This is a genomic window from Staphylococcus sp. acrmy, from assembly GCF_022690565.1.
GTDB lineage: Bacteria > Bacillota > Bacilli > Staphylococcales > Staphylococcaceae > Staphylococcus > Staphylococcus caledonicus.
The window spans coordinates 57,672-115,342 of record NZ_JALCVE010000007.1 but is presented as its reverse complement, the minus strand read 5'-3'; the positions used below and the strand labels follow the sequence as shown (position 1 = coordinate 115,342).

General features: G+C 34.3%; 55 protein-coding genes, 1 tRNA gene, 3 pseudogenes and 1 riboswitch (2 of these 60 cut by a window edge). Of the genes and pseudogenes, 23 read left to right on the top strand and 36 right to left on the bottom strand.

Annotation, left to right across the window (positions count from 1 at the left end):
• The 5 genes from treC to gltB all read right to left on the bottom strand — a co-directional run.
• A protein-coding gene (gene treC / locus FH144_RS08845) for an alpha,alpha-phosphotrehalase (RefSeq protein WP_242315198.1) crosses the window boundary here: on the bottom strand, positions 1-156 show its 5' portion. Its footprint begins 1,482 nt before the window's first position; only the first 156 of its 1,638 coding nucleotides appear in the window; the start codon lies at positions 154-156; its stop codon lies beyond the left edge, outside the window.
• Between the two features lie 112 nt (positions 157-268).
• Complete coding sequence (gene treP / locus FH144_RS08840; protein ID WP_242315195.1) at positions 269-1,705, bottom strand: PTS system trehalose-specific EIIBC component; 1,437 nt, start codon at positions 1,703-1,705, stop codon at positions 269-271.
• 231 nt (positions 1,706-1,936) lie between these two features.
• Positions 1,937-2,029 (bottom strand) — tRNA-Ser (locus tag FH144_RS08835).
• Positions 2,030-2,131: 102 nt separating this feature from the next.
• A complete protein-coding gene (locus tag FH144_RS08830; RefSeq protein WP_242315186.1) occupies positions 2,132-3,595 on the bottom strand; it encodes a glutamate synthase subunit beta in 1,464 nt (487 codons plus the stop codon).
• 18 nt (positions 3,596-3,613) lie between these two features.
• Entirely contained in the window at positions 3,614-8,134 is a 4,521-nt protein-coding gene (gene gltB, locus FH144_RS08825) for a glutamate synthase large subunit (protein WP_242315184.1), read from the bottom strand.
• Between the two features lie 161 nt (positions 8,135-8,295).
• On the opposite strand from gltB, the gene gltC reads away from it, so the two are divergent.
• From gltC to FH144_RS08810, 3 genes are all read left to right on the top strand, one after another.
• Positions 8,296-9,183, top strand: coding sequence for a glutamate biosynthesis transcriptional regulator GltC (gltC, locus tag FH144_RS08820; RefSeq protein WP_242315183.1), 888 nt, complete (start codon positions 8,296-8,298; stop codon positions 9,181-9,183).
• 132 nt (positions 9,184-9,315) lie between these two features.
• Positions 9,316-10,437 (top strand): YibE/F family protein, encoded by a 1,122-nt coding sequence (locus FH144_RS08815; protein WP_481914061.1) that lies wholly within the window; start codon positions 9,316-9,318, stop codon positions 10,435-10,437.
• Positions 10,434-11,237 (top strand): YibE/F family protein, encoded by an 804-nt coding sequence (locus FH144_RS08810; protein WP_198612187.1) that lies wholly within the window; start codon positions 10,434-10,436, stop codon positions 11,235-11,237. Before FH144_RS08815 ends, FH144_RS08810 begins: the two co-directional genes overlap by 4 nt.
• 179 nt (positions 11,238-11,416) lie before the next feature.
• Here the strand turns inward: FH144_RS08810 and FH144_RS08805 are convergent, their stop codons facing one another.
• Positions 11,417-11,809: an NUDIX hydrolase gene (locus tag FH144_RS08805; RefSeq protein WP_242315181.1), complete on the bottom strand. Its 393-nt coding sequence runs from the start codon at positions 11,807-11,809 to the stop codon at positions 11,417-11,419.
• Positions 11,810-12,135: 326 nt separating this feature from the next.
• On the opposite strand from FH144_RS08805, the gene FH144_RS08800 reads away from it, so the two are divergent.
• Positions 12,136-12,414: a hypothetical protein gene (locus tag FH144_RS08800; protein WP_103165656.1), complete on the top strand. Its 279-nt coding sequence runs from the start codon at positions 12,136-12,138 to the stop codon at positions 12,412-12,414.
• An 82-nt stretch (positions 12,415-12,496) separates the two neighbouring features.
• On the opposite strand, the gene FH144_RS08795 is transcribed toward FH144_RS08800, so the two are convergent.
• The 6 genes from FH144_RS08795 to FH144_RS08770 all read right to left on the bottom strand — a co-directional run bounded on the left by FH144_RS08795 (position 12,497) and on the right by FH144_RS08770 (position 18,474).
• Entirely contained in the window at positions 12,497-13,306 is an 810-nt protein-coding gene (locus tag FH144_RS08795) for a LysM peptidoglycan-binding domain-containing protein (RefSeq protein ID WP_242315179.1), read from the bottom strand.
• Positions 13,307-13,619: 313 nt separating this feature from the next.
• The gene (gene gmpC / locus FH144_RS08790; RefSeq protein ID WP_107508230.1) at positions 13,620-14,465 is read right to left on the bottom strand and encodes a dipeptide ABC transporter glycylmethionine-binding lipoprotein; all 846 of its coding nucleotides are present in this window, start codon (positions 14,463-14,465) and stop codon (positions 13,620-13,622) included.
• Positions 14,466-14,507: 42 nt separating this feature from the next.
• Positions 14,508-15,167 carry a methionine ABC transporter permease gene (locus tag FH144_RS08785; RefSeq protein ID WP_242315177.1) on the bottom strand — a complete coding sequence of 220 codons (660 nt, stop codon included), beginning with the start codon at positions 15,165-15,167 and terminating at the stop codon, positions 14,508-14,510.
• Positions 15,168-16,190, bottom strand: coding sequence for a methionine ABC transporter ATP-binding protein (locus FH144_RS08780; RefSeq protein ID WP_242315175.1), 1,023 nt, complete (start codon positions 16,188-16,190; stop codon positions 15,168-15,170).
• Between the two features lie 233 nt (positions 16,191-16,423).
• On the bottom strand, positions 16,424-17,572 hold the full coding sequence (locus FH144_RS08775) for a bifunctional cystathionine gamma-lyase/homocysteine desulfhydrase (RefSeq protein WP_242315173.1): 1,149 nt from the start codon (positions 17,570-17,572) through the stop codon (positions 16,424-16,426).
• A 5-nt stretch (positions 17,573-17,577) separates the two neighbouring features.
• Positions 17,578-18,474 carry a PLP-dependent cysteine synthase family protein gene (locus FH144_RS08770; protein ID WP_242315171.1) on the bottom strand — a complete coding sequence of 299 codons (897 nt, stop codon included), beginning with the start codon at positions 18,472-18,474 and terminating at the stop codon, positions 17,578-17,580.
• A 277-nt stretch (positions 18,475-18,751) separates the two neighbouring features.
• On the opposite strand from FH144_RS08770, the gene FH144_RS08765 reads away from it, so the two are divergent.
• Positions 18,752-19,282 carry a pentapeptide repeat-containing protein gene (locus FH144_RS08765; protein ID WP_242315169.1) on the top strand — a complete coding sequence of 177 codons (531 nt, stop codon included), beginning with the start codon at positions 18,752-18,754 and terminating at the stop codon, positions 19,280-19,282.
• A 185-nt stretch (positions 19,283-19,467) separates the two neighbouring features.
• Positions 19,468-20,007: a hypothetical protein gene (locus FH144_RS08760; protein ID WP_242315167.1), complete on the top strand. Its 540-nt coding sequence runs from the start codon at positions 19,468-19,470 to the stop codon at positions 20,005-20,007.
• Between the two features lie 91 nt (positions 20,008-20,098).
• Here FH144_RS08760 and FH144_RS08755 read toward each other — a convergent pair whose 3' ends face one another.
• The 7 genes from FH144_RS08755 to FH144_RS08725 all read right to left on the bottom strand — a co-directional run bounded on the left by FH144_RS08755 (position 20,099) and on the right by FH144_RS08725 (position 28,938).
• The gene (locus tag FH144_RS08755; protein WP_107508236.1) at positions 20,099-21,427 is read right to left on the bottom strand and encodes a sodium-dependent transporter; all 1,329 of its coding nucleotides are present in this window, start codon (positions 21,425-21,427) and stop codon (positions 20,099-20,101) included.
• Between the two features lie 213 nt (positions 21,428-21,640).
• A complete protein-coding gene (locus tag FH144_RS08750) occupies positions 21,641-22,372 on the bottom strand; it encodes an alpha/beta hydrolase (RefSeq protein ID WP_242315165.1) in 732 nt (243 codons plus the stop codon).
• Between the two features lie 62 nt (positions 22,373-22,434).
• On the bottom strand, positions 22,435-23,286 hold the full coding sequence (locus FH144_RS08745) for a patatin-like phospholipase family protein (protein ID WP_242315163.1): 852 nt from the start codon (positions 23,284-23,286) through the stop codon (positions 22,435-22,437).
• A gap of 33 nt (positions 23,287-23,319) precedes the next feature.
• A complete protein-coding gene (locus tag FH144_RS08740; RefSeq protein ID WP_242315161.1) occupies positions 23,320-24,006 on the bottom strand; it encodes a phosphatase PAP2 family protein in 687 nt (228 codons plus the stop codon).
• 406 nt (positions 24,007-24,412) lie between these two features.
• A complete protein-coding gene (locus tag FH144_RS08735) occupies positions 24,413-24,784 on the bottom strand; it encodes a Na-translocating system protein MpsC family protein (RefSeq protein ID WP_242315159.1) in 372 nt (123 codons plus the stop codon).
• Positions 24,785-24,852: 68 nt separating this feature from the next.
• Positions 24,853-27,423, bottom strand: a complete 2,571-nt coding sequence (locus FH144_RS08730; RefSeq protein WP_242315157.1) for a DUF2309 domain-containing protein — start codon at positions 27,421-27,423, stop codon at positions 24,853-24,855.
• 15 nt (positions 27,424-27,438) lie between these two features.
• Complete coding sequence (locus tag FH144_RS08725; protein ID WP_242315156.1) at positions 27,439-28,938, bottom strand: NADH dehydrogenase subunit 5; 1,500 nt, start codon at positions 28,936-28,938, stop codon at positions 27,439-27,441.
• Positions 28,939-29,455: 517 nt separating this feature from the next.
• Here FH144_RS08725 and FH144_RS12120 point away from each other — a divergent pair.
• The gene (locus tag FH144_RS12120; RefSeq protein WP_103165687.1) at positions 29,456-29,518 is read left to right on the top strand and encodes an alpha family phenol-soluble modulin; all 63 of its coding nucleotides are present in this window, start codon (positions 29,456-29,458) and stop codon (positions 29,516-29,518) included.
• 942 nt (positions 29,519-30,460) lie between these two features.
• On the opposite strand, the gene FH144_RS08720 is transcribed toward FH144_RS12120, so the two are convergent.
• Entirely contained in the window at positions 30,461-30,685 is a 225-nt protein-coding gene (locus tag FH144_RS08720) for a hypothetical protein (protein WP_198612202.1), read from the bottom strand.
• A gap of 636 nt (positions 30,686-31,321) precedes the next feature.
• Here FH144_RS08720 and FH144_RS08715 point away from each other — a divergent pair.
• The 3 genes from FH144_RS08715 to FH144_RS08705 all read left to right on the top strand — a co-directional run bounded on the left by FH144_RS08715 (position 31,322) and on the right by FH144_RS08705 (position 33,158).
• A complete protein-coding gene (locus FH144_RS08715; RefSeq protein ID WP_242315153.1) occupies positions 31,322-31,858 on the top strand; it encodes a hypothetical protein in 537 nt (178 codons plus the stop codon).
• Positions 31,859-31,929: 71 nt separating this feature from the next.
• A complete protein-coding gene (locus FH144_RS12115; protein ID WP_481914060.1) occupies positions 31,930-32,382 on the top strand; it encodes a DUF6978 family protein in 453 nt (150 codons plus the stop codon).
• Positions 32,382-33,158, top strand: a complete 777-nt coding sequence (locus FH144_RS08705) for a DUF1828 domain-containing protein (protein WP_242315151.1) — start codon at positions 32,382-32,384, stop codon at positions 33,156-33,158. Before FH144_RS12115 ends, FH144_RS08705 begins: the two co-directional genes overlap by 1 nt.
• A 246-nt stretch (positions 33,159-33,404) precedes the next feature.
• On the opposite strand, the gene guaA is transcribed toward FH144_RS08705, so the two are convergent.
• The 4 genes from guaA to xpt form a co-directional block, all read right to left on the bottom strand.
• Positions 33,405-34,946, bottom strand: a complete 1,542-nt coding sequence (gene guaA, locus FH144_RS08700; RefSeq protein ID WP_242315149.1) for a glutamine-hydrolyzing GMP synthase — start codon at positions 34,944-34,946, stop codon at positions 33,405-33,407.
• 167 nt (positions 34,947-35,113) lie between these two features.
• Positions 35,114-36,580 (bottom strand): IMP dehydrogenase, encoded by a 1,467-nt coding sequence (gene guaB / locus FH144_RS08695; RefSeq protein WP_198612203.1) that lies wholly within the window; start codon positions 36,578-36,580, stop codon positions 35,114-35,116.
• 38 nt (positions 36,581-36,618) lie between these two features.
• On the bottom strand, positions 36,619-37,887 hold the full coding sequence (pbuX, locus tag FH144_RS08690; protein ID WP_242315147.1) for a xanthine permease PbuX: 1,269 nt from the start codon (positions 37,885-37,887) through the stop codon (positions 36,619-36,621).
• Positions 37,884-38,465 (bottom strand): xanthine phosphoribosyltransferase, encoded by a 582-nt coding sequence (gene xpt / locus FH144_RS08685; protein ID WP_242315145.1) that lies wholly within the window; start codon positions 38,463-38,465, stop codon positions 37,884-37,886. Before xpt ends, pbuX begins: the two co-directional genes overlap by 4 nt.
• 255 nt (positions 38,466-38,720) lie before the next feature.
• Positions 38,721-38,823: riboswitch (purine riboswitch) on the bottom strand.
• Positions 38,824-39,036: 213 nt separating this feature from the next.
• Between xpt and FH144_RS08680 the strand changes: the two genes are divergently transcribed.
• The 3 genes and pseudogenes from FH144_RS08680 to FH144_RS08670 form a co-directional block, all read left to right on the top strand.
• A complete protein-coding gene (locus FH144_RS08680) occupies positions 39,037-39,444 on the top strand; it encodes a general stress protein (RefSeq protein WP_242315143.1) in 408 nt (135 codons plus the stop codon).
• 145 nt (positions 39,445-39,589) lie between these two features.
• A complete protein-coding gene (locus tag FH144_RS08675; RefSeq protein ID WP_242315141.1) occupies positions 39,590-40,258 on the top strand; it encodes a hypothetical protein in 669 nt (222 codons plus the stop codon).
• A 118-nt stretch (positions 40,259-40,376) separates the two neighbouring features.
• A pseudogene (locus FH144_RS08670) lies at positions 40,377-40,875 on the top strand (DNA-binding protein); the annotation flags it as partial.
• A 333-nt stretch (positions 40,876-41,208) separates the two neighbouring features.
• On the opposite strand, the gene FH144_RS08665 reads toward FH144_RS08670, so the two are convergent.
• The 3 genes from FH144_RS08665 to FH144_RS08655 form a co-directional block, all read right to left on the bottom strand.
• A complete protein-coding gene (locus FH144_RS08665; protein WP_242315139.1) occupies positions 41,209-41,997 on the bottom strand; it encodes an SDR family NAD(P)-dependent oxidoreductase in 789 nt (262 codons plus the stop codon).
• Positions 41,998-42,063: 66 nt separating this feature from the next.
• Positions 42,064-42,393 carry an antibiotic biosynthesis monooxygenase gene (locus FH144_RS08660; RefSeq protein WP_242315137.1) on the bottom strand — a complete coding sequence of 110 codons (330 nt, stop codon included), beginning with the start codon at positions 42,391-42,393 and terminating at the stop codon, positions 42,064-42,066.
• A gap of 16 nt (positions 42,394-42,409) precedes the next feature.
• Positions 42,410-42,775 carry a YbaN family protein gene (locus FH144_RS08655; protein ID WP_107507698.1) on the bottom strand — a complete coding sequence of 122 codons (366 nt, stop codon included), beginning with the start codon at positions 42,773-42,775 and terminating at the stop codon, positions 42,410-42,412.
• A 224-nt stretch (positions 42,776-42,999) separates the two neighbouring features.
• Between FH144_RS08655 and FH144_RS08650 the strand changes: the two genes are divergently transcribed.
• Complete coding sequence (locus FH144_RS08650; protein WP_107507697.1) at positions 43,000-44,388, top strand: L-cystine transporter; 1,389 nt, start codon at positions 43,000-43,002, stop codon at positions 44,386-44,388.
• Between the two features lie 86 nt (positions 44,389-44,474).
• Here FH144_RS08650 and nfsA read toward each other — a convergent pair whose 3' ends face one another.
• Positions 44,475-45,230, bottom strand: a complete 756-nt coding sequence (gene nfsA / locus FH144_RS08645) for an oxygen-insensitive NADPH nitroreductase (RefSeq protein WP_242315135.1) — start codon at positions 45,228-45,230, stop codon at positions 44,475-44,477.
• 158 nt (positions 45,231-45,388) lie between these two features.
• On the opposite strand from nfsA, the gene FH144_RS08640 reads away from it, so the two are divergent.
• The 4 genes from FH144_RS08640 (at position 45,389) to FH144_RS08625 (ending at position 49,730) form a co-directional block, all read left to right on the top strand.
• Positions 45,389-46,168, top strand: coding sequence for a 2-keto-4-pentenoate hydratase (locus FH144_RS08640; RefSeq protein ID WP_242315133.1), 780 nt, complete (start codon positions 45,389-45,391; stop codon positions 46,166-46,168).
• A gap of 503 nt (positions 46,169-46,671) precedes the next feature.
• Entirely contained in the window at positions 46,672-47,241 is a 570-nt protein-coding gene (gene ahpC / locus FH144_RS08635) for an alkyl hydroperoxide reductase subunit C (protein ID WP_107507694.1), read from the top strand.
• 14 nt (positions 47,242-47,255) lie between these two features.
• Positions 47,256-48,779 (top strand): alkyl hydroperoxide reductase subunit F, encoded by a 1,524-nt coding sequence (ahpF, locus tag FH144_RS08630; RefSeq protein WP_242315131.1) that lies wholly within the window; start codon positions 47,256-47,258, stop codon positions 48,777-48,779.
• Positions 48,780-49,094: 315 nt separating this feature from the next.
• Positions 49,095-49,730, top strand: a complete 636-nt coding sequence (locus FH144_RS08625) for an NDxxF motif lipoprotein (RefSeq protein WP_242315129.1) — start codon at positions 49,095-49,097, stop codon at positions 49,728-49,730.
• Positions 49,731-49,786: 56 nt separating this feature from the next.
• Here FH144_RS08625 and FH144_RS08620 read toward each other — a convergent pair.
• Positions 49,787-50,365 (bottom strand): annotated as a pseudogene (locus FH144_RS08620) (histidine phosphatase family protein).
• 469 nt (positions 50,366-50,834) lie between these two features.
• Between FH144_RS08620 and FH144_RS08615 the strand changes: the two are divergent.
• Positions 50,835-51,092, top strand: a complete 258-nt coding sequence (locus FH144_RS08615; protein ID WP_198612215.1) for a hypothetical protein — start codon at positions 50,835-50,837, stop codon at positions 51,090-51,092.
• Positions 51,093-51,163: 71 nt separating this feature from the next.
• On the opposite strand, the gene FH144_RS08610 is transcribed toward FH144_RS08615, so the two are convergent.
• Positions 51,164-51,412 (bottom strand): GlsB/YeaQ/YmgE family stress response membrane protein, encoded by a 249-nt coding sequence (locus tag FH144_RS08610; protein WP_103165686.1) that lies wholly within the window; start codon positions 51,410-51,412, stop codon positions 51,164-51,166.
• A gap of 403 nt (positions 51,413-51,815) precedes the next feature.
• Here FH144_RS08610 and FH144_RS08605 point away from each other — a divergent pair, with 403 nt between their 5' ends.
• The 3 genes and pseudogenes from FH144_RS08605 to FH144_RS08595 all read left to right on the top strand — a co-directional run bounded on the left by FH144_RS08605 (position 51,816) and on the right by FH144_RS08595 (position 53,859).
• Positions 51,816-52,073, top strand: coding sequence for a transcriptional regulator (locus FH144_RS08605; RefSeq protein WP_103166511.1), 258 nt, complete (start codon positions 51,816-51,818; stop codon positions 52,071-52,073).
• 138 nt (positions 52,074-52,211) lie between these two features.
• Positions 52,212-52,869: pseudogene (locus FH144_RS08600) on the top strand (tyrosine-type recombinase/integrase); the annotation flags it as partial.
• Between the two features lie 51 nt (positions 52,870-52,920).
• Entirely contained in the window at positions 52,921-53,859 is a 939-nt protein-coding gene (locus FH144_RS08595) for an Abi family protein (protein WP_242315206.1), read from the top strand.
• Positions 53,860-54,118: 259 nt separating this feature from the next.
• On the opposite strand, the gene rpsR is transcribed toward FH144_RS08595, so the two are convergent.
• The 3 genes from rpsR to rpsF are packed head-to-tail and all read right to left on the bottom strand — an operon-like array spanning position 54,119 to position 55,239.
• Positions 54,119-54,361 carry a 30S ribosomal protein S18 gene (gene rpsR, locus FH144_RS08590; RefSeq protein ID WP_002451519.1) on the bottom strand — a complete coding sequence of 81 codons (243 nt, stop codon included), beginning with the start codon at positions 54,359-54,361 and terminating at the stop codon, positions 54,119-54,121.
• Between the two features lie 47 nt (positions 54,362-54,408).
• Entirely contained in the window at positions 54,409-54,921 is a 513-nt protein-coding gene (gene ssb / locus FH144_RS08585; protein WP_242315127.1) for a single-stranded DNA-binding protein, read from the bottom strand.
• 21 nt (positions 54,922-54,942) lie between these two features.
• Positions 54,943-55,239: a 30S ribosomal protein S6 gene (gene rpsF, locus FH144_RS08580; protein WP_002461101.1), complete on the bottom strand. Its 297-nt coding sequence runs from the start codon at positions 55,237-55,239 to the stop codon at positions 54,943-54,945.
• A 291-nt stretch (positions 55,240-55,530) separates the two neighbouring features.
• Between rpsF and FH144_RS08575 the strand changes: the two genes are divergently transcribed.
• Positions 55,531-55,722, top strand: coding sequence for a hypothetical protein (locus FH144_RS08575; RefSeq protein ID WP_107507688.1), 192 nt, complete (start codon positions 55,531-55,533; stop codon positions 55,720-55,722).
• 139 nt (positions 55,723-55,861) lie between these two features.
• Here FH144_RS08575 and ychF read toward each other — a convergent pair whose 3' ends face one another.
• The 3 genes in view from ychF to FH144_RS08560 are tightly spaced (at most 26 nt apart) and all read right to left on the bottom strand, a layout consistent with a single transcriptional unit that may run on beyond the window.
• Positions 55,862-56,959 carry a redox-regulated ATPase YchF gene (gene ychF, locus FH144_RS08570; protein WP_198612217.1) on the bottom strand — a complete coding sequence of 366 codons (1,098 nt, stop codon included), beginning with the start codon at positions 56,957-56,959 and terminating at the stop codon, positions 55,862-55,864.
• On the bottom strand, positions 56,959-57,174 hold the full coding sequence (locus FH144_RS08565) for a DUF951 domain-containing protein (RefSeq protein ID WP_103166507.1): 216 nt from the start codon (positions 57,172-57,174) through the stop codon (positions 56,959-56,961). Before FH144_RS08565 ends, ychF begins: the two co-directional genes overlap by 1 nt.
• A gap of 26 nt (positions 57,175-57,200) precedes the next feature.
• A protein-coding gene (locus FH144_RS08560) for a mechanosensitive ion channel family protein (protein WP_242315125.1) crosses the window boundary here: on the bottom strand, positions 57,201-57,671 show its 3' portion. The gene runs 405 nt beyond the window's last position; the window shows 471 of its 876 coding nt (coding positions 406-876); the start codon falls outside the window, past its right edge; the stop codon is at positions 57,201-57,203.

The window sequence follows — 57,671 nt, the reverse complement described above, 5'->3', positions numbered from 1 at the left end:
AGGCGTTAACCAAATATAATCGACGCCTAAGTATTGAAGATAATCCAACTTTTCAATAATACCGTTTAAATCCCCTTCGCCGTTACCTATTGTATCATTAAATGACTTCGGATAAATTTGATAGACGACTGATTTTTTCCAATCTTTCTGAGCCATAAGTATTCCACCTTCACTAAAATTTTAATTTTATTTTTTTAAAAGCAAAAGACGTTCAAGAACTTGTAATGTGTTACGTGAACGTCTTTATAGTTGTTATATATGATTATTTTTATTCGTCAGGAGTTTCGACCATTTTCTTAGCTTTAACCGTCGTAAATCTTGAGAAAATAATTGTTAAAATGGCAGGTACAAATACAGCAAGGAAGGTTACTGAAAGATAGACTAACCAGTATTCACTTTGAATAGAAATGAAAGCTGGGACCCCGCCAACACCGACGCTACCTAGTACTCTGTTAGCGCCCACAATAGCACCTAACACACTTGAAGTACAAATCGCTGCGAAGAAAGGTACTTTTAACGGTAAATTCACCCCAAACATCGCTGGCTCTGTTACACCTAGGAAAGCTGAAACACTTGATGTTAAGGCTAGCCCTTCTTCTTTCACCATTTTACGACGTCTATAAATAAACCATGCGCCGAATGCAGCTGAACCTTGGCAGATATTTGAAATAGCAACAATTGGCCATAAGTATGTACCGCCTAATTTACTGCCCATTAATTGGAAGTCAACGGCTAGGAACATGTGATGTAAACCAGTGATGACTAACGGTGCATAGAAGAAACCATAAATTGCGCCACCTAACCAACCGGCATGTTCAAAGACGAATTGTACAGCGCCTGTAATAGCTGTTCCAATTGCTAACGCTACTGGTCCAATAATAATAAATGATAAGAACCCTGTAACAAGTAATGCAACTGGACCTACCACAAGCATTTTAATAGAATCATGGACGACTTTATTCAGTGCTTTTTCTATTAAGGCCAAGACATAAGCAGCAATTAATACTGGTAAGACTTGTCCTTGATAGTTTAACTGTTTAATTTCTAAACCAAATAAGTTCCAAGTAGGGATATGACCTTTAGCGATGTCGTATTGTGACACAAGTTGTGGGTTCATTAAGATTAAGCCAAGGACTAACCCTAAAATAGGACTTCCGCCAAACACCTTCATACTACTCCAACCAATTAAAGCTGGTAAGAAGATAAATGCTGTGCTCGCAATGACATTAATAATATTTGAAATATCACCAAGTTGTGGATATTGCTCTACAAGTGGCTTAGCTCCAAATAAATCTTTCATCGTCAAAAGGTTATTAATCCCCATTAACAAACCGGCTGTTACCAAGGCAGGTAAGATTGGAATAAAGATATCTCCCAATAGTTTCACCAATCGTTGTAAAGGATTACCTTTTTTAGCTGCAGCTGCTTTTGCTTCTTCTTTTGATGCTTCTTCTGCGCCAGTTTCCGCTATAAATTGTTTATAAACCTCATCAACCGTACCAGGACCAATAACAATTTGATATTGGTTATCAGCTTTAAATTGACCTTTCACTAGTTTATTATCATCTAAGGCATCTTTATCTACTTTGTTATCATCTTTTAACACTATACGTAAGCGCGTTACACAATGCGTCGCGGTATTGACGTTCTCTTTCCCACCTATCGCTTTAACGATATCTTGGACATTTTTTCGTTTTACAGCCACACCTTTCACTCCCTTAACTTTGTTGCCTAAAGTATAACTTGTCTAGACAAGTTTTGTAAAGGCTTTCATTTAACTGTCACAAAGTTTATTGTGAGTTTGAAAAAGTGTATTAACTAAGGAGGTGGGCTATCTAACATTCCAAAATAAAGACAAACAAAAAAGACAAGTACCCATCTACTTATGAGTACTTGTCTTTTTTATATTTTTATTAGTCTTGGATTTTAATTATAATGGCGGAGGAAGAGGGATTCGAACCCCCGCGGCCCGTTAAGGCCCTGTCGGTTTTCAAGACCGATCCCTTCAGCCGGACTTGGGTATTCCTCCAATAAACACAATAACTATCATACAGCGTTATCCATTGGAAGTCAACCTTTTTAATTTTAAATTATACAATTTTTTTATCATCTCAAGGCTTTAAAAGCCGTTTTACACTAAGATTCGTTGTTTTAAGTACTTGTCCACTGATTGAGCCACGGCGCGTCCCTCTTTAATAGCCCAAACTACTAAGCTTTGGCCTCTTCGTGCATCTCCTGCAGCGAATATCTTCTCTTGGTTAGTTCGGTAATCAATATTATTTGCGACAATCTTGTTTTGTTGTGTTGCCACGTCAAATGCTTTTGGAAGTGTTGAGTCTACACCTTCGAAGCCAATTGATAAAAGTACTAAATCCGCTGGCCAATGTCTTTCAGTGTCATCCATGACGACCTTACCATCTGACGTTTCTTCTAAGATTTGAGTGTAAACGCCACGAATATTACCGATAGAATCGACATCATAACGCATGGTTTGTACACCATAAGCACGTGGTTCTCTACCAAAGCGTGTTTGGTATTCCTTATGCGCGTAATCCATCTTAAATACAGGTAACGCTAAAGGCCAAGACGTGTTTCTTTCAAACTCATTTGCTTCTAGTGCTCGGCTATTTTTATCAAATTGAACAATAGATTTACAGTTTTCACGCAAAGCCATAGCCACACAATCTGCGCCAGTATCTCCGGCACCAATCACAATAACGTTTTTATCTTTCGCTGTAATCGTAGGTTCATCAATTTCACCGTTAAGTAATTGCATTTGTTCAGTAAGATAGTCCATAGCAAAATGTATACCCTGACCAATACGCCCTTCTAATGGTAAGTCGCGTGCTTTCTCAGCACCTGTACACAAAATGATCGCATCATATTGTTGGTCGAGCTCTTCTCGTGAGATGTCTACCCCGATGTTAACACCCGTTTTAAATACTATGCCTGCCTCGGTCATTAACTTAATCCGTCGGCGAACTACAGCCTTGTCTAATTTCATATTAGGTATACCGTACATGAGTAAGCCACCAGGTTCTGCTGCTTTTTCAAATACTGTTACCTGATATCCTTTGAAATTTAATTCGTCAGCCGCTGCAAGTCCAGATGGCCCGCTTCCAACAATAGCCACTGATTGGTCTAAACGTTTAGCCGGTTTCTTTAGTTTAACCCAATCATTATCAAACGCTTCATCAATTATTGTCCGTTCGATCCCTTTAATCGCTACTGCTTCACGGTTAATCTTCATTACACATGAATTTTCACATGGTGCTGGACACACGCGTCCTGTAAAGTCCGGAAAATTATTAGTCTCACTTAATCGGTGGTAAGCCTCTTTGAAGTCTTGATGATAAACCAAGTCATTCCATTCAGGAATATAGTTACCTAATGGACAGCCAATAGTTTCTCTTTCAAAAGGAAGGCCTGTCTGACAAAATGGTGTACCACAGTCCATGCATCTTGCACCTTGTACTGAAGCATCTTCACGTGAGAAACATTGTTGAAAGGCCTTATGGTGTTTGATGCGTTCAGCTAATGATAGTTCGGACAGTGTTTGTCTTTCATATTTCATAAACCCTTTAAATTCGCCCATAACAGTGTACTCCTTCCTTTAGTATATAACTGCTGGCTGTAAGTCTTGATCAATTGACGTACGTTCATCATAAAAAGCTGCCAGTTTCGCTTCATCTAACTGAGGTAAACGACGATGTTGTAATTCGATTTTTTGCATCATTAATTCATAATCTTTTGGTATAACTTTTACTACACTATTTTCTACATTTTCAAAGTGATTTAAAATGGCTTTAGCCTTCGTACTTTGTGTATAGCGATAGTGTGCTTCTAACATGCTTTTAAGCAATTCTTTTTCTTCTTCATAACTTACTTTCTTAAACGCTAGTGTCGGCAATGTATTTACACGTTTAAATTGCTCAATATCACTTGGGAAAATGTAACAAACCCCGCCACTCATACCTTGACCAAAGTTCTTACCTACATCTCCTAGTATTATCACGTGTCCCCCTGTCATATATTCCAGACCATGATCCCCAATTCCTTCAACAACAACATCGACGCCACTATTACGGATACAGAATCGTTCTCCAGCTTTACCATTAATGTAGGCTTTGCCTCGTGAAGCACCATAGAAACATACATTTCCTACGATAATATCGTTCTCTCGTTGTGAATTTGGTGCTTTGACAACTACTGTACCTCCTGAAAGTCCTTTTCCAACATAATCATTCGCATCCCCCGTATGATGAATGAATAGACCTGGTGGCGCAAAGCCTGCTAAACTTTGTCCCGCGTGTCCTGACGTGTAAGCAGTAATTGTGTGTGGTGGCAATCCTTTGCTACCTTGTTGCTGCGTAATATAACTACCTGTAATGACTCCAATATCTCGTTGTTCATTATTAATCACATAACTTTGTTCAAATTTTTGTCCATCTTCAATACTTTGTTTAGCATCTCTAAATAAATAATTTAAATCGAAGCCACTGTCTAAGTGATGATTTTGACTGATTTCTTTAGTATTCGGCCCTTCGATTTGATGTAATAACTTATCAATATCGAGTGATGCCGCTTTTGAGTTAGGATTAATTTGACTCGCCCGTTGTAATAAATCTGTACGACCTACTAGCTCTTTAACAGTCTTTAAGCCCAGTGAAGCGAGTATTTCTCTCAATTCTTCAGCTATAAAGTGCATAAAGTTAACGACATGCTCTGCTTTACCTTTGAACAGTGCTCTAAGATCTTTATTTTGCGTAGCCACCCCTACAGGGCATGTATCGTTATGACAAACTCTCATCATAATGCACCCTAATACGACAAGTGGCGCAGTCGCAAATCCAAATTCTTCAGCTCCTAGTGCGCACGCTAAGGCTACATCTCTACCTGTCAATAACTTACCGTCAGTCTCTAAACGTACACGACTACGTAAGTCATTTAATTTTAAAGTCTGATGCGTTTCAGCTAAACCGAGCTCCCATGGTAACCCAGCATGTTGAATACTCGTCTTAGGTGAAGCACCAGTACCCCCATCATAACCACTAACTACAATTTTATCGGCAAACGCTTTAGCTACCCCTGAAGCAATAGTGCCTATACCAGTCTTAGAAACTAATTTCACTGCAATATCTGCCTCTTTATTCGCATTCTTTAAATCATGAATTAACTGTGCTAAATCTTCAATTGAATAAATATCATGATGTGGTGGTGGCGAAATCAAGCCAATCCCTGGTGTTGAACCACGTGTTTCAGCAATCCAAGGATACACTTTAGTACCCGGTAGTTGTCCCCCTTCACCAGGTTTCGCACCTTGCGCCACTTTAATTTGAAGTTCACGTGCATGTTGTAAATAATCGCTTGTTACCCCAAAACGTCCGGATGCTACTTGTTTAATAGCACTTGCTAGTGAGCTACCGTCTGATTGAATTTCATAACGTTTAGGATTTTCTCCACCTTCACCGCTATTACTTTTTCCACCTAATCGATTCATCGCCTGAGCCAGTGTTTGATGTGCTTCTTCTGAGATAGAACCGTAACTCATTGCTCCCGTATTAAAACGTTTTACGATAGCGTCAATCGATTCTACTTCGCTAATATCAATTGATCGTTGCGTTTTGAATTCTAATAAATCACGTAAATGGTCCGTTCTATGGGTATGAACTGCATGAGTAAAGGCTTTAAATTGTTGATAATCATTGTCCCGACAAGCATGTTGTAATAAATGAATAGTAGTTGGATTAAACACATGATGTTGCCCTTGTTGACGCCATTGGAATGTACTACCTGATTCTAAATACTGTGCTTGATTATTTTGACGAGCTTTATTTTCAGTATCAATTTGTTGAATGCTAAGACCCGATAACTTAGATTGTGTACCTGCAAAATACTTATCGATAACGCTTTGTGATAGGCCTACCGCTTCAAAAATTTGAGCTCCTTGGTAACTTTGGACTGTGGAAATGCCCATTTTCGCCATAACTTTAATTACACCTTCAGATAACACATCGGTGTACGTTTTAACATTGTCGGCAATAATCCCTTTAAGTCGACCAATATCAGTTAAATGCGCAATAGTGTGTTGTGCTAAATACGGAATCACCGCATTGGCACCGTAACCGAGTAAACAAGCAACGTGGTGTACTTCGCGCGTTTCACCCGATAAAGCGATTAAACTTGTCTTCATGCGTAAATCTTCTTTAATTAATAATTGGTGAACATGACTAATCGCTAATAACATAGGCATGGCATAGCGTGGTTTCTCTACGTCTCCCATAGCCATATTAGAGATAAGGCTGCTATCATCAAGAACTAAAATAGTATAGCCTTCACGTGTTGCTTGAATCGCTTCTGCGCCTAAGCGTTCTAATGCTGTTTCCAAATCATCATGATATAGAGTGGATAAATGTTTCACGTCAAACTGACTTTGTTTAATCTTATCTAATTGTGTGAGTGTTAAAACAGGCTTTGACAGTTGAATTCGATTTAACACTGATGGACCAGGACGTAATAAATTACCTTCGCCACCTAAATAAGATAGTTCACTTGTTACAATCTTTTCTCGATATGCATCAATAGGTGGATTCGTTACTTGTGCGAATAATTGTTTAAAATAATTGAATAACGATTCCGGGCGCTCATTTAACACGGCAAGTGGCGCATCATAGCCCATCGCTCCAATAGGATCTTTTTTACCTACGACTAAGTCAGTCATATATTTATTGATGTCTTCTTTGCTATAACCAAACTGTTGTTGTAGTTTAAAGAGTTGTTGCGATGCTAATAAAGATTGATTATATATAGTTTGATCTAATTTCAAATCGATTTTATAGTCTTCAAGCCATTGTTGGTATGGATGGCGACGCGCTATACGAGATTTCAAATTATTGTTTTCGATAACCTTATGTGATTTGAAGTCGACTAATAACAATTTCCCTGGATTTAACTGTCCTTTAAAAGCAACATTATCTTCTGGTACATCTACGACACCTACTTCAGAAGAAAAAACGATAAAGTTGTCTTTAGTAATAGTGTAGCGCCCAGGACGTAAGCCATTACGGTCTGTTAATGCGCCAATTTTATCCCCATTACAGAATGAAATCATTGTTGGTCCATCCCAAGGTTCAATTAAATAACTATAAAATTCATAAAATGCTCTGATATGCGCATCATTAGATTTGTTATACAACCATGGTTCTGGAATAAGTAACATAGCAGCTTCTTCAGGCTCCATGGCTAAAGATAAGAATTCTAAAGCATTATCGACGATAGCTGAGTCACTACCATCTTCATCCACAATTTGTTGAATTTTGTAATGCTCATCCCCAAATAAAGTTTTAATTAGTTGACGTTGACGTGCACGCATCCAATTTACATTACCTTTAATAGTATTAATTTCGCCGTTATGCATTAATAAACGGTTAGGATGCGCACGTTTCCAGCTTGGAAATGTATTGGTACTAAATCTTGAGTGCACAAGTCCCAACTTTGATTGATACATCGGATTATTTAAGTCTAGATACAATTTTTTAATTTGGTCAGAACGTAACCAGCCTTTATAGACAATGGTCTTGTGCGACAAACTTGTGAAGTATAATTCTAAATCTTGAGTTTCTGCATAGTGTTCGATTTGTTTTCTAGCTAAAAATAATTGTTTTACAGGTGTTGGATGTGCTGCTAAATCTATAAACACCTGTTGAATATGTGGCATGGTTGCTACTACATGTGGAGCAATCGCTTGTGTATCAACTGGCACATCTCGATAGCCAATCACCTTTAACCCTTCATCTTCAAAATAGTGATTGAATTGCGTTTCATGGCGTGAGCCCGCAATCTTCTCTTTAGAGAAAAAAAGACCTACCGCATATTCTCCTTCGTTAGGTAAGTTAAGGTCGACATGTTGAGCGAAGAAGTCAAATGGAATTTCCGTCATAATACCAGCGCCATCACCAGTTATACCGTCGGCGCCAACCCCACCACGATGGTCTAATCTACGCAACATTTCTAATGACTTTTCTATAATATCGTGAGATCTTAAATTATCCATATTGGCATAGAATCCAATACCACATGCATCATGTTCCTCACGGTAGTCATATAGCCCTCTTTTTAATTCTTCATCAAACATGATGCCCACTCCTTTTAAGAATTTTCAGAAAATTTACTATTAATAATAATTAATATAATGTAAAATAACTATCTGAACAATATATTAAATAGATGAGACTGTTCTAATAATTAGAAGGTTTACGACATACAAGAATCTACATACAGTTCGGAGGAATTAGCTTGGAAATTAAACAACTAAAATATTTCGTTGAAGTAGCACGACGGGAACATCTTTCCGAGGCGGCACTAGAGTTAAATATTGCGCAATCAGCTATAAGTAGACAAATTACATTGTTAGAACAAGAACTCCAAGTTACTTTATTTAACAGACAAGGAAGAAATATCTATTTAACTTCACAAGGTAAGGCATTGTTAAATCAGGCTACCCAAATTTTGGAACAGCTAGACGAGACGGTAGCCCTTTTTCAACAACAAAATCTTGAAAATGCACGTCTGATTAATGTGGGATTTGAAGAAAGTTATGCCTCGCACATGATGATGGCGGTGATTCAAGCATTTGAACGTGACTATGATAGTCAAATCGTTCCTTCACTAATGACAACGTCGGCTATTATAGATGCTTTAAACACTGGTTCGATTGATGCAGGTCTAGTCGAAGTAACACCTGAATTACAACGCAATACCACCTTATCTTTGAAACCATTATTTGAAGAAACCTATCATATTTATGTCCCTAAGGATGATACTATGGCTTTAACAGTCCAACCGCCTTTGATACAATTTGCAGAACAACAATTATATGCGTTAAAACCACTGGCGGATAGTATAGAGCGACGTTTAAACAGCGTACTTAAGACGTCCGTTCATACCTTAGGAACAGAAACGTTAGCGCATTATCTTATTCAACAACAACGAGGTTATGTGATAGCACCAGACTATCTTTCTCTTTCAGATACCAATCATCAATTACACGATATTTCATTAGCCCATACAGAACTCAAACGATCATTTGCGATTGTTGCTAAAAAAGATAATAAAAAGGCGGATATTCTTAACTTTTTAAATTTAATACAACAGCTACTCAGTAAAGTAACGACATATCATTAATTATCGCTAAAATTATCGAGTGTTATATTTTTTGAGCAGCATAGTTACTGTTTGAATCATTATAACGAGAAGCGTATAATCATTCTGTCATAACAAGGGGAGAAAATGAAAAATAAATGAGGGTTAGGATTCATGAATAAAAAGAGACACGCACTTTTACACTATAGTATTATGAATTGGCTCATCGCAATTGTTGCAATACTACTGGTAGGATTATTCATTTTTACTTTCTTTAATGCGTCTTTTTATAATACTCCTATAGGGAAAGTGACTCATGTAGAAACAAGTAAAGCACATAAAATAACAGATGAACATCATAATTCTGATTTAAAATATAAACAACATTTAACCGTAAACATACTTAATGGTAAATTTAAAAATCAAAGTACTACGATAACTAATACATATGTTCAATCGCAAGCAGATTCTGAACGTTTTAATACTAATGATAAGGTACTTATGCACATTCAACATAGTCCGAAAGACGCTACAATTTTAGAGAAAAAGCGCGATAGTCTGACTGTAGCTATCGTCGGTATATTTATTATGGTTCTACTATTGGTAGGTCGGAATGTAGGGCTTCAATCTATCCTATCTCTAATATTCAATACTGCTGCCGTTATCACAACAATCGCTATCCACGACCAACATCCCTCAATAAGTTTATTTTTATTGATGAGTGGGGCCATCGTCATTTCTACAATAGTGACTTTATTATTGGTAACGGGTCTCCACATAAGGACGTGGATCACAGCGATAAGCACCCTGATTGGAACGTTTCTATGCATAGGCATCACTCAGCTTATTATAATGCTCACTGGTGGTACAGGTATCAAATACGAAACGATGAGCTTTTTAACCTTACCGCCTAAAGAAGTCTTTTTAGCTTCGGTGCTAATTGGTTCATTAGGTGCAGTTATGGATGTAGCGATTACCATATCGAGTGGTATGTATGAAATTTTACAGCGAACGCCTAATATTTCTATCTCACGTTGGGCGCTTGCTGGGCGTAATATCGGCCAAGATATTATGGGTACAATGACTAACATCTTACTTTTTTCATATTTATCAGGCAGTTTAGCGATGTTTTTAATTTATTTGAAAAATGCTAATACCTTTACTTATACCATTTCGATGAATTGGTCTTTAGAAATTGCGCGAGCCTTAACGGGAGGTATCGGTATCGTCCTGACTATACCGGTGACAATTGGTTTAATGGTGCTGTGGCTTAAATGGAAGGGTGTGACACGATGAACTCAATCGTTTTATTAGCACTAATATTATTAGTTTTAATGCTTATTTTTGGTGGGAAAAAGGGCCTAATCTCATATTTAACGCTCTTTTTAAACTTTATTATCCTAATCATTAGTATTGTGTTTATTATGTTAGGCACCCCCATTTATCTCGTGTCATTTGTCTTTTGTATAGTTATCGCGGCATGTAATTTATTTATCTTAAATAGTTATAATACCAAGACGAAAGCAGCCTTCATCGGTACGATAACAACGACAATTATTTTAATCTTAGGCATTTATTTATCAGTTAATATCGGTCACTTACAAGGATTTGCGACTGAACAACAAGATGAAACGTATATCTTTTCAATGAATATTGGCATCAATATGGTGCAGTTCTCTATTTTCACTATTATTTTAGCGGTCATTGCTGCCGTCATTGATTTAACGATTACAATTAGTTCACCAATGTATGAATTAAGTGAAACAAATCCCCAATTATCGCGTACAGAGCTATTTCATTCTGGCATGAGAGTAGGTAGAGAAATCTTAGCCACATCAGCCAATACGATTTATTTAGCGTATTTTGGTGGACAATTAACCTTGTTCTTTTGGTTCTTTCAACTGCATTATTCATTTGGCCATATTCTCAATTCTAAGATTTTTGCGCAAGAATTCGTTTCAATTCTGTTAGGTGGTATTGCCGTAGCTATCAGTATTCCAATTACCGCTTGGATTACTGCTATATTAATTAAAAATCCTAAATTTAATCAACAAACTATTGATGATACTCACGCTTCTTCTGAAAATGAAGCATAGTATAAAAAAGAGCGTCGACAGAAATCTAAGGTTATCAAAGATTTCTATCGATGCTCTCTTAATTTTTGTGATTTTAGGACGAAATCTCCCAGCCATTCTACTTTTAGAGTTTCATTTATCGAAGACATCAAGCCTAAAATATTAGGGCTTAGGTTCTTTCTTACCATTATAAATAATTTTTACTGTGCATTTTTTGAAAATGTTTCAATCCATTTTACTACTGCTGGTGCTATTAAAGTAGTGTCATTCTTATCAAACCAACGTATATCTGTAATTTCATAATCAATTTTCACATTATCCCAGTCGATTTGTTTATTCACTTTAAAACCGTTAAGCTCAGTCAATGTATCTGGTTGTGGGTAAGCGTCTCCTACCACTGTACCTATATATGTAAAATCTTGGGGCGAAAATTCTAAGCGCAATTCTTCTTTAACTTCTCTTTGAATCGCTTCTAATTGTGTTTCCCCTTCATCAATCTTTCCACCTGGAAAATAATATTTCTCCCTATTGCGTACTTGTACTAATAAAATTTGATCTTCTGTCTCTTCAACTAAACACACGCACTTTATCACATCTATCGCCCTTTCGTTTTTAAATATTATGACTTCAAAAAAACAACTTATTTTAGTATGATGTTAACATATATTATTAGAAGGAAACTAAATCTAATTCTATTTTAGTGAACTACTATAAAATTGAAACTATGGTTAGGACAAAGTTATTTAGATTGTAGGTATAACTAATGAGACTGAGACATTAATAATTTGTGCTCTGGGAAACTGATAAACGGTGTCCCAATCTCATTCGTAGTTCTGACTTCAAAGGGGCCATTCATCGGTGCCACAAAATGTAGACAATCAATGTCCTAGCTTATCAAACTGTTCGGAGGGTTTTATTCATGGCAAAAAAATCAGGATTAGCACGTTTTTCAAGTTTAGTAAGTACTGCCGGATTTATCGTTGATGGTTATAATGGTATTAAATTTGATGCTAAAAATAAAAACTTAGTATATTTATCATTAGGCTTAAGCGCAGTAGGTACAATTATTGATTTCGTAGTATCAATGAAATCACCACGTAAATTCCGTAAACTAGCAGCATTTACTTCATTTATTATTAATGTAACACGCTTAGCTTCAAGCTTTAGAAAAGTTAAAGAAGACTATAACTTCCAATAAAAATTTACTGGAAAGTCAATTCTAAAATTATAGGCATACAAAGAGGGTTCTAATTAAAATCTCTTTGTATGCCTATTTTATACTAATGAATAAATTTATAATTTCGTAATTGATATGCGGAAATTGTGCGATATGTTGTGATTCCTGGGCCAGCGCTGAAGTTCATTTCTGAGACTAAAATACTACCGTTACTATTTACTCTTTCTACAAAAGCGACATGACCATAATATCCTGCATCTGATTGTGCAATAGCCCCAACTGCTGGACGGTAATCTACTCTATAACCATCTCTGATAGCCGCATCATCCCAGTTATTTGCGTTCCACCAATATGTACTAATACCTCTGCCAATTGCTAAACGACGATTAAACACATGCCATGTACATTGACCCCAATCATATAAATTACTATGACTAAACTTAGGTGAATTATAATGGCTTGATGTTTGAGTTGCCGTTGGTCTAGGTGTAGAAGTACTCGCTGTACCTGAGACTTTTAATTTTTGTCCTGGATAGATTAAGAAATTATTTAACCCATTTAAATTCATAATATGACGATATGTAGTGCCATAACGGCTAGCGATTGAAGACAAACTGTCTCCAGCTTTTACTGTATATGTATTACTCGCACCACTGGAAGATGGTCGATTTGATGAATTTGATGAACTAGACGAACCAGACACTTTCAATACTTGATTTGGAAAAATAAGATTCGATGATAAGCCATTTAAAGATTTTAATTGAGATACTGTAATACCATATTTATGCGAAATAGACCATAATGATTCTCCACTTCGAACTGTATGTGTTGTTGATGCTTCAGCTTGATGTGCAAATAGCACGCTACATGCACCTGTCCCTACAATTGCTGTCGCAAGAAGTTTTTTCTTCATACAAAGCGCCTCCTTAAGCGTATAGTTGTTTTGGTTAACTCACCATTTTAATCGTGTTGTATTAGACACTTATCATAATTATTTGTGTTCCGTCCGATCAAGTTTCCTACTTATATAAAATTAATATATTTCTTTATGATATTCCATTTCAATTTGATTACATATTTATGAAGTTTTAATGTACTAATTATAAAATTGAAACTATATAAATTACCACACAATTCAGAATTTTATTTAATATAACTGACTCTTATATACAAAAAAGCCAAATAAGTGAACTAGCACTTATTTGGCTTCTAGTCATATATTAAGGTTATTTAGATAAGCTATCTTCAATGTCTTTGATATCTTTTTGAGATAAGTTAACAGGTTTTTCGCCATCTTTTGTATCTTTCTTCAATGCTTCTTGTGCTTCTTTACCATGATAAAGGTCTACAATTTTTTTGTATGTTTTATTATCTTTATCTTTTGAGTTTACTGCTACGATATTGATGTAAGGTTTAACTGCATCTGAAGAAGATTTTTCTAAGAAGATAGGATCTTTCTTCGCATCTAAACCGGCTTTAGTTGCTACACCGTTGTTAATTACAGAGAAATCTACGTCATCTAGAGCACGAGCAGTTTGTTGTGCATCTACGGCTTTAATTTTTAAATGTTTAGGATTAGATTTAATATCTTTTGTTGTACCACTTAAACCGAAATTATCGTTAAGTTTTAATAATCCTGCTTTTTCTAATAATTTTAAGGCACGAGCTTGGTTAGATACATCGTTTGGAATTGTTACTTGTGCACCATCTTTAATATCTTTCACATCTTTAACTTTCTTAGAGTAAATACCTAATGGCGCTAAGACTGTAGTACTTAATGCTTCTATTTTTGCATCTTTATGCGCTTTTTTATATTCATTTAAGAATGCGAAATGTTGGAAAGCGTTCATATCAATGTCGCCATCACTTAACGCTTTATTCGGTACATTGTAATCTGAGAAGTGTTTGATTTCTATATCAATACCATCGTCCTTAGCTAATTCTTTGACCTTTTCCCAAGCAGCAGTATCATCAGAAGCTACACCAATTGTAACTTTCTTATTATTGCCGCCTCCACCGCACGCCGCTAAGACAAGTAACGACGCTAATAATAATCCGATAATTTTTTTCATTTGAAAATGCCTCCCCGAGTTGGAAAATTTATATTTAAATAACTAATTTCTGCGAATCATTCTAGAAATTACGTTACCTAATGACTGAATAATTTGAACGATAATAACTAATACAATAACTGTAATAATAATTACTAGTGTGTCGAAGCGTTGGTAACCATAAACGAGCGCTAAGTCACCGATACCGCCTCCACCGACTGCTCCAGCCATTGCTGTGCTACCAATTAAGCCGATAATCGCAGTAGTAATGGCTAAAACGAGTGAACCTAAAGCTTCTGGCAATAAGAAATGACAAATAATTTGAAACGGCGATGCACCCATTGCTTTGGCAGCCTCAATAATTCCGTCGTCTACTTCTAATAAAGAGTTCTCCACTAATCGCGCGATATACGGCGCTACATAGACTGTAAGGGGTACAATCGCTGCTGTCGTACCAATTGACGTTCCTACTAATAATTTAGTAAAAGGGACGATAGCAATTAACAAGATAATAAATGGAATAGATCTCAAAATATTAATAACCGGGTTAAGAATCTGATGAATAATAACATTTGGCCATACTCCATTTTTACGAGTAACCACTAACAAAATACCTAACGGAATACCAATCAACGCACCAATTACAAGTGCAACAGTCACCATATACAGAGTTTCATAAAGTGCTTGTAATAATTGAGATGTATCTATACCTGAACCAAACATCTAATGCACCTCCTCATATTGAATATGATGTGTTTCAAAATAGCTTTCGATGTTGGAACGTTCGAAGTATTGATCATGTTCGAAGCGCAACCATAAGTAATATACCGTTTCATCTTGAATATCTGACATAGAAGAAAAGAGAATCGTTACATTTACGTTGTATTGATGAATAAGATCAGTAATTAAAGATTGTTCTATTTGGCGTTTATCTAAGAATAGTTTGTAGTCTGTGTAATTAGCGTCGTCTCGTTCAAATGATTGACGTAAGGTTGGCGACGGCTCTGTACTAATTACCGTAGATACAAAACTTTTAGCAGTCGTTGTTCGCGGATGACTAAAGACTTCTTTAACAGTGCCAAGCTCTACAACCTTACCTTGTTCCATCACGGCTACACGGTTACAAATTTTTTGAATAACGCTCATTTCATGCGTAATCATCATGATTGTGACACCAAATGTACGATTGACGTTTTTTAATAACTGAAGAATTGAACTCGTCGTTGCAGGGTCTAACGCACTAGTAGCTTCATCACACAATAAAATTTTAGGGTTTGTGACAAGTGCTCGCGCAATCGCTACACGCTGTTTTTGACCACCTGAGAGCTCGTCTGGAAATTGATTTTTCTTATCTGCTAAGCCTACAAACTCCAACATTTCTTCTACTTTCTCTTTAATTTCAGCATTGCTTTTATGACTTAAAATCAGTGGCATTGCTACATTTTTATATACTGTTTTTGAGTTTAAAAGATTAAAGTGTTGGAATATCATACCGATATCTTTTTTAACTTTGCGAAGATCCTTTTCGCTATATGTATTAATTTCATGGCCATCAACAATAACTTGGCCTTCAGTAGCAGTTTCTAATTGGTTTACCAGTCGTACGAGCGTACTTTTACCGGCACCGCTATATCCAATTACTCCAAATATGTCATGATGCTCGATTTTAAAAGAGATATCTTTTAAAGCATGAATCTGTTCTCTCTTTTTATGAAATACTTTATTCACATTTTTAAATTCAATCAATCCTCTTCACCCTCACACAATCCTGATTATCCCTATAGGAATAAGTGAATTATATGTGAAACTTTATTGTCAGTCAATATAGTTTTTGAAAAAATAAAATTTTTCTGAAATTTAGGTTTTTATTTCTTTGTTGTGTTGTAGTTATTAATTATTATGTGTAATTTTTAAAAAACAAAAAAGTGAAACAAGGCATATGATTGCCCTGTTTCACTCTTCAAATGGTATTTAACTTATTATTTATTTAATGAGTCGATTGCTTGTTTTAAATCTTCAACTAAGTCATCTGTGTCTTCAATACCGATAGATAGACGTACTAAGCCATCAGTGATACCCTCTTTAGCACGTACATCTGGTGGAATAGACGCGTGTGTCATTAAGGCAGGTACTGAAATTAAACTTTCTACTGCACCTAAACTTTCAGCTAAAGTGAAGTAATTTGTTTTATGAATCAATTGTTTTGCCGCTTCTGTATCTTTCACTTCAAAGGCAATAACACCTGTATGTCCACTAGCTTGAGCAGCGTGAATGTCGTGGTTTAGGTGTTCTTTAATTATTGGATGGAAGACTTGTTGTACGGCAGGATGGTTTTGTAACATCTCTACAATACCTTCTACATTACGATTAATTTGTTCCATACGTAATCCTAATGTTTTAATACCACGCACTAGTAAATAACTGTCTTGAGGGCCAAGCACCCCACCAGTTGAATTAGAAATAAACGCTAATCGTTCGCCTAACTCATCATCAGCTGTCGCAACTAAGCCGGCTACTACGTCACTATGACCACCTAAATATTTCGTAGCTGAATGTAAGACGATATCAATACCAAAGTCTAATGGATTTTGATAATAAGGTGTCATAAATGTATTATCTACAACAGAAATTAAGTTATGCTCTTTTGCAATTTCTGCTGTACGTTTAATATCAGTGACACGTAATAGTGGATTTGAAGGTGTTTCTACATACAACATTTTAGTTTCTGGTTTAATGTAAGATTTAACTTCTTCAATATGTGTTGTATCTACGAAATCTACATCGATGCCATAACGTGTAAAGACTTTTGTTAATGCACGGTATGTTCCACCGTAAACGTCAGAGTTTAAAATAAGGTGGTCACCTTTGTCTAATAACATAATCACTGCACTAATTGCAGCCATACCTGAACCAAAGGCAAAGCCGTGTTTACCATTCTCTAAATTAGCGATGACACTTTCTAATGATGTACGTGTTGGGTTGGCAGTACGAGAATATTCATATCCTTGACGTAAATCGCCGATATCATCTTGTAAATAAGTACTTGTTTGATAAATTGGCGTTGTCACTGCACCTGTGAAGTCATCTGTCGTATGTCCACCATGAATCATTTGTGTTTTTTTCTTCATTATAATTATTCTCCTTTGTAGTCAAAGATTTGTTTAGACATATAGCGATCGCTACCGTCTGGGAAAATGGTTACAATAATACCTTTATCGATGCGTTTTTTAATTTCTAAAGCACCTTGTAAAGCAGCACCTGAGGAACTTCCTACAAGCAAGCCTTCTTGTTGTGCTAAGCGTTTTACATTTTCAAAACCAAGCTTATCACTTACTGTAATAATATCATCTACTAGTGATTTATCTAAAAATACTGGCCATTTCTCAGAGCCAATACCTTCAATATCATGAGCGTGTGCTTCGCCACCATTAAGCACTGAGCCTTCTGGTTCGACGATAATATTCTTAACGTTAAATGATTGTAAGTGTTGAGCCACGCCAGTAAACGTTCCACCTGAGCCAGCTCCGGCCACGAAGTAATCGATGTGTGGCAAGGCGTCAGTTAATTGTTTACCTAAAGTATGCGTATAAGCTGCTGGATTATGTGTCGTTTCAAATTGGTTCATATATACGGCATCGTTTGCTTCGGCATAAGCACGTGCCTCTTGTTGCGCACCTATCATGCCTTTATCTTTTGCCGTGCGTTTAATCTCTGCACCTAATGCACGCATAATCGAAATCTTCTCTTCTGAAAATCCTTCCGGCGCAAAGATTACACAATTTAAATTATATCGATTAGCGGCAATTGCTAATCCAATACCTGTATTACCTGCAGTCGCTTCTACAATCGTGTCACCAGCTTGCACACGACCTTCTTCTAAAGCAATTTCCACTAAATACTTACCTAAACGATCTTTTACACTTCCACCTGGATTAAATTGTTCTAACTTAGCGTAAATTTGAACATTGTCATCACTAAAGCTCTCTAATAATACAAGTGGCGTCTGTCCTATTAAGTCATATGCAATCATAATTTGTCATTCAGTCGCTCCCTTTCGCCTGAATATAACCCACTTTCTGTATAATATTCATTTCCTCATAAATCCATACTTAAACACTATGGATTATACGCTATCCGATGTATGATTGCAAAATGCTGAACCTTACATTTTTCGTAAAAATTTTAGTAAATAAGGAGCAACTTAATAACTATCGTTTACCTTAGTGCTCGTGTTACCATAATGATGATGATTATGCGAGAAATGGGCAATGACTGTTCATAAACAACACTATAAAGGAGCATATACAATGACCTCAAAGGCAGATTTATCGTTATCCGTTTTTACGAACGAGCAATATAAAAATTTAAACTACAGTAATAGTAACTTTAGAAATGCGATGTATGATGAATTAGAAGTGAATAAATGTCGCTTTAAAAACTGTAACTTCTCTGAAGGTATCTTTAAGAATGTGAATGCAATCTCTAATTCTAAATTTGTTAGTTGTGATTTTAACAGCAGTATCTTTGTAAATATTAATTTCTTTAAGACGTTAATAAGTAAAGTGGACTTTAGTGTCACAACGTTTGATGATAGCCAATTTAACGCTTTAACAATTGAACATAGTTACTTTAAAGATTGTAGTTTACGTAACGTGACGTTTAAAGATGTGGTGTTTAAGAAGGTTATTTTTGAAAATGTAGCATTAGATTTATGTCATTTAGATGGTATAAAAATTAAAGACTGTACATTCAAGAATGTTTCAATTAATAACTCTTCAATTCCTGAAAAAGTAATGAAAGAGTTACGTAAACACGATGTAAGATTTGAAAATATGTAAGTTTGTACACAAAACTGTCGCCAAGTTAAATAGCTAGGACGACAGTTTTTTATGTGCGAAGATTTTATATATTAAATCGAATTATATGTCACACGGCTCAATGGCTTGATTAATACTGTTTTGAAATGTTTTAAATAATAAATTTAAAGGAATAAAAAGTGGAGTATGTAAAAGGGGGAAACGTGATGTCTACACATGAAAATCATCATTATGAAGAATTTGAAGCGAGTAACATAAAAAAAGACGATTTAATGGATATTGATGAATTAAAACAATTAGTTGAAAAATTTGAGAATAACAATGAAGATGAAGACTTAAAACAAAAAATTAACACTGAAATTGGTAAATGGAAAGAATATATTAGAGACCAATTTAGACCGGAAGATCCTGCAGAAAAATCTAGACTTTCAAATATTGCCGATAAAGTACATGGCGATGTTAACGTAGCATTTGAATATAACGAATGCGATAAAATCTATGACTTTTTAGAAGCTTCTTACCAACGAAGTAAAGAAGATTTAGTTTATGGGCGTACGTTAATTTTATATTCAGAAAGTGAAATGATTAAACAATCGCTTACTTTCTTTGACTCTAAAGAAGAAAATCATAAATTAGTTACATTCATCAACTCTAAAAATATAGAAATCGGTAAAGAAATTATGTCAGAAGATTATATCGAATTATTAGAAACTGAACGTGATTATTTAAACGCCCTTTTCAAATAAAGTGAGAAGTGAATACAAAAAGTGGAAGCCAACGCATGGGTGTAGGACTAGATATCCCTACGCTGCGCTTTGGCTTCCACTTTATTTTTTATTAAAATAGTTGAACGACAAACACAAGTATAATGACTACAGGCATCACGAATTTAATCAAAAAGTACCATGGCGCAAATAATTTAAATTTATCTTTGCCAAAGCTTTCTTTTAAAGCGTCTTTATCTAACAATTGGCCTACTACCAATGTAGTACCTAATGCGCCTAATGGCATGAGTATATTAGACACGACGAAATCCATATTATCAAAAATTGTCCCTGCGCCAAATGTAATGCCACTTAAACTACTAAACGATAGCGTCGCTGGAATACTAATAATAAAGACTAATACACTAGCGATTAACGCAACCGGCTTACGTTTCGTATTATCGTTCTTAGTAAAGTTAGAAACATTAAGTTCTAATAGCGAAATTGATGATGTTAAAGCTGCGAATAAGAAGAGTATCAAGAATATAAAGTAGAAGACACTGCCGAAGCCCATTTGACTAAATACTAATGGTAAAACTTTAAACAATAAGCCAGGGCCTTCTTGTGGTTCATATCCAAACGACTGTAAAGCTGGGAAAATAGCCAATCCAGCTAATACTGATACTAAAATATTCATAATAACAATTGAAATAGCAGATGATTTAATTGTCATTTCTTTAGGGGCGTAACTCGCATACGTGATCATCCCTGTTGTTCCTAATGAGAGAGTAAAGAACGATTGACCTAACGCGAATAATACACCTTTCATTGAAATTTCTTCTAATCTAGGTTGTAAAATATAGCGCACGCCGTCTAGCGCACCGTCTAAAGATAAAGATTTAATAACTACGATAATTAAAAAGACAAATAATAGAGGCATCATTACTTTAGATGCTTTCTCTAATCCCTTTTCAACGCCTAACATCACGATTATCATTGTTAAAAAGATAAAAATGCCTTGTCCTAACACTGTTAGCCAAGGGTTACTAATAATCGCTTCAAAATTTATATTAGTTAATGAGGCTTTCTCGATAGAGAGCATTTGTAAAATAACATTTCCAATATAAATAATAATCCATCCACCGATTACACTGTAGAAACCAAATAAAATAAATACGGCTAAATTCCCGTTCCATCCAATAATATTTAGCCACTTTTTACCTGTTAGCTTACTATATATTTTAGTAGTATAAGTTCGTCCCATCTTACCTACTGTAAATTCCATAATTAATAGTGGTAGTCCTATAAATATTGTAAATAATAAGAATAAAAGTAAGAATGCGCCGCCTCCGTAAATGCCGGCCATATATGGAAATTTCCACATTGCACCTAGTCCTATTGCTGAACCAGCACTTGCCAAAATAAATCCAGTCGACGTCTTCCATTCAGATTGGCTACTCATTAAACTCACTCCCTTTAACGCGTTAAAGCGTTTATGCAATTAAGTACTACTTTATCATGTCTTCGCCTAAAGTGCAATATGTGTAAAAGTTCATTTCCAAAGATATAAACAGTTAACTTACGAGATGTAAAATGTGAATTTATTTGTTTTTACTGCCAAATAAAAACAGGTCTGAACATTTACTTATATGCTCAAACCTGTTTAGTATTTTTATTATTTTGAAGTGAAAAATTCGACGATTTCTTGTTCAACATTATCACTACCGTCGCCATGCGTCATAAGATGTTTACATAACGGATGACTTGATAACTCTTTATCGTCACTATTAATATGGTCGAAAATGTAATGTGCACTTTCTTGATATGAAGCTTCATCTTTTTCACCGTATAAGATTCTAGCAGGTGTGCGAATATCTTCTAAATGTGCCGTAATATCTGAAATAAAGTGTCTAAACTTAGTAATATTTGGACGATAGTCCTCAATCACGCTTAATTGTTTTTGCGCTTCAACTTCATCTAAATTGAGTAACTGGTTCATACGTTGACCATAACGTTCCATTCGCCATACAATACCCGCTTCGTCCTTTTCACTTGGTGCAGACATAACCGCAATCTTCGCAACTTCGACTGTTTCTGCTAATTTTAAAGTGAATAGTCCACCTAATGAGACCCCAGTCGCATATATCGTTTTATAGCCCTCATTTTTTAAAAATTCATATCCAGCCATGACATCGTTCCACCAGTCATCAATATTAAATTGAACAAATTGATCTAATGGCAAACCATGTCCTCTATAATTAGGGGCGTAACACGTATAACCTTGATTATTAAGGACAGTGGCTAATGGTTTAATATCACGAATCGTCCCTGTAAATGAGTGTAGTAATAATACCGCTTCGTCACGTGTACCTATAAGATGAATTGGATGTGGCGACTTAACTTTCATTGAGTATCTCTCCCTTTTCAAATAACAATTTTTATACTGCCGGCCGTCTTAAATATTGAAAATTAATCTACCCACTCGTTATATTCTTCATGGATACGTTGAGCGAGTGAAAGCCCTTGACGATAACCTGCATTACCTACTTTGATAATATTCTCTGGATTATAAATGTTATTCCCAATTTCTGCTTCACTAGCACTATCCGGTTGAATAACCAACACATGACTCTGTTCGCTTAACTGTTCAGCATCATCATAAACACTTGGTATCATCCCTAATCCATCAGCTAATGGTGCTAAGATAATAATGGATTTAGCACCTTTGGCTAACATCGCATTAGTTGGCGACACCATACCACCATCTATCCAGTCGCTATGATTCAAACGAATATGAGGCCAAATTCCTGGCACAGCTCCGCTCGCAGTAATCGCATCTTCAAGTGTTACATCACTTCGCGAATTGAATACTCCAACGTCTCCCGTTCTAGCATTAATCGCCGTAATGTCCAAAATATCTTTCCATTCAACATCACCTAAACGTTGACGAACTGCTTGCTTACGTTCCTCTAAATCCATATGAGAAGGTCTTGTATAGACAATATCTCCCAACATTTGTCCTACTTTTTGCGCATCATCACGTCCTACGACAAAGGCATTTTGCCATAAACGATAAATATCAGAAGATAGCGTTGCCCTATCATTATCGTCTCTTCTCTCATCTAATTCATAATAATAATCTTTCATATCATAGCCATTTACTAATATCGCACCAACAAACGCACCCGCGGATGTTCCAATCACTCTATCCGCCTTATCCACGTTCACGCCATTCTCTAGTAATCCGGCCAACACCCCAGCTTGCCAAGCAATGCCAGTAATGCCACCTCCACCTAATACTAATGTACGTTCTTCTGTCATCGCTATCTCTCCTTATTTTTAAACGACTTTGAACTACCTACTATTCTCAGGCTTTTTAGGAAAATTAAGATAAAACAACGGAATAATCATTAAATACAACGCTATCCACAACATACCTAGCGACACGCCTCCAACGACGTCGATAATATAATGGGCATGAAAATATACTCGACACCATAATACGCCTAGCCAAATGATGACTGTGATTAGGCTAATAATCAGTCTTAACGCTTTACTTTTAATAATCGGTATAACGACAATAAGCAAGGTAAGTGCTAGTAATGTACTTGCATTAGAGTGTCCACTAGGGAATGAAAATCCATGGTCACGTATTAAATGATTGTACGGGCGTTGTCTTTCAACCATTTGTTTAATTAAATAGTTTAGTAACGTGCCTGTATAAATACTAAGTATTAGCCAAATAGATAGCTTATAGTTTTTAAAAAGCAAGATGAGGGCTAAAAATGCTGTGATATATAAAATAGATTTAACTTCGCCAATTTCTGCACAAAATGTAATAAAATTATGCCAAATATTCCCTTGGAAATTTCGTTGTGGCTTACCAAATTGTTCTGTAACCCAATGTAATGACGCTAAATCTATATGTTGAATGATCCACGTATCCCAAATTACATTCAAAGCTGCAAAAATAAAAATAAGTAACCCTACGATAAACATGGGAACGGTTATCGATGGTGCAAATTCTCTCTTTTGTTTCATACTACTTCACCAATTTCTAATTTCATTTATTTCTCCATATTAAAACATTCATAAGGAGGTTGGGACAAAAGTGCTCAGGATTTGAGCAGAACCGAACGATGAACAAAATTGTTCTTCAAATTTTGGCGAATCGTGACGGTATCTGCCGAGAATCCTACTTTTGGGACACCGTATATCAGTTTCCCAGAGCACTAATCATTAACGTCTCAATCTCTTAAATATGATGGTTAAATCATTAAAATTCTGCAATCGATTTACCTTATCAATATGTGTTTCTCTCAACTCTCATCATGCCTTTGTGTAAATTATACACTAAATCGTCAAAATTCGCTTATTAAACAAAATGGGAGCGCCAACAAAATCTAATATAATTGAAAGATTTCATTGTCTCGCCCCCATAGGGTGACTATTTAGTTTTGTAAAGTCTTTCAAAGTTATCCTCTAATTTGAAGACGATGACACGCTCTCCGGTAATCGTACTTAAATCACTATGAAAGCTGTTCACACTAATACCTGTAATATCTAATATCAGCTGCATTAAATCATCTTGTCCTGACTCGACAAGTTCTGAGCGAGTACGTTTAATGTTCAGTAAACCTTCTTGAGTTTCACATACACGATATTCTGCAGGCGTTAATACACCTTGTAAATTGACGATAATCATATCGCGTAAGATGTCCGTTTTGACCGATAGGGAACCTCGACCGAGAAAGTCTTTTTCCCATTGCGTGATTGCTGTACTAATTTCTGCTTCGTAAGCACCTTTAGATTTAGCCATGGTAATCATAATTCTCCTATTGATAGATTAACCTTATTTTATCACTATTTTCGGAAAAACCGAACTCCCTACCAATCTTTCCAACTATCATGTTCGTCGATACTTGCCAAGCGTACCCAGTGGTTATCCACTTTCTGCTTAAATTTAATATTATTCTCAAGCAAGGCCTTAATGTGACTGTCTGGTGCTTGAATCACTACTAATAGACGAATAGGTGAATGATAGATTTTGTTATCTGCTGCCATGACAGATTGCCAAGGTAGTCCCGCTAGTAAGTCACTCGAATTCCCTTGCATTACCCCTACGCCTGAAGTTACCGATTGTGTCGCCTTATTCCCACTTCCGTAAAAATGTGGTGCTACCGTTGAAGCGTAGTATTGTAAATTAATCCATTGAGCTACGAGGGCGGGTCCTGAAATAATTGTGTTCAGTATTTGACCATCGGAATCTTTTTGCCAATCATAATTATGTAAGAAAGCACGTCCTTCTAAGTTCGTACCTTCAGTAATTCGTCGTTGTCCGATAATAAACTCTGCATTACGCGCAAGTCCCCATTCTGGGCGGATTTCACTCCAGTCGTTCGCAAAGCGGTGTGCCTCAGCTACAGGATCTTTTACATGGCCTTGGTCTAAACCTGGAAGTTGTGCTAGGCGTTCTAAATTCGCTTTATAGCTAATTCGAGGCATCGCTTCTTCTAACGTGTTAAATGCTTGTTGTGCTTCAGGCGTTAATTCTGGCATATAAATCCATTCTAATTCGTCGACTGATGTTTTATGTTCAGCTGCGACAAATACGGTTTCATTTGGAATGTTAATATTTTCAGCTTTTAAGCTTTCTCGTACATGAGTCAAGTTACACATCATTGCGAGTAACTTGGCGTTAAAACCGCTTGAAGCACCGCCACATGCGCCACACTCTAATGTCGCATGATATGGATTGTTATTGGATTGACTACCATGTCCACCGAGAACGATTAATGGCGCAAAATTTGTAGTTAAATCCATAAGTTGTAACGCCTGTTTTGTAAAGGCGACTTGGTCTTCTTCAGTAAAACCAACCGGTAAATTTCCATACGCCCCATGTTCACGGTTAATTGTTAACTTGGCTTCAGGCTTTTTCAACCAGTTTTTAGTAAATTTGCGTACAAAGTTGCCTGTTTTCTTCGGCATTAATGTACTGGCTAACGTATTTAAACTTAAGAACGGACCACTGAGTTCTGGTAATAATAAACTTGGTAAAACATTATGTTTCATCAATTTAAACGTATAAAACATAGACGTGACTGAGTTCTGTTGTTGATTATAAGTATTTAAGGCATGACGATCTGCATATTCCTTGATTGTGTATGCAGGCGGCACCATAACTGGTAAAGAGTTATGACTGAACTGTTCGTCTAACGCTTCTTTACGAATCGGCAAACCAAAGAATCCAGCAATACCAATCGTTTCAAATGGTCCTTCACTTTCTAAATGACGACGAAATGGTTCTGAACGTACATCGATACAGAACGCCAATTGCACTTGTGTAGACGGTTTCTCTTGAGGATTAGAGGTATCATATATATCTTCAACTAGTTTACGTTCATGTGTTTCTTCCCATGCTTCAAGCCATAATTTTTTAAAATAAAGTGGATTAAAGTCATGCGCAAAGCTTAAATGTTCAATTTGGTCTGAAATACTCATAGATGCCCATTCATCAATTGACATTTCACCATAGTAAAGCCACTTACTTACCAATTCTTTAATACGTCTTTCGACATTTAAGACTGCCGGACGACTCATTTTTTCAGTATCTAATAGAATACATTCCATTGTTAAACGAATGGCTAAATATTGTGTTAATAAATCCGCTTCTCGCTCACGTTGTTCGGCGCGATAATACATCATGCCGGCCCAACCTGGTAAGGATAATAGATGTCCTGTTAAATATGATTCACGTTCATCTTCTGCGATATCTAAATGATTTAAAGCCATGATTAATGCTTCTCTATAATCATTTGGTAATGTTTTGACCATTTTGCGCTGTGTCTTCGTCAACATAGGATCATGTTGCGCTAAATGTAGCCACGCTATGTAAAATCCTTCTTCACGTTTAGGCATCGTCCAACTCGATTGGAAATTATCTAAATAAAGCTTTGACCATTTAATAATATGCGTGTTTAATTCATCCATAAGCGATTCGCCTTTAGCATTAAAGGCGTTAGCGCTTTTTGAACGTGCATATTTAAATGGTTCATTTTCAAAGACGCTTTTAAGCTTTGATACTTCTATCTTTAAATATGCTTCTTTAGTAATTAAATCGGTTGGTACATCTTGAATACGCATTGCGTTTTTACAATAAGTATCGATATGGTCTTGTGGCACTGCAGTTTCGTATGATTGAACCGCCTGTTTAAGTTCTTCTTCTACGAGAGATTTGTCGATTTCGCCATTTTCCAAAGCAGTCATCACGGAAGCATGGCTTGGATATAAGTCAATGTCACGTACGTGTTTAAACCATTGGGCTACTTGATCGAACGTTTGATGTTCCATTTCTTCCCAAGGGTTACGTGCCGCAAATATCGAAATAGGTGAAAGTGGTGTAATCACACGACGTGCCGATTTAACAGTGTCTTCAATATTATATTTAGTTATAGTCATGTAAGGTTTCACCTCTTATAAATATTTCTTCAAATAGTTAGGATGGCTTTCAACAGATTTAAATTTTGCTTCTCCAATCTTAACGAGCCATAAATATACTTTCGCAAAAGCTGTTGAATCACGACGACGTGCGACCCAAATACTAAATATGCTACCTAGCACTAGGATGGCTATACAAATGATTACACTTATTAATGGTGGATGTGATGTAATCATGTAGACGTTATGTAATAGATTCACAAATATTTGATGTGTTACCACGTATACTGCTGCTACGATAATGAGCATAGCAATACCGATTACACGGCCCATTACACCTCTATTAAGTGCTACGAGTTGATTCCAAGATACAGATAATGACCATGCAAGAATGAACGCACTAATTAATGTATACGGCGTATGGTCACTCATAATGAAAAAGATAACTGCTATGGCTATAGCAAGGGTTCTACCTAACACCGTCCATGCGTATGAGCGTTTCACGTTTGGTGGCGTCGGAATATTAAAACGTTTGACGATAGAACCTGATTGTAAGAATAAAGTCGCTTTAAACACACCGTGCAAAATCAAATGAATAATTGCTGCCGAATAAACACCTAATGCACATTGCACAAGCATAAAGCCCATTTGACTCATCGTTGAGCCCACTAACTGACGTTTATAATCCACATGTACTAAGCTAATTCCTGAACCAATAAGTACTGAAATACTAGAAATGATTAAGAGTACAGTTAAAGCAATATTATTATCGAACACTGGCGAAAAACGTGTAAGAATAATTCCTCCAGCATTCACAATACCAGCATGCATAATGGCCGATACTGGCGTAGGTGCTACAACGGACTCAATTAACCAACTTTGGAAAGGATATTGTGCTGCTGGAATTATCACAGCAAGTACAAGTAATAAATCTACAACTAATTTCAAACCATAACCCATTACGTTGTCATAGTCTTGTGACGGATCAATGACCCATTCTCCGGTACCTATGTAAAAGACGACCACTGCTAAAAGTAACGCTCCCCAGCCAATGATAAACGAACGTGCTGAAACCTTTGCAGCTTCTGCCGGCACTTTCCATGATTGATTAAGTCGTATCAGTTGAGTTAGACACCATAACGTAAGCCCCCAACAAACTACCATTAAACGTAAATCATTACTTAACCAGCCAATTGAAGCAAATATCGTCATACAAGTGTACAAAGGAAAATATTTACGGTAGTTGCGATCTCCAAGTAAATATCGTGTTGAGAACTTTTGAATAATAAAGCCTAAAGCTAAGACGAAGACGCCTACTAGCCAAGCGAGTTTATCTAATGCAAACACGCCAACGACTTCTCTGCCATTTACTGTTATTAATCCGATGACTCCTACAATGACAGGTAATAAGAGTAAAGTTAAATGTAAACGTATGTATTTTACAGGAACAGATGGAATTAAAAATATTATTCCACTTAACACTGCAATGACAAGCGTTACGAAAAATAAGGTCAGTAATAAACTTGAACTTAACATTGCCGCTCCTCCATGTTTTAAAACTTTTTAATTTTCATAGTGCTTATAGTATTAACAATATAAGAAAATGCCTGCAATAGTCTAGTTTTATCCCTATAATGGAAGGTTTAACTAACTATTGCAGGCTTCTTTATGAACGCATTTAATTAATATATAAATACTTTTTCAAGCTACCTTGTATGTATGTTTTAGCTACACATGTCTTACCCTTCAAGTGCACAATGATGAACACACCTTGTACAATTGCCTGATACAGACCTATGTAAATTTTAGACGTAATAAATACAATATAAGAAAATATTGAATAAATGTCAATCTCCTAGGCGGCTAGGAATAGTTTTGAAATCTCGCTTTTGCTTATATTTATAGAAAATAAGCAACTAGGCATGAAAAGATGTGATTTCTCGTCCTCAATCTAACACTTACGAAGCGCTTTCAATAACTTAGGAAATAACGCTCTTTTATTGATATTTCAACGTTATACTTTAGATAACATTTAATAAGGAGGTAATTCCAAATGTCAATCATTTCAGGTATTATTGAAATTGTTAAATTCATCATCGACTTAGCTACAAAATAATTCGCATATTTCGTACATAAAATTATAGAAGCAAGAGGTTGGGACAAAAGTGTTTAGGATTTGAGCAGAACCGTACGAGGAACAAAATTGTTTTTCAAATTTTGTCGAATCGTGACGGTATCTGCCGAGAATCCTGCTTTTGGGACACCGTTTATCGGTTTCCCAGAGCACAAAGCATTAATGTCTCATTCTCTTGTTTTTGTTGTGTAAAAAGTGAACGTCCAACCGATAAATATCAATTGGACGCTCGTGGATAAAATGAATTTCTTTGTTTAACTATAAAATACCACACTTTTCCTCGTTTGCATGTAACAATTATGTGAAAACGCTTAAAAAAGTTTTAAAATTCTCTCAAAAATTTAATTTTTCCCTTGATTAATTGTGACAATTTAAGCTTGTAAAAGCGTAAAATTTCACAGATAATATAAATTAAGTATTAAAACAAACACTTTTTAAAAAGTTGTAGAATAAAAAGCCTGAGATATTTATATAAAAAATATCTAAAATTTATCAATGACAAGCTTACAAGGCTTTTGAAATTATATTAGACTTCTAGCTAACTCCCATTTCATCTTAGAAAGGAAACATCAATGAAAACATTAAATTATATTAATCTGTTATCGATTTTTTTAACTATGGTATGTCTTTTTATTGTCTATTCTTCGTTATTTACCGATTTATACCGTCACACTTTCTTTAGCCTATGGTATTGGCCAGGTGCGCTTATCTTATTCTTCACATTAATGTCTAACGCTTTATGTTTACTTCTCAATTCTAAAATCATTTTAAATATTTCCTTGTTTATCACAAATATCGTGTTATTGACTATGTTTACGCTACCCTTTTTCCAAATTTAGCTAGGTTATAAATGTGGAGTTTTTTAAGTTGAAAATGAGTTTCTAGTGTAGTTGTACAACATTAAGTGAGCTTTTAAGACGATGGTTAGCCAATTAATACAAGGTATACACCACCTGCAAGAGTAATAAATTTAAATAAATCATTTTTCGTTAAATCACCTAATAAAATGACACAAAGACCTACTATCGCAAGTTGGTGCTCATATTCAGTTAAGCCCATAAATTGACCAATCATCATGATCACACCGTAGATGATGTACCCTATCATAAAGCCTAAAGCCATATAACTTAATAAGTTAATTATTTTCAAAATTACCCAATCCCTTAGCAATAAAATAAATATAGACTCAATATACCAAAAATTATATGTGACACAAAGGTTGTAGAGCTGGGAAATGTTTATACACTAGATATTTAAATGAAGTTAATACTATCTAATCTTTTTAAAAATTGTTACTACCATTATAAAATTCTAACCGCTTCCTATTACAAAAATTATTTGCACTTATTTATAGATTTACATATTTAAGAAATATTAAATTATCGTATTCTAAAGTAGCCTACTTTACATAATTTTATAGCTTTTCTAAATGAACTACTAATAGTGAAAGATCTTATATTTATTAAAAGTAATAATTTAAAATATGTTCAAAAGAGAAAAATACTTAGATAATTCTTTAGTAGAAATTTTCTTTAGATTATTAAAACATAAAATGTGTTAGGTTATGATGTTTAAAGCATTTTTATAACTAAAATAAGATTTCGTATAAATTTTAATTTTTATAATAAAATAACAATTAATATTCTCGTCATCTAAACAAAGTAGGAAACAACTCTTTAAATTAGTATAATAAACTTAAGTGTGGCTTTTTGGCCAAGCACTATAGAGAATGATAGTTTATTTTTCTATTTAGATTAAAATTTAATAGAAATAAAGGAGAAAATAATGAAAAAGATATTTGCTATTTTACTGACAAGCTTTTTAATTCTAGGAGCATGTAACAATAATGATGATACTTCTAAAAAAGATGAAGAGAATAAATCAATTACAAAATCAAATGATTATAGTAAAGAGAAAAAGAGGTCTGATAAGAAATCTAAAGAAGATAATCTAAAGAAAAAAAGTTCCCAAGACAATAGTCTTACTAAAGAACAACAACAAAATAATAAACAAGTTACTCAACAAGTGAATACTAAACAACAAATAGAAACCACTCAGCAGCAAATTGAACAAAATAATCAAAATATTACTAATCAACAAAACCAAGCTCCTCAACCACAAAATCCTAACGCTTTGACAGAGCAAGAAATACAAAATGAAATTGACGAAAAAGCAAATACTGAGCAAGGTGCAGAAGTCATTAGAAAATTAGGTCAACAAGGAATAAAAGTTGAAAACCCTTATAAAAATGTAGATTTAAGTGATGCAGAACCACCTAGCGATCCTGAAGTTATAGCTAACGATAGAGCTAATGGATATTAAATTTAATTGCTACATAATCTTATATTTTATCGCGCTCGCATCACATTTATATAGACGAAGGAGATTGAGATATGGAGAAAAGTTTATATGAATCTTTGCTAAAAAAAATAAAAATTTTCGAGAATAATATAGTTCGTTTACCAATTCCAGGAGAACAATCAAAGCACACTTTAATTCATATTATAGATGATTCTGAAAAATTCAGATTAATAATTAATAAGAAGGGGCACAGAAATCCAGATAATTTAACAATTTTACTTAATAGTATGTCGTATAAATCTCCAATGATACGTTTTGATGTTAATGGCTCTGATCATGCTCAGGTGCCAACGCCCCATTTACATATTTTTACAGAGGAATACGATAATGGAAAAATTGTTATCCCCTTATCTGACATTACAAATAAAGAACTAGTTAATGAACTTCTCGATTCACTTGAATTCTTTATGAATTTCGCTAATATAAAGCCTGATAATGTTATAATAGAACCAAATTTACTATTAGCGAAATGGAGTGATAATTAATGGAATCTATCGAACAAAAAATGGATGAATATTTTAATTGGTTGAAACAAAGTTATAAATATAAAGAGTTAGATAATTCTACAGAAATTACCACTCCATTTAAAAACCACTTAAATGATTATATTAGAATTTATGCCGATACATTACCTAATGAAGAGTTTATATTATCTGATGATGGTTTAACTATAAATGAGTTAGAAATGTTCGGTATTGATATAAATACTAAAACTAGAACAAGAATAATACAAAACGTTTTAAACCAATTTAATTTAATTTTAGAAAATGATGAGATTATTGCAAAGGTTAAAAATGAAAGTTTTGCTCAATCTAAGCACAACTTAATTCAAGGAATATTGAAAATTTATGATATTACAATAACATCTAGAAGCAATGTTTCAAGCCTCTTCTATGAAGATGTGTTTAATTTTTTATATGAAGAAGAAATAGTAGGAGCTGCGAAAGTTTCTGTTGCTGGTGAATCTGGTATAAAATATTCTATTGATTACATCTTGCCAGGAACAAAATCTAAAGCAGAAATACTTATTAACTTTGCAAATAACTTAGACTTTAATAAAGTAACTAATGATGTGTATATATATAGGGATGTTAAACCTAATAGACCTTCCAAAAACAATTTAAATCCAAGAATGTTTATAATCGCTAACGATGTAGACCACCCTATTAATGTTAAAGCTAGTCAAGTAGCAGAACATGAAAATCTTTCAATATTAAGATGGTCCAATAAAAATCAAATTAAAACAGCTTTGACAACTTAATAAAAGATTTTTTCAATAACTTCTATACTCTTTTTTACTCATTTAAATTATCATCTCATAAAAAAGGGGTTCCCTATACGTATATACGCATAACAAACCCTCATAAATTGATCTTTGCATTTATATTATACAATTCCTAATAATAAAATTATAGCATTTTATATTTATTACTTTTATATCCTTCCAATCAAACACAAAAACACCCTCTAACCGTTATGGCTAGAGGGTGTTGTCATCTTATACCTTTTATTCCCATTCTATGGTGCTTGGTGGCTTAGAAGTAATGTCATAGACAACGCGGTTTACGTGGTCTACTTCGTTAACGATACGGCTTGAAATCTTTTGTAGAACTTCCCAATCGATACGGGCAAAGTCACTTGTCATACCGTCAATAGAAGTTACGGCACGGATACCTACAGTATGATCGTAAGTACGGTAGTCACCCATTACACCTACAGATTGGATGCCTGGTAGAACTGTAAAGTATTGCCAGATATCTCTTTCAAGACCTTCTTCACGTACGACTTCACGTAAAATTGCATCAGATTCACGTACGATTTCTAATTTATCTTCTGTAATTTCACCTAAGACACGGATACCAAGGCCTGGTCCAGGGAATGGTTGTCTCCAAACTAAATGTTCTGGAATACCTAACTCAATACCTAATGCACGTACTTCATCTTTAAATAACGTGTTGATAGGTTCAATCAGTTCGAATTCCATATCTTCAGGTAATCCACCTACGTTATGGTGAGATTTGATCGTTTGCGCAGTTTTAGTCCCAGATTCAATCACATCGGTATACAATGTACCTTGTGCTAAGAAATCAACATCTGTTAACTTAGCCGCTTCATCATCAAATACATAGACAAATTCATTACCGATGATTTTACGTTTTTGTTCAGGGTCAGACACGCCTTTTAATTTATTCATAAAGCGATCTTGAGCATTAACACGAATAATATTCATATCAAAGCCTTCACCAAATTGTTCCATCACCATGTCGCCTTCGCCCTTACGAAGTAAACCATGGTCTACGAAGATACATGTAAGTTGATCACCAATAGCTTTATGTAATAATACTGCTACTACAGATGAATCTACCCCACCGCTCATCGCGCATAATACTTTACGGTCGCCAACACGTTCGCGAATCTTTTCAATCTCAATTTCAATAAAGTTTTCCATCGTCCATTCACCTGTACAATTACATACACGACGAACGAAGTTTCTTAATAAGTCATTACCATATTCTGTATGACGTACTTCCGGATGGAACTGCACACCATAAATACGACGTTTTTTATCTTCAATCGCAGCGTAATTCGTACTTGGACTATCAGCAATCACTTCAAAACCTTCAGGAATTTCAATTACTTTGTCAGAGTGACTCATCCACACTGTTTGTTCAACAGGTAAACCGAAGAATAACTCATCAGATTTTGCATTAATTGTAGCTTTACCATATTCACGTTCATTAGCGCGTTCAACTTTTCCGCCTAAAAGTTTCGTCGTCAATTGCATACCGTAACAAATACCTAATACAGGCACACCTAAATTATAAATTTCAGGATCGATTGTAAATGAACATTCTTCATAAACTGAGTTAGGACCACCTGAAAGAATAATACCTTTAGGATTCATACGCTTAATTTCTTCAATAGACATTTCATGATCGTGCAATTCACTGTAAACGCCCATTTCACGAATACGACGCGTAATAAGTTGGTTATATTGACTACCGAAGTCTAAGACAAGAATTAACTCTTGTTCTTTAGCCATTTCCATAATTGTGGGTCTCCTTTAAATTTAATTTATGTAAATAGTAGAGAAACGCTTTCCCAATGCCTTGCTTTAAGGTCTTCTTGAAAATGAATTACCCCATTCAACAATCACATTTAAATAGAAAAGCGTCCTCTAGTTTTATCTCACAAACTTACTCGTTCAACTTGATATTAAAATGAATAGTTTGGTGATTCTTTAGTAATTTGTACATTATGTGGGTGACTTTCTGCTAAACCAGCAGGGCCCATACGTGTAAATTGAGCTTCTTCACGTAAAGTTTTCAAATCAGGTGAGCCAGTGTAACCCATACCAGCTCTTACGCCGCCCATAAGTTGATAAATTGTATCTTGTAATGGGCCTTTATAAGCTGTACGACCTTCGATACCTTCTGGAACAAATTTTCTAGGAGATTTATCTTCTTGGAAGTAACGGTCGTTTGAACCTTTTTCCATAGCTCCTAAAGAACCCATGCCACGGTAAACTTTATATTGTCTACCTTGGAAGACTTCAGTTGCGCCTGGGCTTTCTTCAGTACCAGCAAGAAGACTACCTAACATTACAGCATGTCCACCAGCTGCTAAAGCTTTGATGATATCGCCTGAGAATTTAATACCACCATCAGCGATAATTGCTTTGCCGTGTTTACGAGCTTCAGTTGCACAGTCATAAACGGCTGTAATTTGTGGTACACCTACGCCTGCTACTACACGAGTAGTACAGATTGAACCTGGTCCGATACCAACTTTAACAACATCTGCACCTGCTTCGAATAAAGCGCGTGTTGCTTCTGCTGTAGCTACGTTACCTGCAACGATAGTAATGTCAGGATATTTTTCTTTCATTTTTCTAACTTGTTCAATTACGCCTTTTGAGTGGCCATGTGCTGTATCAATAATTAATGCATCAACGCCAGCTTCTACTAATTTTTGCGCACGGATTTCTGTATCTTTAGACGTACCGATGGCTGCCGCTGCTAATAAGCGACCGTGTGCGTCTTTTGCTGCATGCGGGAATTCAAGGACTTTTTCAATATCTTTAATCGTAATTAAACCTTCTAGACGACCATTTTCAACTAATGGTAATTTTTCGATCTTATGTTCTTGAAGAATTGTTTCAGCTTCATCTAATGTTGTACCAACTGAAGCAGTAATTAAGTTTTCTTTTGTCATTACGTCAGAAATTTTAATTGAAAAGTCTTCAATGAAACGTAAGTCACGGTTAGTTAAAATACCAACAAGTTGTCTTGATTCTTTATCACTGACAATAGGTACACCAGAGATGCGGTATTTACCCATTAATGCTTCCGCTTCATATACACTTTCATCTGGAGTTAAGAAGAATGGATTTGTAATAACGCCATTTTCTGAACGTTTAACTTTTTGAACTTCTTCAGCTTGTTCTTCAATGCCCATATTTTTATGAATGACACCTAAACCACCTTGACGTGCCATAGCAATTGCCATTTTTGATTCAGTTACTGTATCCATACCCGCTGAGATAACTGGGATATTTAATTTAATCTTATCTGATAATTCCACACTTAAATCCACATCGCTTGGTAACACATCTGATGCAGCTGGAATTAATAAAACATCGTCGAAAGTTAATGATTCTTTAGCAAATTTATTTTCCCACATTTATAATACAGCCTCCATTTTTTATAAAGTTAGTCTTATTATTTCACATTTTCTTCACTTTGTTTATACTTCAAGCCATTAAAAAAGAAATTAAGAATAATGGCTGAAATTGCACCTAATACAATGCCGTTCTGAGTTAACCATGCAAATTGCTCACCTAAAGCTTTAAAGGCTTGTGGTACTGCACTGATACCTGTTCCTAAACCTACCGACACCGCAATAATCAATAAATTATTTTGGTTTTTAAAATCGATGTGTCCTAAAATACTAACACCATATGCCATGACCATGCCAAACATAGCAATCATAGCGCCACCTAAAACTGGTAAAGGAATGATGTTAGCCAGTGCACCTAATTTAGGAATACAACCACAGATTAGAAGTAAAATAACCATGCCATATATAATCTTATTCTTTTTAGCACCTGAGAGAGATACTAAGCCAACATTTTGAGAATAAGCAGTGTAAGGGAAGGAATTAAAAATTGATCCTAGAATAATCGCAAGACCTTCCGCAGTGTAACCCTTTCGGAAATCTTTACGTTCAAGCTTTCTACCAGTGATTTCACTCAATGCATGATACACGCCTGTAGATTCAATTAAACTGACAATTGCTACAATCGTAAACACTAAAGTAGCACCGACATCAAAGCCAAAGCCTGAGAAACGGAATGGTCTAGGAATGCCAAGCCAATGTGCTTCTCCAACTTGGTTAACGTCTACTGCACCTAATAAACTCGCCAATATAGTACCTATGACTAAGCCTATGAGTATGGCAATCGATTTTAAAAAGCCTGTAGTGAACCGTTGCAATACTAAAATAACGACTAGCGTTACGCCTCCTAAAATTAAATTTTTAGGATTACCATAGTCTTTGGCGCCTTCTCCTCCGGCCAAATAATTCATCGCAACCGGCATTAAATTAATACCGATAATAGTTACCACACTGCCTGTAACGACAGGCGGGAAGAATTTGACTAAGTATGAAAAGAACGGTGCAATGATGACGACTAGAATACCTGACAAGAATAAAGAGCCATAAAGTACGTCTAAACCTTTCGTTTGGCCTATTAAAATCATAGGCGCTACGGCAGTGAACGTACATCCTAATACAATAGGTAAGCCAGTACCTGTCACTTTATTCGCTTGTAAGAATGTTGCAACCCCACACATAAAAATATCGACGGTTACTAAATAAGCAATTTGTTCAGGAGTGAATTTAAGGCTTGTACCTACGATAATCGGTACTAGAATAGCTCCCGCATACATTGCCAATAGATGTTGCAGACTTAAAATGAAATTCTTCATTCGTCTTCACTCAATAAAGTAACTTTATTACCTTTTAAAGAGGCTACTTTACATAATGAAGACACAGTTAAACCTGCCTCTTCTAATCTTTGTCTGCCGTCTTGGAAGCTTTTCTCAACAACAATTCCGATACCTACAGTTTTAGCTTTTGCTTGTTGTGCAATATCATAGAGGCCTAAAGAAGCATCTCCATTAGCTAAGAAGTCATCGATAATTAAAACTGTGTCATTTTCATCTAAAAATTCTTCAGAAACAATGACCGTACTCGTTTTATTTTTAGTAAAAGAGTGTATATCAGTAGCGTAAAAACCATCTTTTAATGTGCTTGGTTTAGCCTTTTTCGCAAATAAGCAAGGCACATCAAAATGTAGTGCAGCCATAATAGCCGGTGCAATACCTGAAGCTTCAATAGTTAAAATCTTTGTTACACCTCGATCTTTAAACTGCTCGTAAAAAACTTTACCTACTTCATGCATTAACTTCGCGTCGATTTGATGATTTAAAAAAACATCAACCTTTAAAATCTTCTCATCAATAACAACGCCATCTTCTTCGACTTTTTGTCTGAGCGCTTCCACTTCAAAACCTCCTAAAATTGTATACAAAAAAATCCTCAAACGTCGTAACGAGTTCCAGGATCTATGAGTGAACAGCCAATACAATGTAATATACAATTTCAAGAAGATGACGGTTTAAATGTATCGTTTAAATACTTTATTTTAAAAAGTTGTTCAACCCCATAGAGTCAGTTTGAAAGCTTAGTCATACTCTAAAATCAAACAATCGTAATATCGTATTTCTAGATAGCATTTAAATATACGTCTATTTTCTAGCTGTATTGTTACTGAACTCATAGTCATGTCGTTTGCGGCAACATGGTAGAAACTTCTAAAGCCATATTCTTTAGATTATATGAGCGATATAAATTATTTACTGATGATAGCAAATTATCGCCTTATTTTCAATATGATAAAGAGAGTTGGAGCCAGATATTACAATATTTACAAATGTAAGCGTATAACAAGACGAAATAAAGCGTTATTTGTAAACTCCATTGATTTAATTATATAATAAGTATAGTTTAGTTTTATCAACGCTTATTAGGGTATATTTTAATAAAAGTAGGACGAAAGATGGAGGACGATTAATATGGCAGATTTTACTGTATTAGACAAACAAAATGAAATTTATAACGTTATCGAAAAGAAAAAAGCTGAAGGCTATTCAGAAAACGAATTAGTCGTAGTTAGTAAAAGTAAATTACACTTAGATGATTTACATAACTCTCAAATTACATTAATTGCTACAAGTGGTTCATTTAGCGACCGTATGTCAAGATTATTAACTGGCGAAGACGGAGAAGAAGCTGTCTTAACTCGTTTCAACTTAACTGAAGATCGTTTAGAAGAGTATAAACAAGAAGTCTTAAAAGGTAAATATTTAGTAGTTGCTAATAAAGACAACACTTCACACAACGAAGTTGAAGAAAACAATTCAGCTTATGAAGAAATCGATATTACGCATTATGCTAACGAATCTAAAGGTCCTAAATCATAATTTCTAATTTTAATAACCACAAATTACCGTAAGATGAACTTTCACAATAGTTCATTTTACGGTGTTTTTATTAATCACGAATTTATATAAGTTATCCTATTTGGAAATGTGCTATACTATAACAAAAAATTACGGGGGTGACGTCGTGGAATTTCATACAATTCAATCTTTAAAAGATGAATATTTTGATAAAGCGGTCGAATTCTACAATCAACAATTGGATATTAACTTTTATGAAAATAGCGCATTAGTTAAACAATCCTTACAAAACAACAAAACTGAAAATGATTACGCTATTGTGATTGGCACAGAAAAGAATGAAGTCGTGAGCCTCGCCTTGGCTCATTATGAAGCCACGACTAATTCAGCATTTCTAGTTCACTTAATGGTAGCTCCTTCATCAGACTATGATGAGCTATTTGTGCATACCCTTGAAAAAATTGAAGATCAATTAAATAAACTAGCTCAAAAAGTACATTCTCGTGACATTAACTTTATGATGATAGAAGTACCAAAAGAACATAGCACAGAGGTAGAATTTGATGAAGAAAAGTTAGCACATCGTCAACAGCTATTATTAGACAATGGTTTTGAAAAACAAAGCGAAATTAATTATCTTCATCCTAACTATACTAAGGATGAAGAACCTTTTGAGGTAGACTTGTTTATTAAATCTAATATTGAACTTACAAAAGACATTTATCCAGCTAGTGTGAAATCGAACTATATACTTAAATATGTTTTTGCTAACGGTATTTCAAGAGAAATTATTTATCCACTTTTAGAGAGAATGAATTTACGTCTTCCCTTGTAAGAACACTTGAAATGAGCAATATAAAGGGTTAAACTAGTATGCGAGGTTAGACTGACGTTTCACTGACCGAAGACAAACGTCAGTGTACATAAATATTTATACGAAAGGACTTCGAGCTATGTTAACTAAAGAATTTGCTCAACGCGTCGAACTAAGTGAAAAACAAGTCCGTAAAATTGTCCAACATTTAGAAGAACGTGGCTACCAACTTAGTAAGACCGAATACCGTGGCCGTGAAGCTACTGATTTTAAAGATGAAGATATTGAACTTTTCCAAGATATTGCTGAAAAAGTTAAACAAACAAATAGTTATGATTTAGCCTTTGAAGAATTAGAAAAGGAAAAAGACTTTTTACAAGTCATTGTCAAAGATGATAACGAACAATTACCTACTGACAATAGCGTTTCTCAATTAGTAGATGATTTACGCTCTGAAATTCAAAAAATGCGTGAAGAACGTCAAATGCTTGGTCAAATGATTAGCCAAGTTCATCAACAACAAAATGAATTAAAAGAGCTACAAAGTCAAATCACTGAAAAATTAGAAACTAACAATCAATCATTACTTGCGATTCAAAATTCTCAAGAAGCTATTCAAACTGCTCAAAAAGAACAATCAGAATACACTAAAAATAGTTTAGTTAAAGAGATTAATGATAATAATCAACAATCGATTGACACATTAAAAGAAGATATTAAAACACAACAGTCACAATCTTCACCTCTCGGCAGACCAACTGAAGAGAAAAAAGGATTTTTAGCACGTTTGTTTAATCTTTAATAATCTAAAGAACTTTAATATAATTTAAGGGTTTCATCGTCTAATTCAAGCAAAACCCAAAAGTGAGACCATGATTGCTCACCAGAAATAGCCTTAAGATGATTTAGATAAAGTCATCTTAAGGCTATTTTTTATATATGCTTATAAATTTCAATAATCAATCATAGCTTTAGCGTTGATTTAATTTTGCTTTTTTAGCGTGTCTAGCTGCTTTAACGTCTTCTGGTGTTTTTCTATTTTCTTCTGCTTCTTTTTTAGTTGCTTCGTCACCGCAAACAACATGGTCTTGTTTGTTTTTCAATGCTTCGTAACCTTGTTTCGCAACTAATTCTTTATCATTTTTAATACTGTCGTCTCCAAAGTAACTTGAGTCCATACCAGCATTATGATGAAAATCTGTATTAGTAGCACCAGGCAACATTGCTGTTACATTGATATTACTTTCTTTTAATTCTTCTCTTAACGCTTCTGCAAACATGAAACCAAAGGCTTTAGACGGTCCATATACCGTTTCGTAAGGTGTTGGTAATGTTGCTGAAAGTGAAGAAACAATTAAAATATCGCCTTTTCCATTTTTATCCATATGTTGTGCTACTCTTTTTGCCATATGCACAGTGCCTTTAATATTAATATCGATAAGGTTAAGTTCTTTTTCTAACGGATTGTCTAAAAAGGCGCCGCCTAAACTTATTCCAACATTTAATACTGCAGCATCAAGATTTCTATTTTTAGAAGCAACAAAATTCCAAAAGTCTTCTACACCTTCATATGTTCCAGCGTCAGCTTGAAATGGATAAGCTTCTACACCTAATCGTTCAATTTCTTTAGCAGATTCATAGATTCTTTCACTTGAACCTGACATCGCTACATCAAAGTTATCTTGGGCAAATAATTTTGCTAATTCAAAGCCAAGACCTGAAGATGATCCAGTAATCATTACTAATTTTCTTTCACTCATCTATATCTCTCCTTAACTTAAAGTTCTTTATAAGATATTAGAGTACCCAAATAGTTTTATTTAATGCTATTTATCATATTGTTTATATTTATAAGCGACTTCATAAGTGATAACTTCATTTTTTAGAATAGGACTCTCACTATCTTCACTATGTTGTCTTACATTTTTATGTGCATTTTTAAATTCATCTGAATGTAACCAGTTGTTAAATGCATCTTTAGACTCCCAAATAGTTAGTATCTTAACTTCATCTACGTCGTTAGTATCATTAGTGATGGTTACCATCATATCTTTAAAACCTTTAATATTTTCAATACCTTGTCGCTTATTAAAGCGTTCTGCTGTTTCTTTAGCACTACCTTTTTTCAATTCTAATCGATTTTCAGCCATAAACATGAGTTATGTCCCCCTTTTAATTTTCCGGAAGTGTTTTTACAAAAGTGAATAGAACTATCGTTTGTAGACATACCATTATTACCAATCCAATTCTTACAAGAGTGTTATCAATCATAAAAATTGAAAACCCAATTACTATATACAAACTAAGTAAAAGTTTAAATTTATTTTTCAAGGTGTAGCCTCTATTATTTTTAAAACTTTCAACGTAATTTTTATATATTTTAGTGTTTACAAGCCATTTTCTAAATTTTTCTGAGCTATTAGAAAAACAAATAACTGCGACCAATAAGAAAGGCGTTGTTGGTAATAAAGGTAAGACGACACCTATAAAACCAATTATGGTAAATAAGATCCCCACCGTTATTAAAATGTATTTCAAAAACAAACCTCCTAATGATAATCATTTTCAATTATATAATAGAAAATTGCCATAGTAAATAACTAGCAAAACAATTAATAAATAATTTTATAAGTTTAATTAAATTAATAATAAAAATAGGGTTATCTGCATCTTTTTGCCTTCAGGTATTGAATTAACAACTAAACAGTATTATTCTTATTAAGTATATCGGAATTAAAAATTGCGCAAAGGAGACTAATTTCATGGGGACGCTTTTTACAATTATTAATATTGTTATAATGATCGCCTTTATTATTGGGCTATTTATTATGGCTAAAAAACATGTGTCATTCCCTAAAAGAGTATTTACTGCCCTAGGTATAGGGATTGTATTCGGGATAGCTTTACATCTAATATATGGCGTTAACTCTAAAGTAATCGAAACAACTACGGACTGGTTTAGTATTGTCGGAGACGGCTATGTTGCTTTATTACAAATGATAGTTATGCCATTAATCTTTATTTCAATTGTTTCTGCATTTAGCAAAATACAAATTGGTGATAAATTCGCTAAAATTGGTTCTTATATTTTTATGTTCTTAATTGGTACTGTAGCAATAGCTGCTATAGTAGGAATTTTTTATGCAATTGTATTTGGCTTAGACGCTTCAAGCATTGACTTAGGTAGCGCAGAAAATTCACGTGGAAGTGAAATTAGTAGTCAGGCCAAAGATTTAACGGCAAATACGTTACCTCAACAAATTTTAGAATTATTACCAAGTAATCCATTCTTAGACTTCACTGGTCAAAGAACGACTTCAACAATTGCTGTTGTTATCTTCGCGGTCTTTGTAGGATTTGCATGCTTACGTGTAGCACGTAAACAACCAGAACATGGTGATTTATTAAAACGTGGTATCGATGCTATTTACTCTCTAGTTATGGCAATTGTTACTTTTGTTTTAAGATTAACACCATACGGTATCATTGCTATCATGGCTTCTACGATTGCTACAAGTGACTTTGAAGCCATTTGGACGCTAGGTAAATTTATGGTCGCATCTTATGCTGCCTTAATCACAATGTATATTATTCATTTAATTATCTTAGCAGTTATGGGTATTAACCCTATTCGTTACGTTAAGAAAACATTAGAAGTATTGCTTTTCGCCTTTACTTCACGTTCAAGTGCCGGTTCATTACCATTAAATGTTCAAACACAAACACAACGTTTAGGTGTGCCGGACGGTATAGCTAACTTCTCAGCTTCATTCGGTTTATCAATTGGACAAAATGGTTGTGCAGGTATCTATCCAGCGATGCTAGCAATCATGGTAGCACCAGTTGCACATGTAGATATCGATTTACAATTTATTCTGACTTTAATCGGAGTAGTAGTTATTAGTTCATTTGGTGTTGCTGGTGTTGGTGGCGGTGCAACATTCGCCTCAATCCTTGTTTTATCAACACTTAATTTACCAGTAGCCTTAGCTGGTGTGCTTATTTCTATCGAACCTATCATTGATATGGGTCGTACTGCATTAAACGTTAATGACTCAATGCTTGCTGGTACAGGTACAGCTAAACTAACAGGTAATCTTGATAAAGAAAAATTCAATTCAGATCAATATGGTGATTTATCTACGAATTAATGATTTGGATAATAAAGCGTAGCCAATGTTCCAATGTTGTCGTATATCAACATTATGGAATGACTGGCTACGCTTTTTTGTATTCTTTATCTTTTCATAAAACCTGCTTTATTTAATTGTTCTAACATGTCTAAACGAGCTTTTTTACCCAAGAAACCAGCTACTTGTTGTGACCAAGTTTCTGAACGATCTCCGTTTGTACGTTCTTGATAATAATTACTAATGCGCTCATCATACTTTTCTAATTCTTCTTGTTGTTCTTTTTTGTTACTATTGTATACATTTTTATGGAAGACATGTTCGAATGGTAAACGTGGTTTTGGCGAGCCATTTTCATCTTCAGAAGGTTCACCTACTGCCATTCCAAATAATGGGAATGCATACTCAGGCAAGTCTAAAATTTCACGTACGCGACCTACGTCATTACGTAATGAACCTAAATAGACGATACCGTAGCCCATATCTTCAGCGGCTAAAGCTATATTTTCAGATACTAGTGCCACATCAATTGCGCCTACTAATAGCCCTTCTGCTGATTCAAAAGACGTTTCCATATCAGTATCTACTTTTTCATTAATTAAACTATGACGATAATAATCTAAAACAAATACAAATAGGTAACCATTATCTACAACATAAGACTGCCCTGAGACCTCTTTTAATTGTTCTTTTATTCTAGAATCATCAACGCCAATAATTGAATATGTTTGTAAGTAGCTTGATGTAGAGGCGCTTTGGCCAGCTTCAACTAACTTTCTTACTGTTTCTTCACTTAGCGGATTATTTTTAAATTTTCTTACCGAATGATGTCTTTTCATTAAATCATAAACATAGTCTGCCATCACATTCTCTCCTTTTATCCTTAGTATTTATATCGTAACAATTTATATTTTATTTTTCTTTTAAAATGACCTCACAATACTACTTAAACAATTTGCATGAATACTCAATTATAGTTATCATAATAATAACAATTTTCAGATATTTAAGGAGAGATATTATGACTCAAGCAAATAAAGAAGTAGCAAACGCCTTATATCAAGCCTATGCTTCTAAACAACCTATCGAATTTATAAGTAAATCTTTCAATATTAGCGAACCAGAAGCATATAAAACGCAAGATGATTTAATTAGCCAACTCAACACTAAATATGACACTACTGTAAAAGGCTACAAAGTAAGCATGACAAGTGCTGCTACACAGGCCATTGCTAATACTGACGAGCCAGCTTACGGAACGATATTATCAAATCAAGTTGTGTTTAATGATGCTAATGTATCATTATCTAATTTATTTGATCCGTTATTAGAACCTGAAATCATTTTTGAGCTGACAGCCGACCTTCCTAAAGATGCGGATAACCAAACGATATTAGAAAGTGTGAAAATAGCTGCAGGTATAGAAATTCCTGACGCTCGCTATAAAGACTGGTTCCCTAACTTTACTTTAGGTGATTTGATTTCAGATAATACGGCAACAGGTTTAATTGTTGTTGGCGAACGCGTAGCACCACTCGATTATGATAAATTTGCAGATATTAATTTGAAATTATTTAAAGATGGGACTCAAATTGAAACTGGTCATTCTAGTGAAGTACTCGGTAACCCAGTTGAAGCTGTTAAGTGGCTCAATAAAAAGTTACATTCTCATGGTAAACAACTTAAGAAAGGTCAGTTTATTTCATCAGGTACTTTCATCTCTCCTTTACACTTAGAACAAGGTAATTATACTGCTGAATATTATAAAGTCGGTTCTGTTACAGTTCAAGTTGTAGAATAGCAATCATTTTAAATAACATTGAAATATATATCTTAACTTTTATTTTAGACAACCTTGTAGGGACGGGATAACGAAACCTTTGAAATTTAATAGTTTCTATCCTATCCTCTTTCTTTTTCATCTTCTTCACTATATATAAACGTTTCTCGTTGGCGTTTTACTTCTTCATTTTCCAAAAATAAATCCTCCTAGATACTATTCATTATCAAATACAGATGTTTAGTTGAGAATGATAAAGGATAATTGATAGTAAGAGGGATTTGAACTTTACATTATTTAACAAAAAATCTTAAAATTCAATACTTCTTAAACTTCTTAACATAATATTAAAAATCCTAATTTGACACTATTAAAACAATGATTTCACGACTATAAGCACATTAAGTTGACGAATAAGAACTGAAGTGCAATAATATTAACTAAGAGATTAGAATTATTATAAATAAGCAATTATTATTATGTAGTTCTAATTAAATTAACGAAAATCAGGAGGAATTTAAGTTATGTCTTTAATTAACAAAGAAATTTTACCATTCACAGCGCAAGCTTATGATCCTAAAAATGACGAATTCAAAGAAGTAAGCCAAGACGATTTAAAAGGTTCATGGAGTGTAGTATGCTTCTATCCAGCTGACTTCTCATTCGTATGTCCAACTGAATTAGAAGATTTACAAAACCAATATGACAAATTACAAGACTTAGGTGTAAATGTATTCTCAGTTTCAACTGATACTCATTTCGTACACAAAGCTTGGCACGATCATTCAGATGCTATTAGCAAAATCCAATACCACATGATTGGTGACCCTTCTCAAACTATCACTCGTAACTTCGATGTATTAGATGAAGAAGCTGGTTTAGCTCAACGTGGTACATTCATCGTTGACCCTGATGGCGTAGTACAAGCAGCTGAAATCAATGCAGACGGTATCGGACGTGACGCTAGCACATTAGTAAACAAAATCAAAGCAGCTCAATATGTACGTAAACATCCAGGTGAAGTATGCCCAGCTAAATGGGAAGAAGGTTCTGAATCATTACAACCAGGATTAGACTTAGTAGGTAAAATTTAAGGAGGCATTAAAAAATGCTTAATGCTGATTTGAAAGAACAATTACAACAACTCTTAGGCCTTATGGAAGGCGATGTCGAATTCAGAGCTAGTATAGGTTCTGATGATAAATCTAAAGAGTTAAAAGAACTTTTAGATGAAATCGCTGAGATGTCTGAGCACATCACAATTGTTGAAAAAGAATTAAAACGTACGCCAAGTTTTACAATCAGTAAACCTGAAGAAGAAAATGGCGTAACATTTGCTGGTATTCCATTAGGTCACGAGTTTAACTCACTTGTACTTGCTATCTTACAAGTAAGTGGTCGTGCGCCTAAAGAGAAACAATCAATTATCGACCAAATCAAAAGTTTAGAAGGCCATTACAACTTCGAAACTTATGTAAGTTTAACTTGTCAAAAATGTCCAGATGTCGTACAAGCACTAAACTTAATGAGTGTTGTTAATCCTAACATTACTCATACAATGATTGATGGTGCTGTCTTCCGTGAAGAATCAGAAGATATCATGGCAGTACCTGCAGTGTTCTTAGACGGCGAAGAATTTGGCAATGGTCGTATGACTATTTCAGATATTTTAACTAAATTAGGAAGCACTCAAGACGCTTCTGAATATGAAAATAAAGACCCATACGATGTATTAATTATCGGTGGTGGACCAGCAAGTGGTAGTGCTGCAATTTATACTGCACGTAAAGGTTTACGTACAGGAATCGTAGCTGACCGCATTGGTGGACAAGTTAACGATACAGCAGGTATTGAAAACTTTATTACTGTTAAAGAAACAACAGGTTCTCAATTTTCAGCTAATTTAGCAGCACATATTGAAGATTACGATATTGATACTATGACAGGTATCCGCGCTACAAATATTGAGAAAACTGACCAAGCTATTCGCGTAACACTTGAAAATGACGCAGTTCTTGAAACAAAAACTGCTATTATTTCAACAGGCGCAAGCTGGCGTAAACTTAATATCCCTGGCGAAGATCGCTTAATCAATAAAGGTGTTGCTTTCTGCCCTCACTGTGACGGACCTTTATTTGAAAATAAAGACGTAGCAGTTATAGGTGGCGGTAACTCTGGTGTTGAAGCCGCTATTGATTTAGCCGGTATTGTTAAGCACGTTACTTTATTTGAATATTCATCAGAACTTAAAGCAGATACTGTATTACAAGATCGTTTACGTTCTCTATCAAACGTAGACATTCACACAAATGCTAGAACTGCTGAAGTTTTAGGTGAAGACCATGTAACTGGTATTAGTTACGAAGATTTAGAATCAGGTGAAATGAAAGAATTAAGCCTAGACGGTATCTTCGTACAAATTGGTTTAGTTCCAAATACTAGTTGGATTGGTGACGCAGTAGAATTGAATCAACGTGGAGAAATTGTTATCGACCGTAATAACAATACTAATGTCCCAGGAATCTTTGCTGCTGGTGACGTGACTGATCAAAAAAATAAACAAATTATTATTTCAATGGGCGCTGGTGCCAATGCAGGCCTAAACGTGTTTGATTATATCATTAGAAATTAATAATTATTATAAATTAAGTTAACCAAACTACTATTCCAAAAACTGTTAGAATTTATTTCTATAAACAAACACTTAACCTATCAAATATCGTCGTATAGCAGAAGCTCTTAATGGGCATTCTGCTTTTTTATATTTCCCCTGACTTTATATACTTTTCAAAAATTAATAAAATGAGCATTTTTTAAATTGCCACAAATTGTTCATAGATTATGAATAATTTTAAGCTTCAGACGTTCAAATCTTTTTCTATAAATGATACTCTATTGTTATGCTTAAAAGTAGATGTTTGACTGATAAAGGAGATTATTGAAATCTATGAAAAAGAGTATGATAATAGGTGTCTTTTTAACATTGTTACTTACTTTAAGTGCCTGTGCGCCTCAAGAAGATAATCAAAATACAAGTAGTAATCAGCATCATAAAAATGGTGTTAACGCGCCGGAGCACGCTAAAGATTTAACTGAGAGCGATATCTTTTCATCTGATAAAAAAGGTCAAAAACTTAGCGAAGATGAAACGAATAAAGCAATTAAAAAATATTTAGACGTTAATAGTGATATTTTAGATAATAAATATGTAATGCAAAGTGAAATTGATCGTCAAAGTACTGGGCAAACTCGAGTAACAGACGAACAAGCTAAAAAACTTAGCAATCTTTCTAACTTAGCTGTTAAAAACGATTTACATTTCAAGAAATTTGTTAAAAACAATACTCTTCCTAGCGGATATAAAGAAAATGTAGACCGCATTATTAACTATTTCCACGCGTTAAATAGTACAATTTCTGACGTTGATAAAAGTATTGAAGAACTCAATTACGAGCCTCAAAATACAATTAATGTAGTAGACGTACCTACGCATTATGCGGGCGATGTTAATGGTAAACAACAAGATAAGATTCAGAAATTCCTAGATGATAAAAATATTAAAACTGATGTGTTAGATAAATAGAAGTAACTCCCAATATGATTAAGTTATGTTAACTCTAATCAATATTGGGAGCTTTTTTATATTTCTATGCAATATGGCTTACAATTTTCCACATTATAGTCTAAAGCGTCTTCTTCGGTTATCATTTCAAAGTAAACGAGAATACATCTGATTACCACTTGATGCGCGACAATAACAATGGCATCGTCTTCTTTATTTACCACATTTTCAAAAAATGATTGAACCCTGTGATAAACGTCTCTATAGCTTTCACCTTCTGGAGCTTTTTGCGTGAAACTATGTCTAAAATCTTTATAATCGGGATGATTAAAATAACGACTAAACTGTTCTTCTTGTGATAATTTATCTTTGTATTTGCCCTCAAAGATGCCTAGAGAACGTTCACGTAATAACGGTGTAACGGTTGTAGGTATTTTATAAGGAAAGATATGGCGATACGTTTCTTGAGTTCATGTTAAATCCGAAACATACACATGATCAACTTGTATATCTTTAAAGTACGTTTCTAGAGCCTTCGCTCCTGCCACCCCCTTCTCTGTCAGCGACACATCTAATTGCCCGCAGAAGTAAGCGCGATGATGTTTATTGTCATAATTAGATTGAGATTCACCGTGTCTCACTAAATATATTTTCATTTTCAAAACCTCACTTTCTTTAAAATTACTTACTCTTACTAAATCAAAAAAATAATATTTATTCAATCTGATAATAAGGACAGAAGGCAGTCTTACAATAAAACATCTAAATATAATAAACGTCTCTCAATTAAAAATTTTTACAATTTTTATAGTAATGAAAAAATTTCGTATTTTTTAAGGATTTATGATTGTCTTTGGAATAGAATACATGATACTATAAATGTGTAGTTAGTGATAACTACAAAGTCTTTTATATTCATGAACATAATACTCCTGGGTGACGCCTTAACCCGACGTCACCCTATTTTTATGCCATTTTTTAATTTATTTTCCTTTAAAAATGAAGTTAATAACTACATATTATTTATGAAATGATAATCATTCACATTTAAGTAAAACCCCTGTCATTATGCGCTTTTAAGTGATACATTGAAGGTAGCAAATTACGAATACTGGGGGTGCAATAATGGAATTATTAGACTATAAAATGATAGATGAAGAACTTATTGCCACTGTAAGATCAACTCACGGTCATATATTTAAATATTCTTTCAATACCGAAACGCCTGAATATGAAATTTTAGAGGTACTTGAAGAAATCAATAACCATGTAGATAACGGTAGACATCCATTAGGTTGTGAAATTATTAAAAATTATGATTATGACGATGTTCATAAGTATAATACAGCAACTCAATCACCTAGTAGAATTATCATAAACTAAATTTCCAATAGTTATATATCAAAAAAGAGGACTACTTTTCACAAGTAGCCCTCTTTTATCATCTATTAATATTATTTTCTTAAAGCACGTAAAATTAATGATACTACGAAAATAACGATAATTGCACCGATTAATGCTGGGATAATTGGCACTCCGCCCCATACAGGACCCCAAGTACCTAATAATTTACTACCTACAGCTGAACCGATTAATCCAGCGACGATGTTACCGATGATGCCACCTGGAATATCTTTACCCATAATCATACCGGCAATCCAACCGATTAAGCCGCCGACGATTAACATAACAATAAAGCCCATAGTTTAACTCTCCTTACTTTCTTTTTTTATTTACTTCTTACTTGTACCACCTCATCACATGTATAAACATTTTTATTGAAATTTTTTAAACTTTTTTTAGAACTTAGAACAGAATATATTTTAATAAATCTATGTATAGTTTTCATATTTATCTAATTTTTTCTTTTAATTTTATATGGAACAACTAATTGTTCTTCACTTATTGTGTTAATTTAATTGGAAATTATTACAATACCAGCTTAAATTAAACACTTGATAAATATCGTGAACAGGAATAATATAGAAAAATAACTAGGGTTAGATTTATGAATGACTTAAATGGGTTTGTTGGAGAAGTTAATTAGTAAGAAATTTAGACAATTAATATTTAATACAAACTTTAAGTTTGAGGAGGTTATGCTTTATGAGTTCACATACACTTTTTAATTTAAGAACAAAAAGAAACTTAGAAATTAATGAACTAACAGAATTAATAAATAAAAAATATGGTACACACTATGAGCCACATCAATTGTGGGAATGGGAAAACCATCAACATGAACCAAAATTCAAAGATGCAATGATCCTTGCAGACTTCTTCGACACACCATATCAAATGTTAGTCGAAAGTAAATACAAAGAATACCAAAAACAATTCGACGATGTAGACATTCGTCTATAACAATTTAATGTAAGCTATATTAAGCGTAAGACATTTAGCGGTTGGTGATGAGAAATCACTAACCGTTTTTTTGTGTATTGTAAGTTATATAGCTATATACAATACTCATAAAATTTCCTAACCAACCTATAATAACTAAAGCGAAACAATTATTTAGAAGATAGTGAAGTTAAAGAGTTAATGAAGTGTTTTGATTATCTAATTAAGCATAAAAACCATTCAACTCGTAAACGTAACTATAATATAGTAAAAGCTACAGTACAGTTCCAAATTGCCAATGGTATGTGTATTGGAGAGCTACTTGCTATAAAGAGAGAAGATAAACTATGAAGATAAGACGCTAGATATCGATGATACAATTAATTCGGTAACCGATAAGGAAATAGTGGCATTCGGAGTAAAAGAGACTACTAAAACAAGTAAAAGTTATAGAACTATTGGGCTAACTACTCAAAGTATCAACTTACTTAAAACACTTATTTTAGAGAATAAGAAAGAAAACCAGTGGAATACCAAGTTTATTGATAGAGGTTACATATTCACCAATACAGCTGGTAGCCCTATCGACTTAAATAAAGTGAATAGTATTATTAAAGAGGCTACTGAAATTAGTTCTATAAAAAATCTGTAACCACGCATACACTCAGACACACGCATATATCAACGCTAGCACAATTAGACATTAATATAAAAGCAATACAAAATAGAGTAGGACACACAGACTTTAAAACAATATTAAAGAATTTATACACATGTAACCGATAAAATAGCACAAGCTATGATGAATAAATTAAAAAATGGAGAGTTAATATTGGAAACAGATGATACACTAGCAGAAATTAAGCCTATACTCAATTTCGATGAGCAAATAACGAAATTAAAACAGATGAATATATTTTTTAATATTATTGGCACCGAAAAAGCAAAAGAAATTCTTAGAAATAATAATTATTTTTTTAAATTAGCCTATTTCCGAAAAAATTTCGAAAAAAAGAATGGTGGCTATTTTATAGAATTTGCTTATTTATCAGATTTAGCAACTATAGATATGAGGTTAAAATACACAATGTTGCATATAACTTTAGATATTGAACATAGTTTAAAGTGCCTAGTCTTAAAACTAATAACAGAAAATAACCAAGAAGACGGTTATAAAATAATAGATGAGTTCTTATGTATTGATAACTCTTATAATAATTCAAATTTAGATCCAGATTCAAGAACACCAGAAGAAGTTGAAGAAACCAAAATCAAAAATAAAAATGAAATTTTTAAACATATGAAAAAAAGAGGTCAACTACCCGAGAAGTTGAACAAATACTATCAAAATCCACCCGTATGGATTTGCATTGAATTTATGCAACTAGGACAATTTGTTTCGTTTCTCAACTTTTATTACAAGAAGTACAATGACGAAGAATTAAGAGTTGCTAATATTTTAATGCCCTTAGTTAAAAATATAAGAAACAAATCAGCTCACAACCAACCTATCATAGCAAATCTGAACTATGACAGTAGATCTCCTCAGTATTTATTTGAAAAAGGAAATAATATACGAATATCTAGAAACATGTTCGGTATAAAAAATTTCATAGATATTTTCGCTACCCTAGAACTACATAATCAAGTTTGTAGCAATGCAATTATCCAAGCAAGATATCACGATTTGGACAAACTTCAAAAGCGATATAAAAGGAATAAAAGCTATTATGATAACGCATTAAATATCAAAAGGTTTTTTATAGGATTAGATAAAATTATTGACTTCAATAGACCAACAGTATAAACTAACTAATGAGGAAAGAGACTAATAGGTCTCGCGAGTTATTTTAACTCGTATGCAAGATAAAGAAGAGCTATGCATTCTATTTAAAATGTGTAGTTCTTTTTTTATTTACCAAAATTCATATGATTGTTGCAAGTTAAAAATATCTTTATGTATATTCCAAATCCAAAATTTTCACATAATATCCTTTCTCTATACTAAAAAATATAAAAACAACCCCGTAGACATAAGCCTACGGGGTTTGACAATAAATTATATATTATTGTTCTTCTTTAACATATGGTAATAAAGCCATATGACGAGCACGTTTGATAGCTGCAGTCAACATACGTTGATATTTAGCTGAAGTGCCTGTTACACGACGTGGTAAGATTTTACCACGTTCTGAGATAAAACGTTTTAATAATTCAGTGTCTTTATAATCGATATGTGTAATACCATTTGCTGTGAAATAGCATACTTTTTTACGACGACGTCCGCCTCTTCTTGGTCCACCTGCCATGGGTAATTACCTCCTTCAAAAAATATTTTTTATACGTTCATTTATTATTAGAATGGTAAGTCATCATCACTAATATCAATCGGTCCATTCGCATTTGCAAATGGGTTATCAGATTGTTTATTATTTGATGAATTATTATTATTATATGACGTATTTTGTCCTGATTGTTGGCCACCAAATCCTTGACCGTAGTCTTGGAAATCGTTGTTACCACTTTGGTTACGTTGGCCACTTTGTGCATTTTTAGGTTCAAGGAATTGAACACTATCCGCTACAACTTCAGTAACAAAGATACGACGACCTTCTTGATTTTCATAACTGCGTGATTGTATGCGACCATCAACGCCAGCTAGACTACCTTTGAATAAATAGTTATTCACATTCTCTGCTTGTCTTCTGAAAACAACAACATTAATAAAGTCAGCTTCGCGTTCCCCTTGAGCATTCGTGAAAGTACGATTAACTGCTAGAGTAAATGTCGCTACACTTACGCCTGAGGGAGTACTTCTGTATTCTGGATCTTTAGTTAAACGACCTACTAATACAACTCTGTTTATCATTCAAACGCCCCCATTAAATTATTACTTATCTTGGTCTTCGCGGATAACGATATAACGGATGATATCGTCATTAATTTTAGCTAAACGTTGGAATTCGTCTGTAGCTCTGTTGTTATCAGTTTTAATGCGTACGATGTTGTAGAAGCCTTCTTTGAAATCTTCAATTTCATAAGCAAGACGGCGTTTACCCCAGTCTTTTTCTTCTAAAACTTCTGATCCTTCTGAAGCTAAGATACCATTAAAGCGTTCAACAACTGCTTTTTTAGCGTCTTCTTCAATATTTGGACGTACGACATACATAATTTCATATGTTCTCATTTTATACTTGCACCTCCTTGTGGTCTATACGGCTTATCGAATATTAACGATAAGCAAGGAATAATTTTCATTACTCACAATCAAGAATTATAGCATAGAGTATTACTTTTTACAATAAATATTGATGAGGTTAATTCTCTTTTTGAAAAGGCAGCACCATAATATAAAATTAATAGGTCTGTTGCTTCATAATTTAAATAAACACAAATAAATTAAAAAGTTGAAGAAAATTGTCTAAAACCACTTTTCAAAACAGAACAAACGTTCTATAATAATAGCGAGGTGTAGAACATGCAATTAGATTTAGATTGGAATAAAGAATTCCAAGAATTTCAAGAAGTCTTAAATTGCGGTATCAATCCAGAATGGCTATATTGCGCGAAAGCCAATATGATTCTTGAACCAGCCTATACCGGTGAAGGTAAACAGTTTTTTAGCACCAAAGATATTATTGAAGCAAGTAAAATTATACCGTTCTTTTAAGATAGAATGAGATTTCTCATATATTTAAAAGCAATGTAAGTTTCTCTGTCACTCAAGCCACATGATACTTACATTGCTTTTTATTTTTCAATCAAAAAATAAGGCATGAAATCTCATGCCTTACCTTAAAAATATAGTTCTATACATTAAATCTAAAGTGAACGATGTCGCCATCTTGCATGATGTAATCTTTGCCTTCTAAGCGTTGTTTACCCGCTTCTTTAGCACCTTGTTCTCCACCATTTTCAACGTAATCATCATAACTTGTCACTTCAGCACGAATAAATCCACGTTCAAAGTCAGTATGAATAATACCCGCACATTGTGGCGCTGTCATACCTTGTTTGAAAGTCCATGCACGTACTTCTTGTACGCCTGCAGTAAAGTAAGTTGATAAACCTAATAAATCATAAGTTGTTTTGATTAGAACATCTAAGCCTGGTTCTTCAATACCTAAATCTTCTAAGAACATTTCTTTGTCTTCATCATCTAAAGTAGCAATCTCTTCTTCGATTTTTGCGCTAATTACGATAACTTCAGAATCTTCTTTAGCTGCATAGTCACGAATGATTTTAACTTTTTCGTTCTCTTCATTACCGATTTCATCTTCGCCAACGTTAGCGATATATAACATTTTTTTAGATGTTAATAATTGAGCTTGGTTCACGTATTTTTGATCTTCATCGTTAAATTCTAAACTACGTACTGGATCGCCATTTTCTAACGCTTCTTTAATTTTAGATAAAATGCGTAATTCCATTTCTGCTGTTTTATCTTTTTGACGAGCCATTTTTTCGATTCTAGGTAAACGCTTTTCAACAGATTCTAAATCTGCTAATACTAATTCCATATTGATAACTTCAATATCATCTAATGGGTCTACGCGTCCTGACACGTGTGTAACATTGTCGTCGTCAAATGCACGTACTACTTGACAAATTGCATCAACTTCGCGGATATGTGATAAGAATTTATTACCTAAACCTTCACCTTTTGAAGCGCCTTTAACAATTCCGGCGATATCAGTAAATTCAAATGCGGTAGGAATAGTTTTCTTAGGTTCTACCATTTCAGTTAATTTATTTAAACGCGCGTCTGGTACTTCGACAATTCCTACGTTTGGATCGATTGTTGCGAATGGATAGTTTGCTGCTAACGCACCCGCTTTTGTAATTGCATTAAATAGAGTAGATTTCCCTACGTTAGGTAAACCTACGATGCCTGCTGTTAAAGCCATTAATCATTCTCCTTACCTTCTGTATCTTGATTGGATACTAATATTTTCTTTAATTTTTTATTAAACGTCTGACGTGGAATCATAATGCTTCTTTGGCAATTTTCACATTTGATACGAATGTCTGCACCCATACGAATAATTTTAAAGCGATTTGTTCCACATGCATGTTGTTTTTTCATCTCTACTATATCATTTATTCCATAATTTGACGTCATGAAATTACCCCCAAAGATAATTAGAATTAGCTTTGTTTATCATTATTTTTAATGTAAATCGGTTGTGGTAATTTAATACCTTCTTGTACAAACACTCTTTGAATTTCTCTAAGTAGAATTCTTGAACCTGAAGCACCTTCACCTGGAATCGTCTCTGCTGAGATTCTAAATGTTACTTTAGTTTCATCTAATGATTCAATACCTTCGACAACGGGATCAGTAATAAATAGATAGTACTTACTGCGCATAGCCGTAAATAATTTATTTAATCGTTTTTCTACTTTATCTAAATCTTCTTCGACTGACACTGGGACTTTCACAATTGAGAAACCATTTGTAATAGAATAGTTAGTGATTTCTCCCATACTACCATTAGGTAAGATAGTTAACTCGCCTGTAATTGTATTAATTCGTGTAGATCTTAATCCAATTGATTTCACTGTACCTTCAGCTACAGTTGTACCACCGCTATTGATTTTAACATAGTCTCCTACGTC

Bases quoted from the DNA above. Each gene is read 5' to 3' on its own strand.
- FH144_RS08740 (WP_242315161.1), bottom strand. From the start codon at position 24,006: ATGAAACAAAAGAGAGAATTTGCACCATCGATAACCGTTCCCATGTTT.
- FH144_RS08715 (WP_242315153.1), top strand. From the start codon at position 31,322: ATGAAAAAGATATTTGCTATTTTACTGACAAGCTTTTTAATTCTAGGA.
- gltB (WP_242315184.1), bottom strand. From the start codon at position 8,134: ATGTTTGATGAAGAATTAAAAAGAGGGCTATATGACTACCGTGAGGAA.
- FH144_RS08785 (WP_242315177.1), bottom strand. From the start codon at position 15,167: ATGTTTGGTTCAGGTATAGATACATCTCAATTATTACAAGCACTTTAT.
- pbuX (WP_242315147.1), bottom strand. From the start codon at position 37,887: ATGAAGAATTTCATTTTAAGTCTGCAACATCTATTGGCAATGTATGCG.
- ychF (WP_198612217.1), bottom strand. From the start codon at position 56,959: ATGGCTTTAACAGCAGGCATCGTAGGTTTACCTAACGTAGGGAAATCT.
- ssb (WP_242315127.1), bottom strand. From the start codon at position 54,921: ATGATAAACAGAGTTGTATTAGTAGGTCGTTTAACTAAAGATCCAGAA.
- FH144_RS08640 (WP_242315133.1), top strand. From the start codon at position 45,389: ATGACTCAAGCAAATAAAGAAGTAGCAAACGCCTTATATCAAGCCTAT.
- FH144_RS08760 (WP_242315167.1), top strand. From the start codon at position 19,468: ATGTCTACACATGAAAATCATCATTATGAAGAATTTGAAGCGAGTAAC.
- nfsA (WP_242315135.1), bottom strand. From the start codon at position 45,230: ATGGCAGACTATGTTTATGATTTAATGAAAAGACATCATTCGGTAAGA.
- FH144_RS08610 (WP_103165686.1), bottom strand. From the start codon at position 51,412: ATGGGCTTTATTGTTATGTTAATCGTCGGCGGCTTAATCGGTTGGATT.
- FH144_RS08625 (WP_242315129.1), top strand. From the start codon at position 49,095: ATGAAAAAGAGTATGATAATAGGTGTCTTTTTAACATTGTTACTTACT.
- FH144_RS08750 (WP_242315165.1), bottom strand. From the start codon at position 22,372: ATGAAAGTTAAGTCGCCACATCCAATTCATCTTATAGGTACACGTGAC.
- FH144_RS08575 (WP_107507688.1), top strand. From the start codon at position 55,531: ATGCAATTAGATTTAGATTGGAATAAAGAATTCCAAGAATTTCAAGAA.
- FH144_RS08800 (WP_103165656.1), top strand. From the start codon at position 12,136: ATGGCAAAAAAATCAGGATTAGCACGTTTTTCAAGTTTAGTAAGTACT.
- FH144_RS08680 (WP_242315143.1), top strand. From the start codon at position 39,037: ATGGCAGATTTTACTGTATTAGACAAACAAAATGAAATTTATAACGTT.
- FH144_RS08725 (WP_242315156.1), bottom strand. From the start codon at position 28,938: ATGTTAAGTTCAAGTTTATTACTGACCTTATTTTTCGTAACGCTTGTC.
- ahpC (WP_107507694.1), top strand. From the start codon at position 46,672: ATGTCTTTAATTAACAAAGAAATTTTACCATTCACAGCGCAAGCTTAT.
- FH144_RS08815 (WP_481914061.1), top strand. From the start codon at position 9,316: ATGAATAAAAAGAGACACGCACTTTTACACTATAGTATTATGAATTGG.
- ahpF (WP_242315131.1), top strand. From the start codon at position 47,256: ATGCTTAATGCTGATTTGAAAGAACAATTACAACAACTCTTAGGCCTT.
- FH144_RS12115 (WP_481914060.1), top strand. From the start codon at position 31,930: ATGGAGAAAAGTTTATATGAATCTTTGCTAAAAAAAATAAAAATTTTC.
- FH144_RS08810 (WP_198612187.1), top strand. From the start codon at position 10,434: ATGAACTCAATCGTTTTATTAGCACTAATATTATTAGTTTTAATGCTT.
- FH144_RS08775 (WP_242315173.1), bottom strand. From the start codon at position 17,572: ATGAAGAAAAAAACACAAATGATTCATGGTGGACATACGACAGATGAC.
- FH144_RS08755 (WP_107508236.1), bottom strand. From the start codon at position 21,427: ATGAGTAGCCAATCTGAATGGAAGACGTCGACTGGATTTATTTTGGCA.
- FH144_RS08735 (WP_242315159.1), bottom strand. From the start codon at position 24,784: ATGGCTAAATCTAAAGGTGCTTACGAAGCAGAAATTAGTACAGCAATC.
- FH144_RS08565 (WP_103166507.1), bottom strand. From the start codon at position 57,174: ATGACGTCAAATTATGGAATAAATGATATAGTAGAGATGAAAAAACAA.
- FH144_RS08770 (WP_242315171.1), bottom strand. From the start codon at position 18,474: ATGATTGCATATGACTTAATAGGACAGACGCCACTTGTATTATTAGAG.
- guaB (WP_198612203.1), bottom strand. From the start codon at position 36,580: ATGTGGGAAAATAAATTTGCTAAAGAATCATTAACTTTCGACGATGTT.
- rpsR (WP_002451519.1), bottom strand. From the start codon at position 54,361: ATGGCAGGTGGACCAAGAAGAGGCGGACGTCGTCGTAAAAAAGTATGC.
- FH144_RS08615 (WP_198612215.1), top strand. From the start codon at position 50,835: ATGGAATTATTAGACTATAAAATGATAGATGAAGAACTTATTGCCACT.
- FH144_RS08660 (WP_242315137.1), bottom strand. From the start codon at position 42,393: ATGTTTATGGCTGAAAATCGATTAGAATTGAAAAAAGGTAGTGCTAAA.
- rpsF (WP_002461101.1), bottom strand. From the start codon at position 55,239: ATGAGAACATATGAAATTATGTATGTCGTACGTCCAAATATTGAAGAA.
- FH144_RS08745 (WP_242315163.1), bottom strand. From the start codon at position 23,286: ATGACAGAAGAACGTACATTAGTATTAGGTGGAGGTGGCATTACTGGC.
- FH144_RS08795 (WP_242315179.1), bottom strand. From the start codon at position 13,306: ATGAAGAAAAAACTTCTTGCGACAGCAATTGTAGGGACAGGTGCATGT.
- guaA (WP_242315149.1), bottom strand. From the start codon at position 34,946: ATGGAAATGGCTAAAGAACAAGAGTTAATTCTTGTCTTAGACTTCGGT.
- FH144_RS08665 (WP_242315139.1), bottom strand. From the start codon at position 41,997: ATGAGTGAAAGAAAATTAGTAATGATTACTGGATCATCTTCAGGTCTT.
- FH144_RS08605 (WP_103166511.1), top strand. From the start codon at position 51,816: ATGAGTTCACATACACTTTTTAATTTAAGAACAAAAAGAAACTTAGAA.
- FH144_RS08830 (WP_242315186.1), bottom strand. From the start codon at position 3,595: ATGGGCGAATTTAAAGGGTTTATGAAATATGAAAGACAAACACTGTCC.
- FH144_RS08705 (WP_242315151.1), top strand. From the start codon at position 32,382: ATGGAATCTATCGAACAAAAAATGGATGAATATTTTAATTGGTTGAAA.
- gmpC (WP_107508230.1), bottom strand. From the start codon at position 14,465: ATGAAAAAAATTATCGGATTATTATTAGCGTCGTTACTTGTCTTAGCG.
- FH144_RS08765 (WP_242315169.1), top strand. From the start codon at position 18,752: ATGACCTCAAAGGCAGATTTATCGTTATCCGTTTTTACGAACGAGCAA.
- FH144_RS08730 (WP_242315157.1), bottom strand. From the start codon at position 27,423: ATGACTATAACTAAATATAATATTGAAGACACTGTTAAATCGGCACGT.
- FH144_RS08650 (WP_107507697.1), top strand. From the start codon at position 43,000: ATGGGGACGCTTTTTACAATTATTAATATTGTTATAATGATCGCCTTT.